This is a genomic window from Undibacterium sp. Ji42W (assembly GCF_049340405.1).
Lineage (GTDB): Bacteria > Pseudomonadota > Gammaproteobacteria > Burkholderiales > Burkholderiaceae_D > Undibacterium.
In genome coordinates, this window is the sequence record NZ_JBMPOV010000018.1 from 1 (window position 1) to 56,286 (window position 56,286).

Sequence of the window (56,286 nt, forward strand, 5' to 3'; positions counted from 1 at the left end):
CTTTGCCGTGAATAATGGTTCTACAGGCGGTATCATTTCCAATATCAAAACATTGAACTTGGCTAATGCTACTAACGCAGTTACTTTTGCTAATGCTACTTCCGGTATCACTACCATCAATGGCGGCTCAGGCAGTGATTATGTTGATCTGGCGAATAGCGGCAACTCCATGCTGGCTGGCAATATCAATTTGGGGGCAGGCACCAATACCCTGGTCATGGAAGGCAAAACCTATACCGGCACCTTTGTGGCTGGCTCGGGCTCATCCGATACATTGTATCTGTTCAATGGCAGCAATATCAGTGCGGCCAATGTCAGTGGTTTTGAAACCGTCAATATCAACAATAACGCGTCCGTCACCATGACAGCAGCACAGTTTGCTGGCTTTACCACCGTCACTGCCGCAGGGACAGAAACAGTCAACCTCACTACCGCAGGCACGGTCACAGCAAGTACGAGTGTGGAAAACTATGTACTTGGCAATGGCACCAACACATTTACCGCGGCAGCAGGCCTGGTTTCTGTGATCGGTGGTACGGGCAATGACACCATCACTGCCAGCTCAGCCATTATCGCTGCTGCCGCTACCATCAATGGTGGCGCTGGCACAGATACTCTGAATGTCAGTGCTGTGACTGCAGCTCTTGACCTGTCTGCCAAAGTCAGCAATGTAGAAATCATCAACGTCACCGGCGGTACGACGCCAACCTGGACCGTGACGAATGAAAATGGCCCAGGCGTCACCCTCAACTTCACCAAGTCTGCTGCTACTGATATCAACAACATCATCCTCGGCTCAGGTGGCCAGACCCTCAATATTCTGGGCACGGGCACAGGCCGCACGACCATCACTGGCGGTTCTGGTGCGGATGTCATCAATTTGTCTGCCACAGCAACCGGTGCGGATGTCATCGCGGTTGGCTCGACCATCAATGCCATTGATACCATCAATAACTTCAAGGCGGCAGGTGCAGACATTTTTGCTACCGGTGTTTTGCCAACTTCCTTGTTTAACCTGAATATTGCCAATGCCGACAGCAGTAGTCTGGCGGCAGCCATAGCTACAGCAGCAACGGCAGCGGGCGCCAGCCTGGCAAATACAGGCCAGGCTTATACCATCACTGTGAGCAGCGGTACTGCAGCGGGCATTTACGCCTTCCAAAATACTGGCGGCAGTGTAGGTACAGTTGATGCCAGCGATTTCATCGTCAAACTGGGCGGCACAACAGGTACTATCTTTGCCAATGATTTTGGTATTGCCAACGCAGTTTCAGTGACTACGGGTGGCACCTTCAATGGTACACCTGGCGCCAATGACATCTTCATGTCCACCATCCCTGGCCTCAATGGTACGACCATCGCTGGTAATGCAGCGGACACCGATATACTGACCCTGACCACCGCAGGGACAGTCAGCATCAACAATGGCAGCACAGGTGGCACGCTCAGCAACCTCAAGGTCTTGAACCTGGCTAATGGTACCAATACCATCACCTACAATACTTCTGCTGGCTTCACTACCATCAATGGCGGCTCTGGCAACGACACCATCATCCCTAACACTGCCTTGTTGCCTATCGTGATCAATGGTGGTCTCGGCACCGACACCATCGTGCTGTCAGCAGCCTATGCTGCTGTCGCCTCCGGTTCTGGTACTTTCGCGAGCAATGTGACAGGTTTTGAAAAATTGCGTCTGACCAGCGGCACTACCCAGACCGTCGATGTGCAAACCCTGGGTAACTACACCGACATTACTCTGGGCGCAGGTGCTAACGGGCTGACCTTGAGCAACCTGGCCAGCAATAGCACTGTGACACTGACAGGCACCGGCACCGCCATGACCTTTTCCAATGCTGCATTTACCGGCGGTGTCAACGATATCGTCAATCTGGTACTGACAGATGCCAGTACTACTGCCGTTGCCTTTGCCACCACTGGCATTACGGCATCCGGCGTCGAGACTTTCAATATCACCACCGTTGACGGTCAGGCCACGCCAACAGGTGCCTTCAATGACACGCTGACCATACTCGGTAGCTCGGTCAAGAACATCTATGTCAGCGGCAATGCAGGCCTGACCATGCCAGCTACTAGTACCTCGCTGGTTAACGTCGATGCCAGCGGCATTACCCTGGGCGGATTTACCTGGACGGCCAATGCCCTGACAGGCACAGCGACTGTCAAAGGCAGTGCCACCGGCACTAATACTATCGACATGAACTCTGCCACGGCGGGTGTTGACTACACTGGCGGTACAGGTAACGACAACATCACGATCAACGCCACGGTTTCCAGCACGGCGGCATTGGGCAACGGTAATAATAGCCTGGCCCTGAATGGCGTGACCATCCTCGGCACTTATACCGCTGGCAATACTGGTACAGACAGTCTGGCGTTCTTCTCCTCCATCCCAGATATCAGCAATGCCACGATTACAGGCTTTGAGAATCTGACAGTGGTCAATAATGCCAACATCACGGCGACGATAGCTCAGATGTCGCAATTTACCGGCACCGTCAATGCATCAGGAACAGAAACACTGAACCTGACAACGTCTGGTACTTTCAATGCTATCAGCACGATAGAAAAGTACAACCTCGCTAACGGCACCAACAACTTTACTTCAGCCAACGTAGCAGTCAGCGTCATCGGCGGTACCGGTACGGATGTGTTCAATTTCACGGCCAACCAGGTCATCAACTTCCTGACCACGATTGATGGTGGCAATGGTACGGACATTCTCAATGTCGGCACCACCAGCACCCAGAACCTGGACTTCAGCACTAAAATCGCTAACGTCGAAATCATCAACGTGGCGGGCAGCACAGGGACTACCAGCATCACCAATCAGAATGGTGCGGGCGTGACCTTGAACTATACGAAGAGCACAGGCGACAACACCATTATCATGGGTACTGGCGGCCAGACCCTGAACCTGCTCGGTTCCAGTTCCTCTTCCACGACCATCACAGGTGGTGCGGCGGTGGATACCATCAACCTGCAGTTCTCAGGCGCTGGTTCTGAAACACTGATAGAAAGTGGTGCCAATATGTCGAACAGGACACAGGTAGACATCGTAGGCAACTTCAATTCGACAGGTACTGACTACTTCAAGACTGGCGTCAATGCGGCGAGTGTGGGTTCCTACATCATCGGCAATGCCGATACGGGCAACTACCTGACCACGATTGCTGCAGGCCTTGCCATCGTTTTTACCCAGACAAACCAGGCCTACCTGATCACGATACAAACAGGTACAGCAGCGGGTACTTATCTGGTTCAGAACACCGGTACAGATGTCACCCATTTTGACGATACAGACTTCTTTGTACAGTTGACGGGCACGATTGGCACTATTTCGACTGGTAATCTGATTGCATAAAGCGGCCTGGTAAAATGCCGCGGTAAGTTCTGATCCCGGTATGTCAATCTTGAAACGCCAGCTTTGCTGGCGTTTTTTTTATCCCTTCCTCTGCGTGAAATGTCTTCTCCAAAATGATTGTCCGCTGCGCGTTGCCAGCATGTGCAAAAAAACGCTTGAAATTACAAATTCAGTGTATTACTATATTAATACACATGGCGATGCTGTATCAGTCGCCAGTGCATGAGAAATATGGAGCATGCCAATTACACGCAATGAAAGGCCGGACCATGGAGCATGAAACATGACGCCAAACATAACGCGAGCTGAACCGCGCCAGTTGGGCGCAGAAATATTCCAGGTGGCGACCGGGAGCAGTGAACCTATTTATCGCCAGTTGATAGAGCAATTGCGGCGCCTGCAAGCGGGCGGACAAATTGCCGCAGGTGATGCCATGCCATCGGTGCGCGATGTCGCGAGTGAGCTAGGTGTCAATCCCATGACGGTATCCAAGGCCTACAGCATGCTTGAAGCAGAAGGTTTGCTGGTGCGCCGTCGCGGCCTGGGGATGGAAGTGGCGGCCCAGCCCAGCAGTAATTCAGATATCACATCGAGGCTGGAATTATTACGCCCCAGTCTTGAACGCATCGCGCTTGAAGCTAGCCAACTCGAACTCAATTCCAAATCCGTCATTACACTCTTGACCAGTATTCTTAAAGGAAGATAAGCATGCAAGCTCAGTTAAACGCACCTGTGCAAATCCAGGGATTGAGTAAATCCTTCAGTGGACAAACTGTGTTGAAAAATCTTGACTGGCAAATTGCCCCGGGTAGTATCGTCGGCCTGTTGGGACGCAATGGCGCAGGTAAGTCAACATTGATAGAATGCCTGCTGGGTTTGCGCGATATCGATGGCGGCAAGTCCAGTCTGTATGGTGAAGCGACAGGGCAACTCAGCGCTGAGACCAGGGCCAGGATAGCCTATGTGCCACAGCGCAGTGACCTGTTTGAATGGCTGACTGCAAGGCAGATGCTGGCCTACTTTCAACTGCTATACCCACGTTGGAACGAGAGCAAGGTTCAGTCGCTGATGCAAACCTGGGAGCTGCCGTATGACAAGGTCATCAACAAACTCTCGGTAGGGCAAAAACAGCGTCTGTCCATTATCCGCGCGCTCGCTCATGATCCAGAATTGCTGATCCTCGATGAGCCGGTATCCAGTCTTGACCCGGCAGGCCGCCGTGAATTCCTGCGCGAACTCATAGACCGTGTCATCGAAAAGCAGACGACCATTTTGTTTTCTACTCATATCCTGTCTGATCTTGAAAGAGTAGCGATGGATGTCGCTTTCCTCAGCGACGGGCAAATCGTTCATCAACAATCACTGGACGACATGATGGAAAACACAGTACGTATCACTGGGTCATCAACCGCATTGCGGCAACTGCAGCCTGCAAAAATATTGCGGCAGACTGGAAATGCAAGTGGTGATGACAAGCTGCTGGCTCAATTCAGCCATGAACAATTGTATGCACTGGAAGCACGTCAGGATATCCGTGTCGATAAGCTCAGTCTGGAAGACTTGTTCATAGAAATGACATGTTGAAATACTCGGTGAATAACCGCCTGTACCGCCATGTCTGGCAAATTTCCATTCACTGGTTTAAGAGAACTGAGAAAGAATAATATGAAGGCCATTATTTCAATATGGATGCAGCCCGTCTATGGACGTGTCAATGCAGGCAGCCTTAAATCTGCTTACTTCATCCTGGCATTGATTTGTTTGATTCCATTTGTTGAGCTGCTTTCTGTCACCGGATACGAACCCAGTGCTAGGGCAATCTTAAAGACTTGCGCTAACGGACTCGGGTCAGTGTTGCTGACGATTTTATTCTTTTGGTTTATTTTCCTTATACCGAGTGCCGTCATGCAGTACACGCCCGCTTGCGCCAACTTGGTACCGAATATGAAACGGCGTATGCAGACTGCCCTTGCACTGCCTATTTTACTCATTCCATTGTTGTTTCCTTTGGCATTACGCATGCATGGGAAGTTTTTCCAGGGATGGTTCTTTGGCGTCATCGCCATGCTGGTATACGTTGCTACTATCCGCAATAAGCTAGTGATCATTCTGCTCATATTGTTGACACAGCTTCCCGCTTGGCTATTTCGAAATAGCAATACATTGCCTATGCCGCTTGACTGGAATCAGCCCTTGTTGCTGGTGATCGCTGGATTTTCGCTGACCGCTCTGATTCTACATTGGGTGTTTTCCGTGCGTGGTGATGCGCTTTTTAAAATCGCCGATAGCATACCTACGATGAGAATGTATATGCGAGGAGAAGAAGCGGGCATGAATCTGTATTCATTGAAGTTCCTCAATCCCTATCACTTCTTGTTGCGCCGTAGTATGGAGAAGGTGCGTGTTGTACCTGGAAAAGTCGGGCAATTGATCGCATTCTCCATTGGTTCGCAGGCTTTTTGGTTGAGCAGTTTTATCCCGGTGGTAGTAATGAGTGCAGGTTTGAGCATCTACTTCACGTTCTACTTTCACGATTCTTCGAAGAAAGAAGCGCTTGATCATTCAGTCGCATATTTGGCTGCGTTGGTCTCTTTTTTCATGCTACCGCCTATCTACGCTGCTTTTGTGCGCGGCTGCATTTCTCAACGTCGGGAAGAGCAAGGTTTGCTGTTACTTGCACCCAATTTGCCCAACCAGCACGAGCAGAGCAAGACCATACTGCATTTTATCCTGCGCCAATATTTGGGCCTTTGGTTAGTGTCAGCCGTATTTGCCTTAAGTGCGGCCTATTTATGTTCTACTTCAGACTATATGCACGAAGTAGTCTGGCTCATTTCATTTAGCCTGTTGCCGGTGAGTTTCTTGAGCCTGAGCAATTATGCGCAAATCTCATCCAGCTATCAATCTTCATTGCTGGCGGCATTGACTATACCGATGTTCTTGGGCTTCGCCATGCTTGGCCTGCATGCGCTTGCTCCTCGCTTGCCGGTTTGGCTGATCTGCTGCCTGATTACAGGTGCTACTGCTGCGATATTACGTTGGCGTTGGCAGGCGCTGATGCAGGCTGAGACTTTGTTTCCGGTTTGCCGGGCTGTGTGAGGACACATCATGCGAACCTTGATCATCATTGGCGCGCTTGCCTTGCTCGTCCTCATGTTGCTGGCACCGCCAGAGTTGGCAGAGCCAGCCGGGCGGGGTGCCATGTTGTCTTGCCAGCAAGATCAAGCAGGGGAGGATATCTGGGAATGCCTGGGTGTCAAGCTAGGAAAACTCATCCTGGGAATGCTGTATTCATACTTTAGTATAGGGCACATAAAGCTGTAAATCGCCTATATTCACTGCATCTCTTCGTTGAATAGTCAACATTAAGGATCTCAGTATGAATATGCCACTGCCCATGCAAGTATTTGCACCTGCTGTCAAAAAAGAAGATGCCAGAAGTCTGAGTGCGCTGGAACAGTATGAACGTCGCCGCCAGGTCATCCGCGCCCATCAGCGCGGCGCGAGAAAAGTCCAGATCGCACGCGAACTGGGGCTTAGCTATACTGCGGTCTGCCTGATTATTGCCCGTTATCAGGAGCAGGGTGCAGATGCCATTCTGCCACACCGCCGTGGCCGCCGTTCAGGCGAAGGCCGTGCCATGAGCACTGAGCAAGAAGAGCAAGTACAGCAACTGATTCGTGACAACAAGCCACGCCAGTTGCAGATGGACTTTGCTGAGTGGACACGCCCTGCCGTCGCTGAGCTCATCAGCAAGCATCTGGGCGTCACAATCCATATACGCTCAGTGACCAACTACTTGAAGCGCTGGAACATCGTAGTAGAAAGGGCAGTACCCAGCCCTTACCTGCGCACGCAAAAGCTGATGATGCTTGATTTGGCAGAACAGGTGAAAACACCTGTTCCACCGATGCCTATGATGCCGTCCATTTATGACCCGTTGACCCAGGCTGCCTCCCATTCGTATTAATGGATGGAAGGGATGGCTGCGATAAAGGGGGTGGGGCTGGAACTTAGCCCAGCCACTTCAGTAAATCGCGCAGACGCTGTTCATTATTACCGGTATCAAACTCCTTGATACCGATTTGCTTCAGCGTGGGTTTGCCTGCTTCAATGTCATCGAGTTGTCCCAGTTCTTTCTTCAGGGCCTGGATTTGCGCCGCTGTGATCTTGGGGTGGGCAATCAAAGGCTGGTAGGGCTGAGGCTGGCTGCTATGGATAACGCGGTGACCAGTTTTGTCGAGATTCTTGGCTACGCCCGAATAAGAGGCAATGCCACCGACATCGGCCAGCAGATTGTCTAGATAAAACAATACTGCCCCTTGCTCCTTCGCATACTGGATTTTTTCTGTCGCCAGGTTGAAACCGTTGTGCGTCAATTCTGCCGAACAGAATTTCGACATATAAGAAATTTTTTCAGGCAAGGCTATGCGTTTGCCTTTCACATCAGCGATGCTCTTCAATGGGGATGCCTTGGGTACGATCAGCAGGCATTGACCATCAGGCTTGGATGTCGAGACCAGTTGGTATTTATAGTCGCGTACGCCGCGCGCCGGATAATCGCTGGGCCGGGCGATGACAAAATCCATCTTCCCCGCTTTCATCCCTTCTTCCAGTTGCGCAAATTCACGCGCCACCACCACCGTCACTTTTTTACCCAGGGCCTTGCCCATGACTTCTGCCAGTCCAGTATATTTTTCTATGACCTGGGCCGCATCAAGCCCGCCAGAAGTGCCTTCACTGACGTACAGACTATAGTTGTTTTGCGCCTGCGCCTGTGTAGTAAGACCAGCCAGACAGCAAGCTGCAATCGAGAGAACTTTTTTCATACCCGTCATCCTGGAAAACTGTTAATCATTCAGGGCCCGTATTCCAGCCTCAGACGCATGCACCAGATAGCTGGCTGATTACGCCAACACAATTGCGGAAAGACCAACTTTAATCCAGATAAGCTTATGCAAGCAATCATTTTTAACATTTCGCATGGATAAAATGCTTTTTTGCAACCTGTTAAACTGGAAAGTAATTGCTAAATTAGTCATGCATCAAGACATAAAATTTCATGATCAGTTTGCCTATAAATCTGCTATTGTTGCCTCAGTAGCCGCATAAACCGGCACTTGTTCAAATAGCGGAGTGAATATGAGACAGTTTTCCCACTATGCCCGTACTTTGGTTGCAGCCTTGGCCCTGTTGATCAGCAGCTTGGGCCCGGCCAGTGTCATGGCGCAAACGTCAGCACCTGCCAAAGCCCTGGCACAAAAATCCAAAGTGGTTTTTCAGGTCAGCGATGGCGAAACCCGCAAGTGGGAGCTGGCGCTGAATAATGTGAAAAATGTCATCAAAGATCTGGGCAAGGACAATATCGAGGTCGAAATTGTCGCCTACGGCCCCGGCATAGACATGTTCAAGTTCGAGTCACCCCTTGCCAGCCGCATTGAAGAAGTCATGAAGCTCGGTGCCCATATCGTGATCTGCGAAAACACCATGCGCGCGCAAAAAATCACCAAGTCAGACATGCTTGATAATCTCGATTATGTTGAAGCAGGCGTGTCGCAACTGATCAGGCGGCAACAGCAGGGCTATGCCTATATCAAGCCTTGATACCAGGCCGTGACACGCGGCAGGGTAGTTACACGAGTGGGCAGCTAAGCTATAATCTTATTCGACGCAATTGGGCTGATCAGCCCATTCATGGGAATCCATATGGATTCCATCAGGAGGAACGACCTTCCCCAGTTTGGGAGTGAATGTCCGGGACGGCCCGGCTCTTTGAAAGGAGAGCCGTCATGGCTTGGATATTATTGATATTGGCGGGGTTGTTTGAAGTAGTCTGGGCTTTCGCCATGAAGCAATCTGAAGGGTTCACTAAAGTTCTCCCCTCTATAGTTACCATCGCAGGCATGCTAATCAGCTTTGCCTTGCTGGCCTTATCCATGCGTACCCTGCCATTAGGCACGGCTTATACCATGTGGACAGGCATAGGCGCCGTTGGCGCCTTTATCCTGGGCATCGTTTTCTTTGGTGAACAATTGAATTTCATGCGAGTCTGTGCATTGTTGCTCATCATCTGCGGCCTGGTTTTCATGAAAATGTCTTCACCGCACTAGACTGTAATTTATATAGCAAAACCCTTGATATACCTTGGTACGTCAAGGGCTTTGAAGACTAGATGTTCAAGCCAGCTTCAGGGCTTCCAATGTGCTTTGCGTAGCCTTGCAATCAAAATCAACGACCTGGTAATCCGCGACATCGGCCTGTACATAAGAATCTTCCGCCAGTATTTGCGTGAGCCTGTCTTTTGCGATGCTCTGTACCGCGATGACGCCACCCAAGCCACTCTTTTTAGGACCAGCGAACAGGAATACGCCTTCCTTCAGATAACGGCCCACCCATTCGCCATGGGCTTTGATATGTGGTTCTACTTCAACAGGGTTTTTGCTATAGCTGACATTGAGTATGAACATGGTATTTTCCTGAATTTTCTTGAGAGTAAAGTGAGTGTCAAAAACCCCCGTGTAACTGGTGATTGTTACCTGGTGTTTTTATTTCTGTTCAGCGCATGCCGAACAGCTGATGCCAGTATATTTAGTGGTAACATTTTGATAAAGTAGCAACAGGTTTGTACATAGCTAAGCGCAGGTGTTCAATCCAGTAGGTGCTGATGCCTTTACAAAGCACTTTGGCCAAGCCACAAGTATTCTTCAATTTGAAAGCCCGCATCATGATCTTGAACCTGATCAGGAAAATTTCTTCCCTGCTTTTACTGCTTTGTTTTGTATTGCCGCTGTCTACATGCGGATCCAAAATGCAGCCGCAACAGGGAACGCAATCGCAGTCTCACTCCCCGAATAGCCAGTCGATGCAAAACGAGACTGCGAAAGAGACTTTGAAAGAGACTGCGAAAGATGATTCCCTGTATGGCTATGTTTTATTGAGTGATGGATGGGGGGATCTTTGCAAAAACAAAACGATGGCAAGCAGTGCGACCTTATTCGCAGTATTTGCCGTATTCTTCCTGCCCTGCGGGCTGTTGGTTTTGAAGGAAAAAGCGCAAGCTATTATTACCTTGCTGGCCAGTGTGCTTGCGGGTCCTGCCTTGTTCTTTTGGGTGCTTGTGTGGGGGAAACCGCAAGTCGGCGGTGTGCTGGCGATTATCTGCTGGATCAGTTTATTCATCGTCAGCCTGGTCCATTCCTTGCGATGGGCTTTGCAGTGGTGGCGGCGTAGAAAACAACAGGCTTGAATCATTTTCGATGAACAGTAATGTGGAAAGAATGTACTGTGATCAAAAGTGTAAGCACTGGTGACAAAGTCAAATTGCAGACACTGTGAACGGTATTTTTTTATCGTGAATTACTTACAAAAATTTAGCCACATGCTGTCCTTGAAATCTAGAATACAAAACTCTTCAAGACTTCCAGATTTTAATCACACAAGGACATAAGCATGAAAATTTCAAGATTCGCCGCCATCTCCACCATCGCCTTGCTCTTGCCTTTGACTGCATTTGCAGGCAAAGCCGAACGCGACTTCATGAGCAATGAAGTGGATCCTGCAGTCAAGGCCGCCACCAGCAGCCTGAAAACATCTTGCGGTTGCGATGTCAAGTTTGATATCAAGACGGACAGTTTTCAATCGACCGACGACATGTTCAAGATCAAGTATTTTGCCAATACCATTAAAGATAATGCCGCTTCGTATTGCACAGATGCAGCCACCAAAAAAGCCATCTGCAAGATGAAGTCCATAGAATTTAGCAAGGCTGCGTCCACCTACTTGAAGTTTGCAGGTGGTAAGGTCACGGCGACTACCGATGGCACCTCTCAGCCATCATGGGAAATGCTGACAAGGGAAGTCGATAAATAAACGATCAGAAACGCCAGCAAATAAAAGGGTAAGCGAGCAGGATTACTGTATCTGCACACAGATATACGGTAAACTACTTCGCTTTACTGACTCTTGCACACACCTCATGAGCGAGCTACCACAGACCGGTACAGACGATGTCGTGAATCCCGTCAACGAACAGCTGCCTGGCATCCAGAGCAAAGCAACAGGGCTGCCGGAAACTGCGCCGGTAGTGTTGATGTTTATCGTCGCCCACCTGGTACTTACCGGGCTTAATTTCCCCTATTATTTCGAACTATTCCGCACGGGGCAACTTGCTACTACGACAGCGATGCTGACCATGTTTGGGTGGATACTGCTGTATCTGGGCGGCATACAAAACGCCAGAAAGTCAAAGAGCAGCGGTACTTTATGGATGCTTGCTACGGTCTTCTTCGCAATGTCCTTACCAGGATGGCGCATGATGCAAACGCCGGGTAGCGTGGTTCTGTTTGGCTGTCTGCTGGCATTGGCGGGCTGGTGGGCAGTGCGGCAAACCAAAAAAACAGTCTAGCTGGCGGACTGGTCATTCCAACATATTTGTCCGGCTGCTGACCGGGTATGCAAGAACAGGGATAGCCCAGATGGGCCATCCCTGTTTTTTATCTGCATTTTTCAGGCAGATTTTAGAATTCTCTGCGGCCTTTTCGATTATGTACTATCATTAGTTACATGAGACGAGACAGTAAACTTTCTTCCATCCTTCATGTGCTATTGCACATGGCGCATGGACAACGGGCCATGACTTCTGAAGAGCTGGCGCAATACCTCACCACTAATCCTGTACTGGTCAGGCGCGTGCTGGCAGGCTTGCGCAGCCGTGGCTATGTGAGTTCAGACAAGGGTCATGGTGGTGGCTGGGTGATTTCTTGCGACTTGCAAACGGTGACCTTGCGTGACATCTACGATGCCCTCGGCGCACCTACCGTCTTTGCCATGGGCAATCGTAATGACAACCCTGAATGTCTGGTCGAACAAGTCGTCAACGAAGCACTTGCAACTGCCTTTGACGAAGCAGAGGCCTTGCTCATCGCCCGTCTGGGTGATGTGACACTGGGCGACCTGGCGACAGAGTTCAGCCGCAAATTTAATGCACATAACAAGAACAAGGGAAAGAACCATGACCATCATCACTAAGGGCATGATGTTTGATACCATCATCATCGGCGGCAGCTATGCCGGGCTCTCTGCCGCCATGCAACTCGCACGCGCCAGGCGGCAGGTGCTGGTCATCGATGGTGGCCAGCGTCGCAACCGCTTTGTTGAATATTCACACGGCTTTCTGGGGCAAGACGGTAAAAAAGCCAGTGCCATCGCCAGTGAAGGTAAGACACAGTTGATGGCCTATAAAACTGTCAGTTGGGTAGAAGGGCAGGCCACTTTGGTAACTCGAAAGGATGATGGTTTTGCTGTGACAGTTAAAGGGCTAGGTACATACCAGGCGCGCCGGCTGATACTGGCAACCGGCGTCACCGATGATTTGCCGGCCATAGAGGGCCTGACAGAACGCTGGGGACGCAGCATCTTTCATTGCCCCTATTGTCATGGCTATGAAATTGACAATGGCCGTATCGGTGTCCTGGCTACCGGCCCGCTGTCGTATCACCATGCGATGATGCTGCCAGACTGGGGGCAAGTCACTTTGTTTACCAATCAATGCTATGCGCCAGACGCAGAACAATTGGCGGCTTTGCACCAACGTGGCGTCACAATAGAAACAGCGCCCGTGCGCAGGATCAGCAGCATTGCCACGGTAGAGCTACAAGACGGCAAGCAAGTTGAAATGGATGGTCTGTTCACCATGAGCACCATCCGCATCAACAGCCCCTTTGCTGCACAACTGGCGTGCGAAATGACAGAAGGCCCCATGGGTACCGTCATCCGCACCAACGAAATGAAAGCCACCAGTGTGCCGGGCGTATTTGCCTGCGGCGACGCTGCACGGATGGCTGGTAATGTCGCCATGGCGGTGGCAGACGGCGCGATGGCTGGTGTTGCTGCGCACCAGTCCATGATCTTTGAGGCCAAAGCTGCTTGATTACCTGATGGTTCGATTTGCGAGGAACGACGGATGCTCTGGTCATGTTCATGACACAAATCTGGAATAAATTTCTGTCTGCTGTTTTGACAGAAATTTCTCCCACCTGACCTGATTGCTGATGCCATGAATCCATCTGAAAACCGTCGCCACCAACGTGTGCAATTCTTCTTAGTCCCCCTGGGCACCCACGAGATACGTCCGGTCTGGGTATTCAACTCCCCCAAGCATGCGGATGCCCTGCCAGCCCTGCTGGTCAACCTCAGCGCTGGCGGCTTGCAGGTACTGACCGAACTCGAATCCGATATGCCATCCGGCCAGTACCAGCTCAGTTTTTTACCAGATGAAGCGCAACCCGACATGACACTGGGCGATTGCCAGATTCAATTGCTATGGACAGAGCGTGAAGCGGGCATGCATACCAGGTCAGGCTTTGCCTTTACCGGGCAGATTCCGGCAAACTTGCAGGATTTACTCACGCATGAAGATGCTGCGAAGCTGTTTTTGCGATGTGTGATTATGCCAGCGAGTGTGGTCGCGAACAGGGATCTGGAAACGGCCTGATTTCAGTCGCTATCCGTCGGGATGTCATCCGGTGGATAGCTGCAAAAAATCAAGCAACTTCATCTTTCAAAACCTCTTCCCGCTTTTTCTTCTTCAGGCCCGACAAAGCCTTCTGATAAGAATACTCCAGCAACTCCCGCAAATACTCTTCAGGAAATTGCTCAACGGCGACTATCGTCACCCAATGGAATCTCCCCATATACCTTGCCGGCTTTACGCCCGGCATATCAGTCAGTTCAAGAAAACGCGCAGGCGTGACCCGTATGCTGAAGCGCCAGCGCTCAGGCTCGCTGGTCTTGAAGTAGGCAAAGGATTTCTCCCCCACGCTATAGGACAGTAAATTGCTGGGTGCACCGAGTAGTCTTTCGTGGGCACCAGCATAACTGGCACATAGTTTTTTGAGGGCAGCTAGTTTCATCGCAGGTGTGAGGGCAATCAGTAAATAGGATTACATGGATGCTTAATTGTATTGTAATTGCGATAATCTTGCTTGGGCATAAAGAGGCAAGCCTGGCTTGCCCCTCAGCCACACGACCTTAATTGCGCAAGCCACGATATTCCAGCGTACTGAAAGCCAGCACCACCAGCGCCTGCACACTGACAAAAACAAATCCCAGCACACTGGGTTCAAACCAGACTTCCATCGTCAGGACACTGGCGACCACCCAGCCCAGATTACCCAGGATGACGACCCATACCAGCAGGGCGGGTGGTTTGGTCTCGCCACCAGCGCGGCTGGTAAAGCCCACCAGTGCAGCAACCGGGAACAGGCTGATACCCGCCAAGAACAAAAAGTCTTTGGGCAAGCCCAAGAAGCCAGACAACAGGCCAGACGCGGTAACCAGCAGCAAGCCCATGGCAAGGCCAGTGATGGCATCCAGTGTCAATATGGTGCGCAGGGACAGGGCAGGCGCATGCAGTTTCAAAGAAGTAGATGCGGTTGACATGATGTATCTCCAAAAACAGTTGAGGGGATTGCAGTTTCGCTCTACATTTACAGCGAGTCGATTACCTGGCAGGTAATGGCGCTCATGCAACAGGGCAGGGATAATGCAGGCTCAGGTATCCATATTTCTCAAGGGAAGCGCAATGGCTCATCTCACATCATCAACAACAGAGCAGGCAGAGGCACCAGTCGGTACCCTGATACGTGAATGGCGCACGCAACGAAAAATTAGCCAGATGGAGCTGGCGCTGGATATCGATATTTCGCCACGTCACCTGAGCTTTGTAGAAACGGGACGTTCACGCCCCAGCGCAGAACTCTTGATGAACATCGCCAGCCAGCTGGATGTGCCCTTGCGCGCCCGCAATACCTGGCTGCTGGCGGCAGGTTATGCGCCGTGCTATAGCGAACAGGGGCTGGATACGGCCCGCATGGCGCAGGCCAAAGCCGCAGTGCAGCGCCTGCTAGATACCCATGACCCTTACCCCGGCGTCGCGCTGGACAGGCACTGGAATGTGGTCTTGCATAACAGTGCTGCAGCAAAACTCATGAGCCTGTTGCCGCCAGAATTGCTGACACCAGAAATCAATATCTTCAGGGCCAGCCTGCATCCGCAAGGCTTTGCGGCCTATACCAAAAACTTCGCAGAATGGGGTAGCTATCTTTTGCAAGTCTTGCAAAGACTGATGCTGAGTGCGCGTGACGAAGCCATCATCGCTCTGGTGGAAGAAGTACATGCCTATCCCAATGTCATTGCCTTGAAACAGCAAACGCCCGTCACGCAAGCGACAGAACCCTCTTTGCTGATACCCTGCATCATGGAATTGTACGGTCACGAACTCTCGCTATTCACGACCCTGACCACCTTTGGCAGTCCGCGCGACATCACCCTGCATGAGCTGTGCGTGGAATTGTTTTATCCGGCAGATACACCGACCGAAGTCTTTTTGAAAGCAATGGCAGGGTGACCGGGGGGGTTATGCACAATCGATAAATCTTGGTAATATGCCTGTTCACTTTCCATCCGAGGACAAGCATCATGTACAAACTGCATAGCCTCTGCCAGTCAGGCAATTCATTCAAGGTCGCCTTTTTATTGCGGGCATTGAACCAGCCTTTCGAGAACGCTTTTGTCGATATGTTCACGGGCATGACGCGTGACAATGACTGGCGCGAACAAGCCAATCAGATGGGGGAAGTGCCTATTCTCGAAGACGGTGAACGCCGGCTCACACAATCCGGCGTCATCCTTAGTTATCTCGCCAACAAGCATGGCGCTTTTGGTGGCAAGAATGAAGATGAAAAGCGCGAAGTCCTGCGCTGGCTTTTATTTGATAACCATAAGTTCACCAGCTACTTTGCCAGCTATCGTTTCAATAAATCCTTTGGACCTGCCGCACCTGACCCTGCTGTGCAAGCCTGGTTGCTGGGACGAATAGACAATGCCTTCAATATCGTCAACAAACATTTGGCCAATCGTGAATACCTGGTGGGCGATACACCAACGATCGCTGATTTTTCCCTGAGTGCCTATCTGTTTTACCCACAAGAAGAAAGCGGCTATAAGCTGGCAGAGCGCTTCCCGCACATCGTTGCCTGGCTGGACCGCCTGCGTGCCTTGCCAGGCTGGGCACCTCCTTATGAAGTCTTGCCAGGGGAGCGGATTACGCCCAAATGGTGAGCCGCAATTTTATGTGAGCCATGCTGCATATTTTATCTGTGAGGAAATATGAATCCCAAAGTCGATGCCTACATCAGCAAAGCCAAGACCTGGAAAGAAGAAATCGGGCAATTGCGCAGCATAGTCCAGGAATGTCTATTGACTGAAGAATTCAAGTGGGGCAACCCCTGCTATACGCACGAGGAGACAAATATTGTTCTTATTCATGTCTTCAAGGACTATGCTGCCCTGCTGTTTTTCAAGGGAGCGCTGCTAAAAGACAGCAAGGGTTTGCTGGTACAGCAGACCGAGAATACCCAGGCGGCGAGGCAACTCCGTTTCACCAGCGTTGAAGAAATCATCAAGAAAAAAACTGCGATCAAAGCCTGCATCAAAGACGCCATTGCGGTAGAAAAAGCTGGTTTGAAAGTAGAATTTAAAACTACCGCAGAATTTTCAGTACCTGTAGAATTTGAAGTCAAATTAAAACAACTGCCAGCCCTTAAAAAAGCGTTTGAGTCCTTGACTCCAGGGCGGCAAAAAGCCTATCTCTTGCATTTTGCTGCCGCCAAACAATCTCAAACCCGTGAATCAAGAGTAGAAAAAGCCATACCGCAAATTCTTAATGGCAAAGGTCTGGACGATTAGTCCGCTGCACGCAGGACATTGCATAAGCTATTGTGCTGTCTGTATGCGTGCGGGCAATGGATGTCTGGTAGGCCGTAATTCTTCATGGTAATTTGGTGCCCTGGTTCCCATGGTGTTGGCATTGCCCAATACGGTCGTTGTCGTCAGCACGGCTTTGTCACTACCCCAACAAGCCAGGGCAGAGTTGCGGTTGCCGTGCAGGTCTATGATGATGTCTCTGGCCGGTTTCTCAGATAGTTGCTCTTTTGGAGGTGCGGGCCTGGTCTTGGGTGGCAGGACGATGGCATCACCCGGCGTCACCCACAGGTCTGCCAGCGAGATTTCCTGCACATAGGGGCGCCAGCGTGCCACGCTGATGACCAGGGGCAAGTCATCCTGCGAAAAGAAGATGTGGGGAAAATCATGGAATTCTAGGTCAGTGGGATTGTGGGTCAGCAACTCGCGCCGCCTGCGGCCACCTATGTAGGGGGATTGGTGGCCTGCCCATTTACCATACGTGTATTGGGCCATGATCATGCCCTCGTATTCGAAGCGCAGGCATTCACCGCTTTTCAGTAGGGTCATGCCAAAGGCCTGCACGCTTTCTCTGGTGGCGGTGATGGCTTCGTAATGGACTTCTGCCACCTTGAAATTGAACTCGGTAATCTGGTAAGGATGACCATCATTTGGTATGGTCTTGGGCTGGTGGCTGATACCCTTGTATTTTGTACCCAGCTCAAGATCGGGATTCTCTTTGGCGATGCTGATCTCGTTGCCAAACGCCTGGCGCAATTGCCGGCAGTGACCGCGCTCGTTATACAGATACGGATATACGCCGGGCAGCAAGTCTATGTAAGGGCCGTCTTCTATGAAGATCGGGGCATCAAAGTTTTCGTTACTCAAGGCAGCACTCCAGGTCGTATGGATGATGGTCGCTGGCAGGTATTGCTGCCAGCGGCGTTGCAGGTCCATGCTAACTGGTAATGGCGGTTTGCGCTATTTTTTTGATAAGCAATGTTCACTCAGCGTACTGCGGGTGCTCAGAGTATTAACGCACAGCATAAACCTGTCCGGTTTGTGCGCCTTCCACGCTCCTGGCATAGGCCAGCCCTACACGTTGTGCGGATACGGCTTCAAAGCCAGGGAAGAAACTGCCCAGTGCAGCAACTGAAGCTTCCAGCAAGCCAGGGCTGACGACATTGATGCGCAAGCCGCGTGGTAATTCTATCGCCGCGCCACGCACAAAACCCTCCAGCGCACCATTCACCATGGCGGCACTGGCGCCAGAGCGTATCTGTATATCACCGACGACACCACTAGTGAGCGTGATAGAGCCGCCATCATGCAGATAGTCCTGGGCAATGCGGGCAACATTCACCTGGCCCATGAGCTTGCTGTTAAGGCCGATATGGTAATGCTGCTCTTCAATTTCACCCAATGGGGCAAAATGCACATGGCCTGCCGCAACCACCACGCCATCGACCTTGCCAGTGCGGGCAAACAATGCCTGTATCTGTTTGCTATTGCTGATGTCCAGCTGTATCTCACCGCTGCTCTTGCCAACGCGTATCAGTTCATGGCGGGCACCCAGTTCATTGCTGATGGCGCTGCCTACTGTGCCGTTGGCACCGATGATGATGAGTTTCATTTTGTATTCCTTTCGTGGTGGAGATCGCATCGGTTTTGAATAATCCCTGAGCTTTTACCCTCAGGATTAAGTATCTTCCAATTTTTAATGTAGATAAATGTCACGGAAGCGCATATATTACTAACCATTGGTTAGTAATTGAGGTGTGCAATGGATAAATTACGCAGCATGGAAGTGTTCGTCGCCGTGGTCGATGCTGGCAGTTTTACGGCTGCTGCGGCGCAGTGCGACATCTCGCCTGTCATGGTCGGCAAGCACATACAGTTTCTTGAAGAACTGCTCGCTGCGCGCCTGTTGACGCGCACGACGCGCCGACAAAGCCTGACTGAGCTGGGTTTGCAATATGCTGAGCAATGCAAGGCCATACTGTCCCAGATCAGCGAGGCAGAATCAGGTGCCGCCAGGATGCGCGGTGGTGCCCGTGGCGTGCTCAAGATCACTTCACCCGTGACCTTTGGCAGTGAATTGCTGGCCCCGGCGATGGTTGATTATCTCGCGCAGTATCCAGAGATGCGCGCCGACCTGCATATGAATGACAGATTGGTAGATATGGTCGAAGATGGCTATGATGTCGCCATACGCATAGGCAGGCTGGAAGACTCCACCCTTATTGCCCGTCCGCTACGACCTTACCCTATGATGATCTGCGCTGCGCCTGCCTACCTGCAACGCAAAGGCATACCGCTTACACCTGCTGACCTGACCGGTCATGAATGCCTGGATTTTTTACACTGGAACAAGCATGTGCGCTGGCGACTGGCCGAAGACGCCACGGACATCCCCGTCAGCCGCCTGCGCTCGAATAACGGCCAGGCTTTGAAGAGTGCTGCAGTAGCCGGCTTTGGCATCGTCATGCAATCTGAACTGCTGCTCGCGAGTGAGGTTGCCGCCGGCAGACTGGTGCCACTGATGGAAGACTACCTGCCTGCATCACGCCCCATGCATTTGCTGTATCCACGCGACAGGCAGCCTACGCCCAAGCTTTCTACGTTTATAGAATTTATGCTGGGCAGGTTTGGTTTACCAGCCAAAGGACATGCAGACTCATCATGAGGATGTAGTCTCCCTGGCGAGTTGATGTTTGTGTCGCTGTACAAACAGCAAGCTGACCAGCAATCCCGCGGCGAACCCATACAAATGCCCCGCCTTGATACCTGCGATGGCATGCACATCCAGCGCCACCTGTAGGGCGACTACCAGGCCAGCAAACCATATCACTTTACTGCGTGCTTGCAAGACCAGCGTGCCTGCGCACAAGGCCATCAGGGCTTGTGAAGCGCCGTCAGAGACGAGTTCTGGGTAGTACCAGACACTGGCAATCTGGCCGGTTGTTCCACCGATGAGGTAAATCGCAAGCAGAACCAGCCAGCCACGCGTTCTTTCCAGACTGCTGGCGATGATAAATAGGGATGAGGCATTGAATAGCATGTGCAGGAAATGCACATGAAGGAATTGTGAAACCAGCAAGCGCCACCATTCATGCGTGACAAACAATTCACCTGTTACTGCACCTACTTGCGGCAGACGCAGGGATTTTTGCGACGCAAAAAAAGATTGCTCAAAATACAGGGCAGAGCCAATCCAGCCTGCCAGTATGAGTACAAACAGCAGGATTGCAACTGGCGATCTGCAGAAAATCTTTTTCTGATCCATCTTGCTGATTTAACATGTTTTTGCGAGAGCAAGAATTTATCATGAAAAAGACATATTGGTAGCTGGATGATACTTAACTTGTACTTTGTGCGTTGCATCAAAGAAAGTGTTTGCCTTTTATCCTTCCTTATTTGATTATATGCGCAAATAGTATTATTTGCGCCTGATCAAAAACAGATCGGTGAAACTGTGCTTCGGGAATAAACTATGCTGTTACCAGATGAGGCTGCAAGTGGTAACAACGCGTGAAGACAACAACAGGCACAGCATGAACCTAGTATCTCATTGGAAAGTTTCAGTCTCATGTCTATCCAGATAAAAAAGTCCGGTCTTTTGCGTAGAGCCCCCGAGAATTTTTTGGATGCTCCCCTGCGACAGGCTATCACTGAGCAAGGCTTGAGCGATGAGCGGCGTGGATTCTTGCGCAAGAGTTTCGCCGCCGCCACTGCTGCGCTCGCAAGTGGCGTAGCCATGGCCAGACCGGGTAGCGTGCCCGAAGGTGATGGCGATCCGCTGATACTCAATGTGCAGGATCACGCCAAGACTCTGGGCAACCCGGTTGTGATGCAGGGCTACGGCCAGCCATCCAAGTTTGAAAGCAACTTGCAACGCCGCCAGTCCCCCGGCTTGACGCGGGTGCCGCAGGCATCTGTTTCGTTTGCGCCCCTGCAAGGCTTCTTTGGCATCATTACCCCTAATGGCCTGCATTTTGAACGCCACCATCAGGGCTGGATAGATATCGACCCGGCACAGCACCGCTTCATGATCAACGGCCTGGTGCGCGAAGCCAAGGTGTATACCATGGATGACCTCATGCGCCTGCCCTCGGTCTCGCGCATGCACTTCATCGAATGTGGTGCGAATAGCGCCACTGAATGGGGCAATGTCGCCGTGCCGACCGTGCAATACACCCATGGCATGTTGAGCTGCTGTGAATACACCGGGGTGCCCTTGTCCGTCTTGTTGGATGATTGCGGCATAGACCGCAAGAAAGCCAAGTTTGTGCTGGCTGAAGGTGGCGATGGTTCTGCCATGACGCGCACCATCGACATCGCCCGCGCCATGGATGACGTGATCGTTGCCTATGCCATGAATGGTGAAATGCTGCGGCCAGAAAATGGGTATCCACTGCGCCTGGTCGTGCCCGGCGTGCAGGGCGTGTCCTGGGTCAAATGGCTGCGCCGTATCGAAGTGGGTGACCAGCCCTGGGCCACCAAGGACGAAGCTATTCACTATATTGATCTGCAACCCAGCGGCCTGCACAGGCAATACACTTCTGTGCAAGAATGCAAATCCGTCATCACCACACCGTCTGGCGGGCAGATGCTGCTGGAAAAAGGTTTTCACAATATCACCGGCCTGGCATGGTCAGGCCGTGGAAAGGTCAAGCGTGTCGATGTCTCTGCCGATGGTGGCCGCAGTTGGCGCACCGCCAGGCTGGAAGGGCCAATACTCGGCAAATGCCTGACCCGCTTCAACATGGACTGGAACTGGGATGGTGGACCAGCAATTTTGCAATCGCGTGCGATAGATGAAACTGGCTATGTGCAACCGAAGATCAATCAACTACGCGAAGTGCGCGGCGCCAAATCGATTTATCACAACAATGCCATTCAATCGTGGAAGATCAATGAAGATGGCGAGGTCAGTAATGTACAGGTCGCCTAAGATGAAAATGCTGACTAAGCTCATGAGCATGCTGGCGCTGACCGGAACTGTGTTGATAGCCAATGCAGCTGACTACAGCAATATAGGTCGTGCTGCGACTCCCAAGGAAGTAGCAGCCTGGGACATTGATGTACGCCCGGACTTCAGGGGGTTGCCTAAAGGGCGTGGCAGTGTCGATCAGGGCCAGCAAGTCTGGGACGGTAAATGCGCTTCATGCCATGGCACTTTTGGTGAATCCAACCAGGTATTTACACCCCTCGTTGGTGGCACGACCAAGGACGATGTCAAGAATGGCCGGGTGGCCGCACTGAGCGGTAATAGCCAGCCGCAACGTACCACCCTCATGAAGGTGGCGACAGTTTCTACATTGTGGGATTACATCAACCGCGCCATGCCCTGGAATGCACCCAAGACCCTGACCGCTAATGAAGTATATGCAGTTACCGCGTATCTCCTGAATCTGGGTGGCGTTGTTGCCGACGACTTTTCCATGTCGGACGAGAACATCGCCGAAGTGCAAAAACGCATGCCCAACCGCAATGGCATGACAGAGAAGCATGGCTTGTGGCAAACCAGTGGCAAGCCAGATGTCAAGAACACTGCCTGCATGAAAGACTGTCTGAAGGAAGTCAAGATCACGTCTGAATTACCAGCCTTTGCCCGCGGTGCCAATGGCAACCCGGTAGAACAGAACCGTACTGTTGGTGCAGTGCGCGGCGTCGATCTGAACAAGGCTGCCGTGGTCAAAGTCAGTGCGCCAGTCGCAGAAGAAGGGTTGAAGCTGGCCAAACAATACGCTTGCATTGCCTGTCATGGTATCAAGGATAAAGTAGTTGGCCCCGGCTTCGCTCAGATCGCTGCAAAATACAAAGGTGACGCCAATGCCGAAGTCAATCTGATCAAGAAAATCAAGGCGGGCGGCAGTGGCGTCTGGGGCGATATCCCCATGCCACCGCAAGGCCACATCAAGGATGCTGACGTCAAGACCATGTTGGACTGGGTCATGCGTCAGTGAAGATCATGGTAGATGGTGTAGTAAGCTTTTTTCAGTTTTGTCATATCGATGGAACGATTTCGCGTTAAGCTTATCAAACTTTTTCAGTTCGCAATATAGCGGCAGTACGCTTACTCAGGAGACAGTAATGAAGCAGGCATTCAAGATCAATGATAACGGCCAGCAACGCCGTGATTTTTTACGCATATCCACGGTATTTGGCCTGGCCTTTGCCGCTGGCTTGCTCAAACCATCCGATGTATTTGCTGCCGAATGGCAAGCCAAGGCTTTTGAAGCCAAGAGCCTGCAAGACGCCTTTGCCGCCCTGGGGGCAGGCAGCCCCGCAGTCAGTACTGATATTGTGATCGGTGCGCCTGATATTGCAGAAAACGGCGCAGTGGTACCGGTGAGTGTTAGCAGCAAAGCCGCCAACACCGACTACATCGCCATCCTGATTGAAAAAAACCCCAACGCCATGTCAGCGGCTTTCAATATCCCAGAAGGGACAGAAGCCTCAGTCAGCACTCGCGTCAAAGTCGGTGAAACCTCGAACGTGCATGCTTTGGTCAAAGCGGACGGCAAATGGTTGGTGGCGTCGAAAGAAATAAAAGTGACTCTAGGTGGTTGCGGCGGTTAATTTTTAAGACACCTCAACATAGAGATGCAGAGAAGTTTAAAGAGAAATGGGAGTATTGTGCATAGGTTGGGTCAGGCTGCAGTTGGGCTACGATTCATCAGCCCAACATTTGGCCTAACAATAGTGTAAGACTTAATTTCAAGTCATAATTTTTACTGTAGTTCTCATGCCTTTCACTGTGCCTCCGTGTCTCTGTGGTGAGCTTACAGGTGTTGATCAAATATTCATTTAAAATTAGTAAAAAGGAGACATCATGGGCGATCCTATGCGTATTCGGGCGGCGGTTACTGGCGACGTCGTTGAAGTAAAAGTATTGATGCGTCACGATATGGAAACAGGTCAGCGTAAAGATCTCGAAGGCAAAGTCGTACCTGCACATTTCATCAAAAACTTGCAAGCCAAATGGAAAGACAAACTGGTGCTCGATGCACAGTTTGGGCCTTCGGTGTCCAAAGACCCTTTCCTGTCTTTCAAATTCAAGGGGGGCGTCAAGGGTGATAAAGTGTCGGTGACCTGGACAGACAGCAAAGGTGACCAGCGTACTGATGAAGCAGCGATAGCCTGATAAGGAAAATCCATGTCAAGTCTTGCCTTCAAATCACTGTCATTTATGCCGCTTTGCGTCATACTGGCATGCTCGGTGTTGTCGTCTGCACAGGCCCAAACAGCAACACCAGCTGCAAGCTCATCTGCGACGGATGAAATTGCCAAATACCGGCAAATGCTGGCCGACGGCAACCCGGCAGAATTATGGGAGATGCGAGGCCAGGAGCTCTGGCAAAAAAAGCTGGGCCCCAACCAGCAATCCCTGGAGCAATGTGACCTCGGTAAAGGCCCGGGTGTGACCAAGGGTGCTTATGCAGAATTGCCGCGCTATTTTAAAGACACCAACAAGGTCATGGACCTCGAACAACGGCTCATGCACTGTCGCATGAACCTGCAAGGCCTGACGCGTGAACAGGCAATAAAAACACCTTTTGGTTCTGCTGGCAACCCGTCTGATATCGAAGCACTGGTGTCTTTTCTGACGGCAGAATCACGCGGCATGAAGCTGGCCATCAGCACCAAACATCCGGCAGAAAAACAGGCCTATGAAATCGGCAAGAAAATATTCTATTACCGTGCCGGTTCCCACGATTTTGCCTGCGCGTCCTGCCACTCAGCGGACGGCCAGCGGATACGCCTGCAAGATTTGCCGAATCTGAACAACAAGGAAAACGCCCAGGCTGCCTATTCGACCTGGCCCGCTTACCGTGTGTCACAGGGCGAAGTAAGAACCATGCAACATCGGCTCAATGACTGCTTCCGCCAGCAACGTTTCCCCGTGCCTGACTATGCGTCTGACACTATCACCGCACTGACCATGTTCCTGGCAAAATCTGCCGATGGCGCGGTCATGAATGCACCAGCCTTGAAACGCTAAGGGGATATAGATGAAAAATTTACGTATCGGCCATAGCATTGTTTTGCTGGCAGCCATTTGCAGTACGGCGCTGGTTTCTGCCGCTGAACCAGACTATGCAAAAGCCGCACTGGAAATGATGAAGGCAGACTTCAAAGCCAAGGGCCCGGCTACCATGGAACGCATGGTGCAACAGGACGAAGCCCAGGCCCTGTGCAGCGCCAACCCGCAAGGCCTGAAAGCCAAACCAGCCAAAAAGCTCGAACAGGCACAACTCGCTACCGTTAAATATCCGGCAGATGGTCAGTACATGGGTGACTGGAAAAATGGCGAAAAAATCGCCCAGAATGGCCGTGGCATGCAGTCTTCAGATGCGATGGGCTCAGTCAACGGCGGCAATTGCTATGCCTGCCACCAGATGAGCAAGACAGAAATCTCTTTCGGTAATATCGGACCTTCGCTTTACCAATACGGCAAGCTGCGTGGTACCAGCCCGGAAATTGTGAAATATACCTGGGGCAAGCTGTATAACGCGCAGGCCTATAACGCTTGTTCCCGTATGCCGAGGTTTGGGCATAACGGGGTATTGACTGAGGCGCAGTTGAAGGATGTGATGGCGTTGTTGCTGGATGGTGAGTCGCCGGTGAATAAGTGAATGGACTCTCCTTGCCCTTCATGGGGGGGAGGTTGGGATGGGGTTTGGTTGATGAGCGGCATTTATATTAACGTCATTCCTGCGAACGCAGGAATCCAGTGACGTTCGTTGCTGTGCGGTGTTTTGATTAAGACGATTGCCCTTCGTAGAGCCATGCCGGATCTCGGCCCGGCGGCCTAATCCCTTTCTTTGCTTCGCCAAAGAAATCAAAGAAAGGCGACCGAGGCGTCGCTGCCCCTTCGGGGTTCCCTTTGCTGCAAGTCAAAAAATGGGAAAGTCCGAAACTCGCCTGCGGCTCAAACAGCGGTCTTTCTTTTTCCATTTTCTGTCTCGCAGCAAAGGCATCGACACATCGGAACTGCCAAAGTCAAAAACCACGACAACATCAGAATCAACAGCAACGTCAAAATCAACGACAAAGCAACACCAAAACAGAAAGCAAATCATCATGGGTCTGAATCGTCGCGATTTTTTACAAGTAATGGCCATCGCCGCCGCTGGTGGCATGCAGATAGATGCGCAGGCTGCCATCGCCAATCTGGCGGCAGATAAACTCTACGACTTGCCACGCTTTGGCAATGTGCATCTCATGCATTTCACCGATTGCCATGCGCAGTTGTTGCCGCTGTATTTTCGTGAGCCCAGTGTCAATCTGGGCATAGGCGCGGCATTTGGCAAGAGCCCGCATCTGGTCGGCGAACATTTGCTAAAGCAATTCGGTATCAAGCCCAATACACCAGAAGCCCATGCTTTTAGCTGCCTGAACTTCGAACAGGCGGCAGCGACGTATGGCAAGGTCGGTGGCTTTGCGCACTTGACAACGTTGGTCAAGCGCATCAAGGGTAACCGGCCCGGTGCGCTCTTGCTTGATGGAGGCGATACCTGGCAAGGCTCTGCCACGGCCTTGTGGACCAAGGGGCAGGATATGGTCGATGCCTGTTTGCAGATGGGCGTGAATGTCATGACAGCGCATTGGGAAATGACGCTCGGTGACAAACGCGTCAAGCAGATTGTCGAGAATGATTTCAAGGGCAAGGTCGATTTCGTCGCACAAAATATCCAGACTACCGATTTTGGTGATCCGGTATTTGAAGCCTTTGTCATGAAAGAAATGAACGGCGTGCCAGTCGCCATCATCGGCCAGGCCTTTCCTTATACGCCCATTGCCAATCCGCGCTACTTGGTGCCCGAATGGAGCTTTGGCATACAGGAAGAGAATATGCAAAAGACGGTCGATGCGGCGCGTGCCAAAGGGGCTAAAGTAGTGGTGGTGCTGTCCCACAATGGCATGGACGTCGATCTTAAGATGGCGTCTCGTGTGCGCGGCATTGATGCCATACTCGGTGGGCATACTCATGATGGCATGCCTGCGCCTGTCATCGTAGAAAACGGCGGCGGCAAGACCCTGGTAACGAATGCAGGCAGCAATAGCAAGTTCCTCGGTGTACTCGATTTTGATGTGAAAGAAGGTCGCATACAAGGCTTCCAGTACAAGCTAATGCCGGTTTTTGCGAACTTTCTGCCAGCAGATGCTGACATGCAGTCGCTCATACAAAAGATCCGTGCACCTTACACTACAAAGCTGGCTGAAAAACTGGCGATGACAGAAGGAGCCTTGTACCGTCGTGGTAATTTCAATGGCAGCTTTGATCAACTGATTGTCGATGCCCTCATGGAAGTCAAAGGTGCAGAAATCGCTTTTTCACCCGGTTTCCGCTGGGGTACATCCCTGCTGCCGAATAGCGCCATCACCATGGAACATGTAATGGACCAGACCGCCACGACTTATTCCTATACCACCGTCACAGAAATGACAGGTGCAGCCATCAAGACCGTGCTGGAAGATGTGGCCGATAATCTGTTCAACCCTGACCCTTATTACCAGCAAGGTGGGGACATGGTGCGCGTCGGTGGCCTGACCTATGCGATGGAACCGGCAGCAGTCATGGGCAAACGCATACAGGACATGCGCCTGAACGGTCAGCCACTGGCTGATGGCAAAGTGTATAAGGTCGCAGGCTGGGCACCAGTGGCAGAAGGTGCCAAGGGTGAGCCAGTGTGGGACGTGGTGGCGCAATGGCTGCGCACGCACAAAAAGATCACGCCACGCAAACTGAATACGCCGCGCCTGATTGGCGTGGCTGGCAACCCTGGCATGCTGGGTTGACACAAGCAGATATCTGGATGTTGCCATCCAGATGCCTATCTGCATTTCCCGCGTTTGATTTCTCCTCTAACATTCACTGCGATCTTGCTCTACGTCAGGGTGGATAAAGCCTGTATGTTTGCATCATGGGTAAATTATTTTTGCTGCATAGCGCAAAAATTGCCCATTTTGGTTTATGTTATGACACTTTATTTGTTTTGAGCGCGGTATCAGCGCGGGAGTAGTGTCGGCATGATCATCGGTATTGATTTAGGAACAACAAATAGCCTGGTGGCTGTCTGGAAAGATGGTAGATCGCAACTGGTGCCCAATGGCCTTGGCGAGACGCTCACACCTTCCTGCGTCAGTCTTGATGAAGATGGCACTGTCCTTGTCGGCAAGGCCGCCAGGGAACGTTTGCAGACCCATCCAGAGCGCACGGCTTCGGTATTCAAGCGCTATATGGGTAGCGACAAGAAAGTCAGGCTGGGACAAAAGGATTTTCGTGCCGAAGAATTGTCTGCACTGGTGTTGAAGTCACTCAAGGCCGATGCTGAAGCTTTTCTGGGGGAAGCGGTGACCGAAGCGGTCATCACCGTGCCCGCCTATTTTTCTGACGCCCAGCGCAAGGCGACCCGCACTGCAGGTTTGCTGGCGGGCCTGAAAGTCGAACGCTTGCTCAATGAACCCAGTGCCGCAGCACTGGCTTACGGCATGCACCAGCTTGACAGCGAAAGCCGTTTCCTGGTGTTTGATCTTGGCGGTGGTACCTTTGACGTATCTATCCTGGAATTGTTTGAAGGTGTCATGGAAGTGCGCGCCTCTGCCGGTGACAACTTCCTGGGCGGTGAAGATGTCACGAATGCGATTGTCGATTTGTTCTTCCAGCGCAATAGCCTCTCCAGCAGCCTGCGCAATAACCCCATGTTCATGCAAAGACTGGGTGCATCTGCCGAGGCAGCCAAACGTGCCTTGTCCACTGGCCAGCAAGCTGTAGTGCAAATCCAGCTCGATGGCAATGATCTCAACATGGATATCGATGAAGAGGCTCTGGACCGACTCTGCGCCCCCTTGCTCAAGCGCATGCGCGAACCGGTAGAGCGCGCCTTGCGCGATACCAATATCCGGGCCAACGAGCTTGACAGTATCGTGCTGGCCGGTGGTGCAACCCGCATGCCCGTCATCAAGCGCCTGGTGACACTGATGTTTGGCCGTTTCCCTACCAGTGAGATCAATCCAGACGAAGTCGTCGCCATGGGCGCAGCAGTCCAGGCTGGGCTGAAGATGAAAGATGCTGCGCTTGAAGAAGTGGTCATGACAGACGTGGCACCTTATTCACTGGGTGTAGAAGTTTGCATGCGTCTGGCTGACGGCAAGTCATCTGATGGACATTTTTCGCCTGTCATTGAGCGCAATACCGCGGTGCCGGTCAGCCGTGTGGGCCATTACCGCGCAGTTGATGCGCGTCAATCCAGTGTGGTGCTGCGCATTTTCCAGGGTGAATCGCGCCTGGTCAAAGACAATATCCTGCTCGGCCAGCTCGATGTTCCCTTGCCTAAGGATGGCAAAGAGGACAAGGCGGTCGATGTGCGCTTTACCTATGATGTCAATGGCCTGCTGGAAGTCAGGGTCAATATCGACAATAGCGCTGAAAGCCATGTCCTTATTATTGAGGGCAACCCCGGCATGCTCACGGATGAAGAGATCAGGCAGCGTTTTGTCGAGCTCGAAAAAATCAAGATGCACCCGCGCGATACGCTTGAAATGCGCACCCTGCTGGCCAGGGCCGATCGCATATACCAGCAGGTACGTGGAGAATTGCGCTCCTGGCTGAGTGTGCAGATAGCCGAGTTTGAGGGAGTATTGGAAACGCAGAATCCGCGCCACATTAATCCAGCCAAGAAAAAATTTTCCGACATGCTCGATTCCATAGAAAGCGATAGCCATTTGCATTCGGATTTTGACCCGCAACTGAATTAAAGTGGGTATGCAGATGCTTGTGAATTGAATCATGGACTATACCCCGTCGTTTTTTTCTCTGTACGGTTTGCCTGCCGATGCTGACGAACGCGCCGTCAAGCGTGTTTATGCAAAGCACCTGAAAAAAATAGACCAGGAAACGGATCTTCCTGGCTTTCAGGCATTGCGCGAAGCCTATGAAGAAGCCCAGGCGTGGATCAGGCACAGGGACAGTGGCAGGCTAAGGCAAGGAGACATGCCAGCACAGCAGGGCAGTGACAAAGGCAGTCAGAAACAGACCTTGTCTCCGCAATCTGAGGCGGGCGCAGTATCGCAAGAGCAAGTTGCCAGAAATAATGCTGAGCCGGTACGTCCACTGACACCAAAAGAGCAAGTACCTGACGCGCGCACGGCAGAGGCAAAGCCACTCGCTGTTGCAGCAGGACAGACAGAAAGGGTAACACCGGGCAGTGCCGCACCAGCCATGCAAGAAGGTGATAAGCAACTGGCTGCCAGCAAGGCTGAGCGTGTTTTTGCCGAAATGCTGATGGCCATGCTCAAGTGCGCTGATGAAGAAGCTTATGCAGAAAAACACCTGCGGCTTGCCATGGGAGACCCGCGCCTGTCTGGCAATTATGCGCGCTATGTCTTCGAAACGCTGTTGGCCGCCTATCTGTCCAGAGGCTGGAGACGTGGCAATGGTGAGCTGTTCGATGCTGCCTTTGAGATATTTGGCTGGGATAAGGACAAGCCTCGCCTGTTAAGCCTGGGCCGGCGTGGCCATTTACTGGATCGTGCCCATAAAGAAAGGCAGGCATTTTTTCAAAGGCCAGTCAATCTGCGCAAGGCGCAATGGGAGTTGCTGAAAAAACTGAGGCAGGATAAAAATCCGGGCAAGGACTATCTCGAAGCCAATTTTAAAAAACTGCTAGTGCTTCATGAGTTGTATCCGGTCTGGTTATGGATGGTGACCAGCAAGGATAATTTCAATATCTGGAAAGCACAATTCGATGCGATACAGGAAGTCGCCAGGGAAAATGCACTCAAGGAAGCCCAAGAAGTTGAGGCGCGCAACAAGGTGGCGCAAGGCAGTGGCGGCACATTTTCGGTACCTGGGGAAGATGTTGGGGCTACTGCGAGAACCAGTTTTTATACAGCAATGCGCGCCAGGAGCGGGCCCTTCAGGCCTTATTTTCTTCCTGTGTTTTTGTGTGCCGTCGCGCTGCTCATCGTGCAATTGATCGTACAAGACGCAAAGACGGTGACACCGCCGCCAGTAGTCAGGCAAACTGTGCCAAAAACACCCGCAGCCCGGTTTGATGCCGCCTGCCGTGAACTAAGCCGCGCCGGTAAACATGAAGAAATGCTGCAAAAAGCCGTGTTGGAACTAGCGCAATTGTCCACCGAGGGCTATGTCAAAGCTTCCTACCAACTGGGCTGGTTGTATCGCGACGGCAGGCAGGTAAAGCAAGATGATGCGGAGGCTCTTAAATGGTTCACCAAGGCGGCAGAGCAGGCTCATCTGGATGCCGCCGTCATGGTGGCCGACTATTATTTTGACGGACGTGGTGTCAACAAGAACCTGGACGAAGCCATACGCTGGTACAGCAAGGCTGCTGAACAGGGGCAAAGCCTGGCACAGATCAAGCTTGCCCATTTGTACGCAGATGGTACCGGCGTCAAAAAGGACCGCAAGCGTGTACTGGAATTGATGACAGCCGCAGCAGAAAAAGGCCAGGCCGTGGCACAAAGTGAGTTGGGCCTGATGTATTTGAATGGTTTGTACGGTGCATATGCCAATGCTGAAAAGGCTGCCTACTGGTTCTTGCTGAGTGCCCGCCAGAATGATGCAATTGGCCAGCGCATGTTGGGGCTCATCAATGAAAAAGGCCTGGGTGGTTACACCCAGGATCACCTCGCTGCATCACAATGGTATGGCAGGGCAGCAAGGCAAGGGGATGCAGAAGCCAGCAAGAGATTGAAGAGCCTGTGTCAGTCAGGTTTTTATATGGATTGCAGGGAAAACTAATCTTGCTACCTGCCACCGTGCTATCTGAGCGCTTGCCTGGCCGCCTGTTTGACACAAAATGGCGATGAAATTCCCGCCAGGGCGATGAAAAATACCAGCAGCACAAGTTTGAACGACACTATATTCTCATGCGCAATCCACCACTATTCTTTGTTGAAAATCAATTAAACGCCGATGCTGATGAGCGTGCAGTCAAGCGTGCCTATGCGCGCAAACTGAAGCAGATAGACCAAGAAAAAGACCTCCAGGGTTTTCAGGATTTGCGTGATTCATATGAAGCCGCATTGTCCTGGTTGCGCTACAGGGAGCAGTTTCAGGGGCAATTCCAGGTGCAGGCAATGTCGCATGCAGAAGACGATGGCATTGTAGTCGTGGCGTATGATACTGAAACGACTCTCGCACCCAAGGACGCGTTGGTCGCTGACGAGATTTCGTCGCAAGAGAAATCTGATGTCGTTCAGGGCGCCAGCGGCCAGGCCGAAAATCCCGCCCTCGATACCGCCATGCCATGGCAAGCAGAGGAAAGCGCTCCTGCCGTAAAAACGCAGCAAGAACCTGTTGTTGTTGAAAAAGCAGAAATTGTTAGCCCGGAAGAAGCTGCAAAAAAAATCTTCAATGAAATGCTGGAGGCAATGCGCCTCCATTGCGATGGCAGAGATGATGGCGCTGATAATGGTGCCAGTGACGACTGTGATGACCGTGATGATGATTTCGCCGGACAAAACCTGGCGGCATTGCTGGACGATATGCGCCTGTTTCACATGGAAACGCGTCTGCTATTTGAACGCATGCTGGCAGATTATTTGCTGCGGGGCTGGCAGCCCGGAAATGGTGAGTTATTTGATGTGGCGGTACAAAATTTTGGCTGGCAAAAAGACCGCCAGCGTTTGTTGCAACTGGGCAGATCAGGCCGCGTTATTGATCGTGCACTGTCCGACGCCGCAGAGTTTTATCGCAAAGATAAAAAAGCGCGTGCAAAACTATGGGCCCTGATTACAAAAATCAGAAAAGAGAAATCTCCCAACCTGCAATACCTTAAGGCGAATCTGGGCTTGTTACGGCATATGCAGGCTAACTATCTTTCCTGGTTGCTGCTGGTGACGAGCAAGGAAAATCTTGCACAATGGTCCGCAATGATAGAGGAGATTGACTCCCGGGAATCCATTGGTGACAAGCGGTCATATGCGCCACAAGAGCACAACAACGGTCATCCAGCTTATTGGATATTCATTGCTGTTTTTGTACTCTTTGGCATGTTTTCTGGCAGGGACAGACCAACGCCAAAGTATGATCCTGGTCAATTCACGTCGGCAGGCAGAATGCCGTTTCAACTGGACAAACCTGATTCCATGCTGACACTGGAGCAGCGAATTGAGAAAGCAGAAGTCTTGCTGACGATGAGTAAGGAAGACAAGGCCAATCTCAAGACGGCTGTACGGTCTCTGGAAACTCTGGCGGGAGAAGATAGCAGCAAGGCTGCCTACCGCCTGGGCTGGCTATACCGTGACGGCAAATTCGCGCCTGCCGACAAGCAGCGGCAATATGCCTGGTTTTTGAGGGCTGCTGAACTGGGCAATACGCAAGCCAGCATCATCGTCGGCGATCTCTTGATGGATGGCATGGGCGACAAGCCCAATCACCAGGACGCCTTTCAGCACTACAAGAAAGCCGCAGACCAGGGCGATGCACTCGGCCAGTTCAAGCTGGCTTATATGATAGATCGTGGCTATGGAATAAAGCCAGACAGGGCAGTAGCTGCGCGTCTGATCAAGTCGTCAGCCGAGAAGGGCTTTGCCTATTCCGAATCCCTGATGGGGCAGTTTCACCTGCGGGGAGAATATGGATTTCCAAGGGATGCAGTCAAGTCAGCCAACTGGTTTTCATTAAGTGCCAAACACGGTGACGCCAGTGGCGAACGCTACTTTGGTCTGGTGCATGAGCAGGGCTTGGGCAGCTACAAGATTAACCTAGATGAGGCAGCAAGCTGGTATCGCAAGGCGATTGATCATGGTGACAAGGAGGCTGAAAAAGGTTTGCAGCGCCTGTGCAAGAAGCAGGACTTTTCTGAGTGCAAAGCTGGTCAGGTGCTGTCAAACGTAAAGCCTGTCAAGCAGCCCGCGAGCTGAGGATGCTCTTTGGTGATCAAATGAATAAGCAGAGCGATTCCAGGGGCGTATTATTTTTTACGCATCATTTGGCACACATTATTCAGCACAGGTCATCAGCACATCTCAACGCTCAGCTTTGATCCCCTGTTGTTCGCGCCATTCCTTCAGCAAAGCCTGGCGCGAGCGCGGGTAGGTGTGATCTGCCACCTGCAAGGCCTGTATACGGTCAGTGCGAAAGTGCCTGAAGTCATTGCGTAATTCGCACCAGGCGACGATGATGCGCAAATTATCAAAGAAGGACAGGGCGCAGGGCCAGATGACGCGTTCGCTGGCCTTGCCGGTTTCATCCTGATATTCAAGTACCAGTTTGTGTTGCTTGCGTATGGCCATGCGTATCTCGCGCAACTGCTCATCATTGCCAGCGTTCTTGCTGCTGGGGCCTATCAACAGGCCGCTGGTCTCCAGTTCCAATCTGGCTTCTGCTGGCAAGACCGAGGCAATTTTTGCCATTGCATCTCGTGCTGCCAATGCCAGTTTATGGTCTGCCTGCTGCGCCACCCAGCGCGAACCGAGGGCAATGGCGGCAATCTCTTCTTCAGTGAACATCAATGGTGGCAGGGTAAAGCCCGGCTGCAAGATATAGCCTACGCCCGCTTCACCGGCAATTTTTGCACCCTGGTTTTGCAGTGTGGCGATATCGCGGTACAAGCTGCGCAAACTAATCCCCAACTCTTGAGAAAGCGCCGTACCGCTGACAGGGTAGCGATGCCGGCGCAGGATTTGCATCAACTGCAACAGGCGTTCAGTACGTGACATGTGTACATCCGGTTATGTAATTAGAACTCATTTCATAAATAGGAATGAGGCGCGTTTGCCTCATAACACGGATTGGCAATGGGGATACGGCCGTTAATAGTGGTGCTATCCACAATAAATTCCATGCTGTCTGGCACATGTTATGAGGCAAACCCTTCGGGAACTGACGATTTGGGCGCATTGCTGCGCGTAGTATGCCACCTCTCCTTTGCTAAGGCATGAGCCTTAGCTACAGAGTATAGGTAACTCAGGCCTTGCACTGCATCCTAAATCGCCTAGTTCGCACTCATCCCTATTTATGAAATGAGTTCTAGACATGATGGTCAGTGTCTATAAATCATGCAATGTTAACCTGATCAAATGCAGCAGCATGGGAATTTTTTTTTGCGCTGCATTACAGCAACTTCGTCAGCATAGTCTTACGCAACTATCGTCTTAGTCCGATTTTGTTCTTGACGGCTGGGGCTTATTATCGACTTCATGGACGCAGCGCGAATAACGCGGGTTAATTAAAAAAAACAAATAAAGGAGCGATCATGCCAAGAACTACATGGAGCGCAAAAAGAGAGCGTCAGTTCAAGCATATCAAAGACAACTTAATTAACAGTGGCCGTATGCCTGGCCTGGCTACAGAAATTGCTGCACGTACCGTTAATAAGGAGAGAGCACAGCATGGCGAGAGTCAGCAAGCGAGCAAGATCTCCGTGCAGGACATGCCCGCAGAAAGGCGCGGTGGGCTTCATTCGCATAGTGGTTCAACCGGTCGGACCTTCGCGCAGTTGTATCAGGAAGCGCGCAGAAAAAATATCCGGGGCCGCTCGGGCATGAACAAGGCCGAACTGGAGCTGGCAGTCGATAGGCCCAGGGCGCACAGGCAGGCAAATACAAATGCAGGATAAATAGCAAAATAAATACCGAAGTAAATGCAGAACTAAGTGTGGAATAAACAAGAGATAAGAAAATAATTAAAAATAGATAAATCATTCTTTGCATGGGTGAAATCATGATCGTCATCGGCATTAATAGGGCACCAGCACAACAATGGCTGCTCGTTGCATTGCGTACCGCGAAGGCTGCGGCAGAAGCGAATGAAGTTGAATGGGAATATGCCCATATCAGAATAGAATTACCGCAAGGCCGTTCTTACTCCAAGTTGCCAGGTCATTTGAACCTGGTGGAAAATTAACAATAGTAGTCAAGCAGACATAGGGGAAGATCATGAATACGCCGCAACTCGTTTTGTATGGAGTCCTGGCCATGGTCTTGTTGACTTCATTGTTTGTGAAGAGATAATCATGAGCGCTCACTATATAAGCCTGACCTTATGCAGCCTCTTGATATATGCACAATATGCCTGCGCACAAGAGGCAAGGTTTTCTGTCAGCAGAGAAAGCGCAGGGCAACAGACCGGCTTCGCCACGCAAGCAGCTCAAGAGCAGGCCGTTACCAAAGACCAGACAATTGCCGAGCGCGATGCTGGTTCGGCGCAAGACATTGCAGCTGTACGTGCAGCAGTGCCCGAGATTAGGCAATCTGGACAGTCCGATTTGAATGGCCCACCTGTTCCTTCCGTCGCTGACGCACAGTTTGTTGGCAGAAATGGAAATGCGCAATCGGCAAACGGGGCAGACTTATATACCCGCGTGACAAAAGAATATTACAACCAGTCTGCCAGCCCCAATACCAGGCAAGAAAAACCGGGCACTTTGTCCAAGTTTGGCTTGCGTTATACGCAAGCTGGCAGTGATCATCTCTGGCTGGAATACCGTTTTAGTGATAAAGGCGCATTACGCTTGCGCGGTGCAGCTCACAGGGGAGTCAGGGTACTGGCTGTTTTTGAATATTGATCAGTAAGCGCGTGTATCGCTTACTGATTTATCTGGCAATTTCAGCATTAGACATCTACTACTAAGCCACTACCAAGCCACTACTTCAAGTAAATTAAAACCCTTTTTAGCCTGCGGTGTCTGGCTCAAATACCCGTTTCAAACTAATATGGTTTTTTTTTGCAGGCGCAGGGCACACTATCAGGAGCGATCATGAACAGCAGACTTCATACCACCTTAGAGCGAACGCCAAGCATGCATTACAAAAATTATGATATTTTTGTGATTGCCTTTCCCCGGCCTGACGGTCACTGGTCTGCCAGCGGAGAAGTACAAAAGTATGGTGCGCAAGGTCTGGAAATCGCCCAGCAGTTCAGCGGCCCCTTTAAGGCAAACAGCGAAACCGAAGCCAGGCTTGCCGTTATCCGCGATGCGAAAATGAAAATAGATGCGATACTGGCTGAGCTGGATTAGGGCAGGGTTCATTTTTCATTGTCCACGCCACCAGCACAAAGTAGGGATGGTCAGCTGCCGCGGTAGTGTCGCCAGCATGACTGCTTGCCTGCGTAGTACTACACGCTGCACGCCCCACTCCTGAGCCAGTCATCACTGCTCAGACGCAAATGGACCCTGTGCGAAGATGACAAGCACATCACCGGGACCCCGGCTGGCTGAACAGACAATAGAGAAGATAGCTGGCCGCAAGAATAGTGCCCCCATTCGCAAGTAAAAAACGAAGATCATTCAAATCAGCTTCGCTAATTTCTTGATAGCTTAAAAGTTTATTTGCATCTTCAAATATTGAACGCTCTAACACCATTTCAATTGTTGTAAACTCGACTGCCCCAATAGTAAACCCCACGTAACACCTCAGTTAATTTCTAAGTTGGCGCGTAGGTGCGATTAGCGGCGCGTTATCGAAATGTATGAATGTCAGAGCTCCCCCCCCAAAAAAAACCTGATTTGTCAATAGTCATTAATGTAATTCAAGCAATTTTTTTAATCCTTCTTTTTTGCTTTTGCACCCTTTTGCCTTATGCATTTCCAGCGCTCGAATATGACGGTCAGTAAAGCCAGGGTCCGTTTTTTTCAACATCTCCTTTTTCAGCAGCGAAATAAATCCAGTCATTGGATACCGGGCAAGTATCGCTGCATACCAATACAGCAATTCAGAGAACCTTTCGAACAGAAAAACAAAGAGCAATTACTCTCCGCAACAATTCTTTGTCTTTTACGCCTCTGCGAATTACTCGCAAGCCTAACACTCTCGTTTTAGCACTCGGGCTGATAAGTAACGCATTGATGAGTTTCCATGCATCCTCTATTTCCAATTTGGACAAATACTTGACCGCCGAATTTTCGAAAGAAGAATCCATTTTGCAAGAAGTAATCTGTGCCAATGCGTCGGTTAAGGACGTAAAAAAACGAATGGATGTATCCATGGACTTCTAGCTTAAATTTCGGCGCGATTGGCAGAGCGTATTCACCCTCCAGATTGGAAATATATAAATGTCCGATCTGACCTCGTTGAATGGGGGGCTCGGAAGGACAAGCATCAAGCGCGCAGCTGCTCTATCAACTCAATAATCTCTTTACCATAACTCTCCAGCTTCTTGTCGCCGACACCTGAGATGGCGCGCAAAGCGGGCAGGGTAGCGGGTTGCTGGCGGGCGATTTCTCGCAGGGTGGCGTCGGGGAAAATGACATAGGCGGGCACATTGTGGGTGCGTGCGGTTTCTACTCGCCACCAGCGCAGTTTGTCAAAGACTGTTTGTGCTGTGCTGTCGAGATCAGACTCTGCAAAGTCCTTGGCGGACTGGCGTTTGTGTTTGACGGCTTTTTCAGCTTTTTTGTACTGGCGCAGCTGCACCTTGATTTCGCCGCGCAATACGGCACGCGATGCTTCCGTCAGTTTCAGCGAGCTATAGTTTTCATAATCGACTGCCACCAGGCCGAGGGCGATCAACTGGCGTAACAAGGCACGCCATTCAGCTTCGCTTTTGTCTGAACCTATGCCGTAGGTAGAGAGCTTTTCATGCCGCCATTGCTGCACGCGCTCGGTATCAATGCCACGCAAGATGTCGATGACATGGCCCGCGGCAAACCGCTGATCTACACGGTAAACAGTGGAGAGTATCTTTTGCGCAGCCACACTGCCGTCAAAAGACACAGGCGGGCTCATGCAGGTATCGCAATTGCCGCAAGGCTCGGCACTCTGGCCGAAATATTCAAGAATGTGGACGCGGCGGCAATTCAGGGTTTCGCATAGCGTGAGCATGGCATCAAGCTTGACGCTTTGTACCCGCTTGAAGGTCTCATTGGCTTCTGACTCGTCGATCATGCGGCGCTGTTGCACTACATCCTGCAAGCCATAGGCCATCCAGGCATTGGCGCTGGCACCATCGCGGCCAGCACGGCCAGTTTCCTGGTAATAGCCTTCTATGCTTTTTGGTAAATCCAGATGGGCGACAAAGCGCACGTCGGGTTTGTCTATCCCCATGCCAAAGGCAATGGTGGCACACATGACGATACCATCTTCACGCAGGAAGCGCGCCTGGTTGCGGCTGCGGTCTTGCAAGTCCATGCCAGCATGATAGGGCAACGAGCTAATACCATTTTCATTCAAAAATTCAGCAGTTTCCTCGACCTTTTTGCGCGACAGGCAATACACGATGCCAGCATCACCACTGTGCTGGGCGGTGATAAAGTCCAGCAGTTGCTTGCGGCCATTGGCTTTTTCTACGATCTGGTAGCGGATATTCGGGCGGTCGAAAGACGACACGAACTGCATGGCGTTTTCCAGTTGCAGGCGATGAATGATTTCATCGCGGGTCTGCTGGTCAGCCGTAGCGGTCAGGGCAATTCTTGGGACGTTCGGAAAACGTTCATGCAATGCAGACAGCTTGATGTATTCAGGGCGGAAATCATGGCCCCATTGCGAGACACAGTGTGCCTCATCAATTGCAAACAGGGCGATGTTGACTACTTGTAGCAGTTCCAGGCAGCGCTGAGTCAGCAAGCGCTCCGGCGCGATATACACCAGGTCTATATCGCCTTCGCGCATTTTCTTTTCCACCGCCAGGATTTCATCAAAGCTCTGGGTGGAATTTAAAAAAGCGGCACGCACACCAACCTCAGCCAGGGCATCGACCTGGTCTTGCATGAGGGCGATCAGTGGAGATACGACGATGCCAACGCCATTGCGCAACAAGGCCGGTATCTGGTAACAAAGGGATTTACCGCCGCCCGTAGGCATCAGCACCAGGGCATCGCCACCATTGACAACGTGTTCAACGATTTGCCCTTGCTGCGAGCGAAAGGCCGGGTAACCAAATACAGTCTGCAATAAGTGCAGAGCCTGCTCAACGGTATCGCTTGTGGTGTTGCCTGCTTCAATCACTGCTGTTGTCACCAATTAGTCTGCCCAGGTAATCGCGCCAGTGTAGGCGGTAATCAGGATCATGATACCAAAGGCAATACGGTACCAGGCAAACACATTGAAATTATGCGAACTGATATAACGCAGCAACCAGCGCACGCAAAAAAAGGCCGAGATAAATGCCGCAACCGTACCCAGGCTGAACATGGGCAGGTCTGCCATCGACAAATCTTCACGCGCCTTGTACAGCGAATACACGGTGGCACCGAACAGAGTAGGGATCGCCAGGAAGAATGAGAATTCAGTCGCCGCCTTGCGCGACAGGCCAAACAGCATGCCGCCAATAATCGTCGCACCTGAACGGCTGGTACCGGGGATCAGTGCCAGCGACTGGGCCAGGCCTATCTTCAGGGCATCCAGCAAGCTCATATCATCGACAGTTTGTATGCGTGCATGGCTGCTGTCGTGCGCGTCAGCCCCTGCCTGCTTGCGTTCTACCAGCAGAATGATGACGCCGCCTATGATAAACGCCAGGGCAACCGGTACCGGTGCAAACAGGACCGCCTTGATTTTTTTGGAGAACAGCAAGCCCAGTACGGCTGCTGGCAAGAAGGCGACGATGAGGTTAAGTGCAAACTTGCGGGCTTTGGGATCGTTGCCCAGGCCGCCTACGACACTGGCTATCTTGGCACGGTACTCCCAGCACACCGCAAAAATCGCACCGGCCTGTATGACGATCTCAAATACTTTTTGCTTCTCGCCGGTAAAGTTCAGCAAACTGCCTGTCAGTATCAGGTGGCCGGTGGAGGAGATGGGCAAGAATTCCGTCAAGCCTTCGACGATACCCATGATGATGACTTTGACGGCGAGTAGTAGATCCATAAAAACACAAAAAGAAGGAAGTTTTAGTCGGGACGAAGCTTAGCATGTCGCCCGCCACACCTGCTTGAAAATTTACTCTTGAGTGTCAATGCTCAGGTGCGATTGTTTGCCTTATGACTATGCCTGAAGATTTGCCTGATGGCAGTAGCCTGCACCATAAGTACTGTATTTCAGTACTTTGCCTAATTTCGTTGTCACTAAAATGAAGCATCGCGATACTTCAGTTTGTTTAATGATGATGGCTTGATATCGCATGTCCCTGCAAACCAAACGATATAACGCATTTTGCCTGCATGGTCCCGTTGCCAGCGTGCATGCGCTTGTGGTGTTGAGTTTGCTCCTGAGCCTGACTGCCTGCAGTACTACAACCATGCCAGCCCCGCCAGCACAGGTTGGCGCAGGTATGGACGGCGGCGTCGATACCGTCCTGACGGAGTACCGCAGCAACCAGGTTGAGGTCACGCTGGTGCGGCAACAGTATGTCTGGCGTTTGCCAGACGCCAACCAGCATCTGGCCCAGTTCGCCCACCACATCCAGGTGGATGGCAGTGTACCAGCCCACTTGCAGGAATTTGTCGTCACCTACAGCAAAGCGCAGCACCTGCCGCGCGACACGCCTGCGGACAACACCCTGAGCGCGAGCCTAGTCGATCAATTGCAGATCAGCAGGAATGGCCAGTTCATGGTGAGTGAAAGCATATCGCCCGCGTTTACTGGTGAGCAAAGTTACCGCCGCCTGGAAGCGGCCAGTCTCAAGGTAGGTAATGACACCTACGTGTTGACAGTGGCAAACGGTTTTTTGCACAGGCCCATGTGGTTGGCGATATTTGCGGCAGATGGCAAGCCTGTCTATCGCATAGGTCTGCCTCATGGGCACTGGCAATTAACGGAGCATGCCGACGGTATTTCCATCGTGGATACCTCGGGTTCCGGCAGGCGCTTGCTCATCAGGCCGGAACACTAATGGAAAGCAAGCCAAGGACAGCACGCATGCGATTTGACCTGTTCGCTAGCGTATGTATGAATTTGAGTGGCTGCGTCATCGCATTGCCGGTCCTTGGCTGAGGATTGCTGGAGTCTGGCAGGGCAGCGATGCAGTCATGGCGGAAGCCTGGCATTACCCTGAATTTATGGAGAAAGATGTGCAAACCGAAATCACCCAGCAAGTAAGCACCAAGACGCGTACTGACCGCAATAATTATTTTGCCGACTTTGCCGACCATGTGCATGTGCGCCGCAATACACCTACCAGAATGGGTTCATTTGAATTCAACTTTGTACGCTCAGGCACTGACAATGGCGTACTGATCCAGGTCTATCATGATGGCTTGCGCATCATGTTGGAACGCATACCTTCCGCTTTTTACATGGGTGAGCTGCAAGCCAGTGAAGTACAGATAGGCGGGCGCGACTACCTTTTGCTGGCGGCCAACTCCCGTACCAGCATGCAACGCATGTGGTTTGGTATCTTCCGCCCGGATGGCAGCAAGCTGTATGCGGCTGGTCTGGAGCAGTCAGTCGTGCGCGTCAATCAAAATGATGACGGTATCTCGCTGTTCTTTTTGAGTGGTGATTCCATGCGCATCAAGATCTGATCGCAATCAATAAGGAGATTGAATAAGGGGTTTGCTAAAAGCGACAGCGGCAAAAAGCTTTACAGGCCAGGCCAGCAAATTTGCTGATTTGCAAAATTGCTGGCCTGGATATTCATCAATTAAAACTCTTCCCAATCCTGCTCAGCGGTTTTTGTTTTTCTTTGTGGTATCTGGCGGATTTGCGCTCTCGCTGGATTTGCGGCATTATCTGATTTGCTGGCAGCCTTGGCAATCACTGATGGGCGTCTAGCATTCACGGGGCGGCCAGTTTGCACGGCAGGGTTTTGCGCCTGCGCCATAATATGAAACTGGGACACCAGCTCAGACAATTTACCTGATTGCTCACGCATGCTCTCTGCAGCAGCGGCGGCTTCTTCTACCAGGGCGGCATTTTGCTGGGTCATCTCATCCATTTGCGTGACGGCCAGGTTTACTTGTTCGATACCGGCACTTTGTTCCTGGCTGGCAGCGGTGATTTCACTCATGATGTCGGCTACATGCTGGACGCTGGAGACGATGTCTGTCATGGTCTGACCAGCGGTATCGACGAGTTTGCTGCCATGTTCTACCTTGCCCACCGAGTCATCAATGAGGTGCTTGATCTCTTTGGCAGCAGATGCACTGCGTTGCGCCAGGTTGCGTACCTCAGTCGCTACCACCGCAAAGCCACGCCCCTGTTCACCAGCGCGGGCGGCTTCAACGGCAGCGTTCAAGGCCAGAATATTGGTCTGGAAGGCGATGCCGTCAATGACAGAAATAATATCGACAATCTTGCGTGAGCTTTCCTTGATCGAACCCATGGTCTCAACCACCTGGCTAACCACTTCGCCGCCCTTGACCGCAACGCCAGATGCCGAGATCACCAGTTGGTTAGCCTGACGCGCATTGTCGGCATTTTGCCTGACGGTAGAGGTCAGTTCCTCCATCGACGAGGCGGTTTCTTCCAGCGAGCTGGCTTGCGATTCTGTGCGGGATGACAGGTCAGCATTGCCAGAGGCAATTTCAGCCGCTGCCACATTGATGGTTTCAGTACCATGGCGCACATTACCGATAACGCTGCTGAGGCCGGTGTTGATGCCATTGATGGCATCCATCATCTTGCCAATTTCATCATTCAGTTTGATTTCCAGGGTCTCACTCAAATCACCTTGCGCCATTTTCTCGGCAACTGCCGTGGCCCTTGCCAGCGGTCTGGTAATCGAGATGGTCATCAGCCAGGCGCAGAGCACAGACAAGGCTGCTGCAATGAAGGACAGAGCGATTAAAAGAATGCGGCTCGTTTGATACGTCTGCTGTATTCCTGCAGACGTATCATCAATCTGCTTACGCTGCATGGCCAGCATTTCTTCTATTTTTTTGACATAAATGACGGACGCAGGAATGAATTCCTTATCCAGCGCCGCATTTGCTTCATCGACCTTACCGTCTTTTTTCAGATCAACCACTTTATTGCGGGCACTGATATAGGCCTGGCGCTGTACGCCGATTTCCTTGAAGAGTGCGACTTCATCCGGGCTCTTCATGTGCTCAGCAATCTCTTTTTGCAAAATGCCAGAAGTTCTGGTCGATTCCTCCTGATCTGCTGCAAAGAAGGTCGCCAGTGAGGGATCGGTGCTCTTCGCAATCGCTGTCGTACGACGCACACCCGTGTGGATATTGCGGTACCAGTCGCTGACCATGCGTTCAGTCGCCAGCGGATCCTTCAATAAATCATCTGCTGCTGCGGCAACTGTATTGAGTTTAACGATAGCGACCAGGGTCGTTACAAAGAACAGGGAGAGGATGAGTACAAAGCCAAAGCCTAAGCGTTTACCCACCGAGAGATGTTTGAAGAGAGAGATCATAGATTTTCTATTTGTTGTCGTAAGACAAATTGAAAATGCAGACCTGTGTACGCCTGTACAGTATGCTTAATGGCCTGCATCGTAAAGATTGGAAATATAATTTCCATGTGGCAATTATACTTTGAAGTAATCAGCTGATTGTATGAAGTTTGTATGACTTTAATGCAAATTTCTATAACAATTGTTGCATCTGCCATAGCCAAATCTTATTTCCTGACATCTGCAAGCATGAAAATGCCAACACATTTGTTAAGTGCAGTCTAGATCAAAATTTACAAATAAGCATCCTGGATCTTGCTTACTGTGGCTTTTTATAACTTGGTAAATAGCCCAGTATGGCTTTTTGTACAGGCAAGAGCAGATTCTTTTGCGGGTAGCCGGTAGCCGGTAGCCGGGAGCCGGTAAAGCCAGCATAGCTGACCGGATTCAAGTCGATCTCTTTACCTATGGAAAATGCCGGCGTTGGCAAAAATTTTGGATTCCCCATTTGCTCAAGATGCGCAATTGTCAATGACCACTCTGCATTCTCATAAGCTGCGGGCCAGCCATCAGTAATGACAATGTGGAAACTGGAAGAAAATGCCTGTATGAAGCTGGTGCGGGTCTGTATCCCATTTCCTTCAAAGACCAAGCGACTCTTCCCTGAACTTGCATGCCGGTTTGGCCGGCCAGACCCCAGATACCGTTGATGTCGCTGACGGAAAGGTCTGAGATTTGAAGCAGATTCATGCCTTGTCGCCTCATGAAATAGCGGGTGCGGTCACAAGTTCCAATTGCGTAAGGAAAAACATTGCCTGTTCACGCGCTGATCCACACATTTCCACCGAGGCCCGCAAACTTGCGCAAACTGCAGGACGGCTGGCCAGGCCAAAAATTTTGCAGCCCCAATTTTCATCCAACTGTATGCAAGGCACACCGGCAGGTTTGCCATTGGGCATTCCAGGTATGGCACTGCTGATGGACGGTGCGATGCAGCAGGCGGCGCAATGGGGGCGGCAGGAAAAAGAAGTACTCATGTGCGTATTGTAAAGTATGCGTCTCGTGGCACGCCAGCAGAAAGTTGTTCTCTAGGTGTTGAGCAGCAGGCCGGAGGTTAAGTGCACAAGCTCCGGCCTGCTTAATACTTAAGCTACATCACAACAGGCTCAGGGCTGATCACCCGCTGACATTCATGCGCTGTGTATGTGTCCACTGGTGATCATAGTCAGACACGGCAGAACCATAGGTCCTGTAGGTTTTTCCTTCACCTGGCCATGGGTTCATGATGTAAATGTAGTTGGTGCCGTTATACACTTCATAGCCTGTGCCGACCATGATATGGCCGCCGCCATTGGTCCAGCCATAGCGGATGACAAAGGGGCGGTTGGCATTGATGTCGCTGACTACCGCGTTCCATGAAGATGCCGAGCTATAGGCAGTATTTGGCACGCTCCAGTGTGCCAGGATATTTTGCACACTGCCGCCGCTGCCATACATGGAGTTGGGCTGGTTGGCATTGCTGTTCCAGTTGAAGTTGGTATTGCCACAGGCGTAGTTCAGGCCATAAGCCCAGTTCACGATCTGGCACTGGCTGGGATTCTGGTTGTAGAAACTCAGCAATGCCTTGCTGCTGCCTGCCCAGCACCACTGGCTATGCTCTTGCGTGACCAGCGGCACATTCAATGCACGGTATTGCGCATAAGCGCTGGGTATGCCCAGCATTGCTCCCAAGACGAATATGAGCTTTAACAGATTTTTTTTCATGATATCTCCATATTTATTGTAGGTATATTCAGTTTGGGTCTGGCTTAGCGGAAGCTGTCGATATTGCGCTTGACGCTGATGCGCAAAGGCTCAAGGATATCGCTTTGCTCCAGCAAACCGAAGTTGGCAGTTTGTGTGCCGAGTTTTTCACTGCGCTGTTGCAGCAGTAAAGTCTGGCGGGCGGCTTGCAAGGGTGCAAAGCGGGCGCGTGCATCGGTAGGCGAGACTACTTCCAGAAAATCTGACATGGCTTGATAGACGCGGATAAAGCGCAGGTTGGAGCGTGTGCTGTTGCCATGTACTGCAATCGCAGCATCGACATCCTTGGCAAGCACAGCGCCACCATACGAAGTAACCCCCCAGCGCCCATTGTTTTGCCGCAGGGTTGCCAGGCCTATCGGTGTGTCATTGAGGGTAATGACAAAGCGCCATTCACCGGTGGCTTTTGCCATGCTGCGCAAATCACCACGGCCTGTCATGATATCTTGCGGCGGCAGGCTATAGACTGGAAAGCCATAAGCTATCTTTGCGTCCTTGAGGTCTTGCACATCATTGACTTCGAGCGGGAATTCAGAGGGCAAGGTACCGCCGCGACGCTGCACGTTGAATTGCACAAACTCGGCAAAATCACGTTGTGCAGCAGCGCTGACCAGGCGTGCCTGGTCGGTTGTTCCGCCAATATCGCTGGCCAGATTTTGTGCCAACAGTGAAGGGCTGGCGACAGCGCAACTGATACTGAGTATCAAAGCAGCCAGTGTGGATTTTTTGAATCTTGAAACGGCGTGCAAATGCATGATGGTTTGCTCCTTGGTTAAATGTAGACAATAGCTCGCCCATTCAAGCAGATTGGACGGCTTGAAACATGGCATGTGGTTCACATGCCGGACAACATTCCCGCGCAAACGGGAACAGGGGATCCGCTTATAGAGCGGTTCAGAACTCTATAACCAGAATTTTTATCAGAAAGAAATTGCGCTGGTCAGCGTCAACAATGAAGATGACTACACTGCGGTCGTATATCGTGACAGTGCAATAGACTTGTGGCGATACTGAGATCATCTTTGTAGCTAGAGACATCGATGCTGGTGGCTTGCTGAGTGTCGCTCATACTGTTGAACTCAGCTTTGCAATCAGTGTAAAACCCGGTTTTATAGATGGACAGCGCGCAGGCGGCCGCCATCGCGGTGACAATGTCACCGTTCAAATGAATGAATTTCATGGTATGCAGACTCCAGACGTCAAAGGGATGTCCGAGCGCAGTTACGCAACGGATACCCCCTCTGTCCTGGACCTGAGAGATTTCGCCCGCGCCCCTTGGTAAGGCAGCAGTGCTTGCTCCTTCGGTGTGCCTGACGACGTAGTCAGGCAGCTCTTCAGAGTTGGCGGAACTCATTTCATGAATAAGGGTGAGTGCGAACAAGGCGATTTGAAATGCAGTGCAAGGCGTGGTATGCAGCCAAGGCTAATGCCTTGGTAAGCAACACAACGCAGTAATGCGCCCAATCGTCAGTTCCTGGAGGGTTTGATTCATAAGGCTGACAGCCTTATGAATCAAACGCATCTCATCATTATTTATGAAATGAGTTCCAATGATAACGGTCCTTTTTACCTGAGAGTTTCCGGGGCGGTTGCTCCTTCGGCGCTGTCCAGATTGCTATTTGACAGTCTCTCCCGATATCATTTTTTTCATAATGTGCTCAACCTGTTGTACAAGTTGTAGAAATGAGCATAGTGCACACATTACCCATTTGCAAATCCTTTTTGATGTCAAAGGGATTATTTTTCTGTTTTCGTGGCATATGTGATTTGTATTCCACATGCATTTTCCTGTTTGGCTTTTATCCGTGCTCCAGACTATGATTGCTGCACGATTCAATCGCATGCATCAAGCATGTCTGGAAAAATTCTCCGTGATTTTCAATTAAATTAAGCGGCTTCCCTTTTTGGCGCAGACGCAGCCTTGCCTGCGTAATAGCATGGTGTCTCGCCACACTGCGCACCTATCAGTTAGAATCAATATTGCCGCCATTCTGAAGAATTTCCCCTTGTGCAATTAATCCGGCGTTTCATTCACCTCCCTGCTTGCGCATTGCTCATGCTGTGCATGCTGCTTGCCTGCGCGCGCACGGAGTCAGTGCAAACGTTGGAGCAGCGTGATCTCATGCGCCTGGTTTTCAAAGGCTGGGACATCAATGACGATAAAGATATCATCAGGTCACCGCAACTAAAGGCAGAGTTGCCAGCGTCTGTCCCCACGACTACCCAACTGGCATTGCGTATGCATGCTTTGCATGTGCAAAAACTCGATGCAGATACGGCAGTCTTGCTGGTCAAAGGCGAGCCATTGGCATCGGGTTTGCCCAATCTGATTGCCGCATACTGGTTCAAACGCAGGGGCGAGGCCTGGTCACTGACCAATCGCCAGGACGTGGTTGAATGGCTGGCTGCCAACGGGCGCATCAGCAAGACCAGCGTGGTGGAATTATTCCCCGGTGACTTTGCCATGTCGATAGAACACAGTCATGTAGAAAAAAACGAAGTGCATGTATGGTTGCGTTTGTTGCGCATAGAAGCGGACAAGATCAGTCCTCTGTTTGACAAGGACCAGGACGTGGATCTGGTCAAGCATGTAGAGAGTGGCCCGGAATGTGAAAGCATGATGCGTCCCGGCAAAGGTAAACACCCGCGCTTGCGCCTCCATGAAAATGAACAGGACCCGCCGCATTGCTATGACTACCTGGCCAGGTGGGAACTGGCCCCCGGTATTGCCGCACCAGGCCAGCTTATCGTCGAATTTGCAGGCAAGACCTACGGTTACCGCCAGGTCAGCCACATGACTGACAATGCAGGTGAGCGCACCAACAGCTATGACTTTGTCATCGCCGCACAAAAGGGCAAAAAGAAGCTGGTGTTTGATACCGACACGCAGAAGTATGTCGTGGTGAATGACAAGCCGGTCAAAGCGAAATAGTCTGACTGAATCTTACGGACGACCAGCGGCTACCCAAGTAATCAATTCGTCCAAAGCAGATTTTGCCTTGATCGCTTCTTCATGATTAATCATTGCCACCACTATCCATTGCTGGTCATTGATATCCCGCACATAGCCCGCAATCGCCACCACATCTTTCAAGGTACCTGTCTTGATGCGGGCACGTAATTCTGCTGGCCCGCCTTTAAGGCGACGACGCATGGTGCCATCCATGGAGGCGACCGGCAGGCTGCTGGCAAATTCTGCATACCAGTTACTGCGGGCTGCGGCCTGCAACAAGCCAGCCATTTGTTGCGGGCTGATTCGTTCTATACGAGAGAGGCCAGAACCGTTCTCCAGCACCAACCCCGCATCGTTGATACCCTGCCTGAATAGCCATTGCCTGATACGAGCATCGGCAGCCTGCAAATTGCTCATGCCCTGTTTGTTGGCAGATTCTGCACCCAGGGTCAGGTACAGCATGCGCGCCATGACATTGTCAGACTGCTTGTTGATAATACGCAGAATGTCGGCCAGCGGCTCGGACTGATGCTCAGCCAATACCGTGGCAGAAGCGGGCGTCTTGCCATCGCGCACCTCACCCTGCCAGGTACCGCCCATCTCTTGCCACAGCGCGCGTATCAGGTGCGCCAGGTACTGGTTACGGTCAAGGATATTGATATTGTTCGTGATCTTGCAGCGCTTGGGGAAGCCGCCACTTAGCGTGATCTCCAAACCCGCTCGTGTAGTCTGGCGCGCCGTTTTTTTGTTGGCCTGCGCATTTTGACTATCTGTCTCAGGATCATCCGCCATATTGTTGACGATCTCGATGGCAGGCGGCTGCCATTCCGTCTCCCACGCAGAACAGGGTAATTCATTGAAGTGCAGGTGGTTGACAAGTTTGACTTTGTCCAGCGGCGTGTTCAGACGCGCCTCGATTTTGTCGGTCGTTGATTCAAGGGCGATGCTGCTGAGGTTGCTATTGACTAGCAGTGCATCGGGTATGACATTGTAATAAGCATCGGGGAATTCATCGAATTGTGGCGCGCCGATATCTGGCCGCTCGGGCTGAAAATAACTACGGTCAAGAATGATATCGCCACGCAGGCGGCGCAAACCTTGCTGGCGCAGATTGCGCAGCATGCCACCCAGTTTTTCTATGGTCAGGTTGGGTTCGCCACCACCACGTAGATACAGGTTGCCTGTATAGATATCTTTCTTGTTACTCTTGTCCGCCAGTATCTGCGTTTTCCAGCGAAAGGTCGGCCCCAGTTCCTCCAGCCCGACGATAGTGGTCACCAGCTTCATGGCAGATGCCGGATTCATGGGCCGGTCTGCCGCCTGCATCAGCACCGCCTGGCCACCATTGGCAGGCATGACAATGGCGCTAAATGCCTGGACTGGCACGCTGGTCCTGTTGAATGCAGCTTCTACGCCAGGGGGCAATACGGTCTGTGCGAAAGCAAAAGCAGGTAGCAGGGGCAAAGCAAATAGCAGACTGGCAGGAGATAGGCGCATAAGTTCAGGTTTGATCGTGGCAGACAACATTGTAGAGCAGGCAAGAAAAGGAAACAGAAAAGCGTTCTTTTTGCGCAATGAAATTTTGTTTGCGGCACATATCTTCTGGTTATTTGCTCACCATGATCTACACTGCTAAAGACAAAAATCAGGCTTTAATGTTGGTGGAAATGTTGGTGGAAATGTTGGTTGAAACTAAAGAAACTGGGTTTGCAGGCTTAAATATGATTCAATCGATATCAAATTAAAGTGCCAATCCAGCAGCAAACATGACATAAGCCCTTGATTTCCTTTATAATTTCGCCCTTTCCCTGTCACCAGCCACCACCATGAGCTTGCTTGTCAACCAGACCGAACTTTTATCGCCCGCCAAAACTGTAGAGATAGGCCGGGAAGCGATCTTGCATGGTGCTGATGCCGTTTATATCGGTGGCCCGTCTTTCGGTGCGCGTCATAACGCCAGCAATGAAATCAGCGAGATCGCCAGCCTGGTGGAATTTGCCCACCGCTATCATGCGCGCATCTTCGTGACCATGAATACCATCCTGCATGATTCCGAGCTGGAACCGGCAAGAAAGCAGATACGCCAATTGTATGATGCTGGTGTCGATGCCCTCATCGTGCAAGACATGGGCATTTTGGAACTCGATATTCCTCCCATCCAGTTGCATGCCAGCACGCAATGCGATATCCGTGGTGTGGAAAAAGCCAAGTTTCTTGGCGATGTCGGCTTCTCGCAACTGGTATTGGCGCGTGAACTGACTATCAAACAGATACAGGCCATCAAGGCGCAAGTCGCCACGCCACTCGAATATTTCGTTCACGGCGCACTGTGCGTAGCCTTCTCCGGCCAATGCTATATCTCGCATGCCGACAATGGCCGCAGCGCCAACCGTGGCGATTGCTCGCAAGCCTGTCGCCTGCCTTATACTCTCAGTGATGGCGAGGGCAGGGTGGTCGCCTATGAAAAACATCTGCTGTCAATGAAAGACAACGACCAGAGCCGCAATCTGGAAGCCCTGCTCGATGCTGGTGTGCAGTCATTGAAGATAGAAGGCCGCTACAAGGACATGGGCTATGTGAAGAATATCACCGCGCATTACCGTTTGCTGCTCGATGAAATCCTGGAGCGCAGGCCAGAATTCAGCCGCGCTTCCAGCGGTCATAGCCAGGTGTCGTTCAGCCCCAATGTGGACAAGAACTTCCACCGCGGTCACACCGATTATTTCGCCAATGGTCGCCTGGAAGACATAGGCGCATTTGATTCGCCAAAATACGTAGGCCTGCATCTGGGTTATGTTACTCGCCTGGCAGCCAACTTCTTTGAGATCGAAGCCAATGAACCCATGTCCAATGGTGATGGCCTCAACTACATGGTCAAGCGCGATGTCGCAGGCATACAAGCCAACACCGTAGAACGCGTAGGGGCATCAGAAAACGGTGAAATCTGGCGCGTCTTCCCGAATGAAAAAATGGCCGAGTTGGTCAGCCTCAAAGTCGGTACCCTGATCAATCGTAACCGTGACCATCGCTGGGAACATGCACTGACCAAGAAATCCGCCGAGCGCCGCATCCCTGTCTATATGACTTTGACAGAACAGGCTGATGGTCTGTTACTGAAGATCACTGATGAAGATGGCGTAACTTCTGCAGTCAGCGCACAGTTGCCACTGGAACCTGCACAAAACCGCGACAAGGCAGAAGCAGGCTTGCGCGACAATCTCGCCAAGCTCGGCAACACCATGTTCGAGGCTGCGCAAGTCAACCTCGATTTGCAACAGCCATGGTTCGTGCCATCCTCCGTCATCAACGCCCTGCGCCGCGATGCAGTGACCGCACACGAGGCAGCGCGCCTGTCAGCATGGCACCGTCCGGAGCGTACACCAGCAGTTGAGCCGCCAGTAGCCTATCCGGAAACAACGCTCAGTTATCTCGCCAATGTGTACAACCACAAGGCCCGCAGCTTCTATGAAAAACACGCAGTACAATTGATCGCCGCCGCTTACGAGTCGCATGAAGAACCCGGCGAAGTATCGCTGATGATCACCAAGCACTGCCTGCGCTTCTCCTTCAACCTCTGCCCCAAACAGGCCAAGGGCGTGCAAGGTGTACAAGGCCAGGTCAAGGCAGAACCCATGACCCTGGTCACAGGCGAAGAAAAATACACTTTGAAGTTTGACTGCAAGCCATGTGAGATGCACATCATTGGTGCGATGAAAAAACACATTTTGCAGGCACCACCGCCGTCATCTGTGCAATACAGTACGGTGACTTTTCATAAGAACAGGCCACAGACGGTGTGAAGTTTTAATGGATGGAAATTACAGGCCCAAAAAGTGGAAATGCTTTTTGGGTTTTTTTAATCTCGTTTTTTGGCCAGGTGATGCTCGCGGGTTTCTATTTGAATGCTGTAACCATGGTGCTTGTAGATAAGTAACAAAAAGCAGCTTGGGCATTGCTAGCATAACGGGATATGGAGTTTTCACAATCAATGCATTTTCTGATTCAGTGCATGGACGATTGATATAATTGTGTGCCTGAATAATTAGAGTTATTTATTTCCCTACTATCAAAGTGCAGTATATTCTGAAAGAAACCCAGACTATGGAGCATCGCTTCCAGATCAATCTTTCTGGTTTGATCGACCTGTTATCCAATCACCTGTATACCCGTCCTGATGTATTCGTGCGTGAGCTTTTGCAAAATGCTAGCGATGCCATACAGGCCCGCACGCGGCTGGCGAAAGAATTTTCTGGCACTATAAAATTGCATGTCGATGATGATATGCAAGCCGTGAGTTTTGTCGACAATGGCATAGGCCTGACTGAAGATGAGATGCATCGCTTTCTGGCAGTGATCGGTGAGTCGTCCAAGCGTGGTGTATGGGTGGGGCAGGCGCAAGATTATATCGGCCAGTTTGGCATCGGCTTGCTGGCTTGCTTCATCGTTGCAGATGAAATTGAACTGGTCAGTCGCTCAGCCACCAGCCCTGATGCACCGGCATTGCGATGGCGCGGGCGGCCCGATGGCACTTATGATATTGCCGTGTTGGACGAGGATATCGCACCAGGCACCTCGGTCAGGCTGATAACCAAGCCAGAGTCGCGTGCCTTGTTTACTGCCGATAACGTGTTTACAGCGGCCAGCTATTATGGCGGAGTCTTGCCTTGGCCTATACAGGTGACGTACAAGGGCCAGCCAAGGGCAGTGAATGACAGTGAACGCACGCATACCTTCCCCTGGGATGCATCGCACCTGCCAGTCTCTGCACGCAAGGCTTTCCTGACGCAGTTTGGCCGCCGCAGCATGGATACGGCATTCTTTGATGCTATCCCGCTGGTATCAGAAACTGGTGGCGTAAACGGCGTCGCCTACGTACTGGAACGCACACCTGCGCATAGCAGCAAAAGCAAGCACCGGGTTTATCTCAAGCGCATGCTTTTGTCTGACAGTGTGGAAAACCTGTTGCCACCTTGGGCATTTTTTGTACAGTGTGTTGTCAACTGCAGCGAGTTGCGCCCGACTGCAGCACGGAATGCTTTTCACCATGATGAAAAGCTGCAAAAGACCCAGGAAGAACTGGGTGCTTGCCTGCGCAATTATCTTGTGGACCTGGCCAAGCGTGACCCCGCTCAATTACAGAAACTGATGGTCTACCATCACATGACCTTAAAAGCCCTGGCGTTGGAAGATGATGAATTTTTCAAACTGTTTGCTCCCTGGTTTCCTATAGAAACCAATTATGGACAAAGTACGCTGCAAGTCTATCTGGAGCGCAACCAGCGCATACTGTGTACTGCTGGTGTTGACGCTTTCAGGCAAATTGCCCAGATCGCTGCTGGACAGGGCATTGATGTCATTAATGCTGGCTACGTCTATGATGCTGACTTGATGAAAAAATATGGAGAGTTGTTTCCACTCACACCTGTGCGTTTTGTTGAGCCTTCTGACATAGGCCATCAATTGCAAAATTTAAGTGAGGAACAGGAGGCGCGGCACCACGATTTCATGCTGTTGGCACAAAGTACGCTGGAAGGTCTTGCCTGTACTGTCAAGCTTAAAGTATTTGAGCCTGGTGATCTGCCGACCTTGTTTGTATCGAATCGCGATGCCAATATCAGCCGTCAAATGACCGTTAGTGCTGAGCACGTAGATGGTTTGTGGAAAGACATCGTCGCCCAGGTCAAACAAGTAGAAAACAGTGAAATTTATTTTAACTATGGTAATGCACTGGTGCGCCGTTTGATACAACATCCTGATGCTTCACTAGTGCAACGCATCGTGCAAATCTTGTATGTGCAGGCATTGTTGATGGGGCATTATCCCCTTAGTAGTCGAGAGCTGAGCCTGATGAGTGATGGATTATCTGGCTTGCTGGAATGGAGTTTGATGGGGACTGGAGGAAATCCAACATGGCATTAGAAAATACTACAGAGATTGCACTTGCCCATTCTCTGATTTCGCAAGCCAAGAAATTCGAACACAATGCATCAGAAAAATCAGATTTGCTGGATCGCGCCATCGTTGCTGCAGACCGTTCTGGTTCTGTGGCTGTGCAGTTCCTTGCACGCCGTGAGCGTTTGACGGTTGCAGTTTTTACTGGTGAAGATGAACTTGCGTTGACCTTGTTTGCCTGGTGTCAGCATATGACAGATACCCGTCCAGATATCATTGATCAGACTTCCATACTTTGGCCAAGCAAATGGATATTGCCCATGCTGCCGGAGTTTTCACGCATCAACCAGAAACAGATAGATGCCATTGCCGCGGATATGGCAAAGCGATTTGAGTCACGAAATCTCAGTCGTCGTCCGGTATATGCCAAGCAATCTGAAGTTAATCTGGTACAGGGCAATACCCGAAAATCCAGGGAGTTTTGGGAACGGGCAAGCATGGAACCGCGTGACCGCTATGCAGATTGTGCTGCCTGTGAATACAGTCACTCTGTCCGTTTACTCGTGCAGGAAGGCCGCTATGAAGAAGCGATCACAGCAGCCCAGCCTATACTTGATGGGCAACTGTCTTGTTCGGAAGTGCCGCACCTTGATTTGCCATCAATCATGCTTACCCTCTATGCTTTGGGCCGCAAGGATGCAGCCCGCGAACTCTATAATCGCAGCTATCGCCTGATATGCTCAAACAAGAAATATATTCAGCTTGTCGCCATGCTCATCGAGTTTCAAGTGGCGGAAAATGAGCTGAGAAAAGCTTCCCAGATTGCGGTACGCCATTTGCCATGGCTGACCCAGACTAAACCAGATAAATTGAAAATGCACTATATACGTGCCTTGTACTGCCTGCTGCTGGTACTTGCTGATACCGCTAAAGAAGAATCATTGGAGTCAACAGAATGGCTACAGTCACTGTTTGATGCATTGGAGGAGGTATTTGAGATTGCGCCCGGCAGAACTGATCTGGCACAAAGGCTCGCGCTGCTCACCGCCAAAATAGCCGGGGCTGGTCTGGCAACAGCTGGTAGCCTGGATGCACGTAATGCCAATAGCTATTTCACCAGACAGTGGCATGCCCCAGCATTCGCGTACACCACGCCATGAATTGAGATAGGGTATTCTGTGTTGTATAAACTCGATATGAAAAATCTACTTTGCGCATGTGTGACATTTAGCCTGCTCCAGCCCGCATTTTCAGCCGAGACTTGTCCGCGCCGGGGCGCTTCTTTTCCACTCTCGGTTACCGTCTTTGACG

58 protein-coding genes and 2 riboswitches (1 of these 60 only partly in view) are annotated in these 56,286 nt (G+C 51.3%); of the genes, 40 read left to right on the plus strand and 18 right to left on the minus strand.

All coding sequences use genetic code 11. The features are described from left to right. From ACO0LG_RS27350 to ACO0LG_RS27375, 6 genes are all read left to right on the plus strand, one after another. Positions 1 to 3,382 (plus strand): beta strand repeat-containing protein (locus ACO0LG_RS27350; protein WP_423031424.1); only part of this gene is annotated, 3,382 nt, incomplete at its 5' end. A 283-nt stretch (positions 3,383 to 3,665) separates the two neighbouring features. Further along, complete coding sequence (locus ACO0LG_RS27355) at positions 3,666 to 4,088, plus strand: GntR family transcriptional regulator (RefSeq protein ID WP_423031426.1); 423 nt, start codon at positions 3,666 to 3,668, stop codon at positions 4,086 to 4,088. A 2-nt stretch (positions 4,089 to 4,090) separates the two neighbouring features. Further along, entirely contained in the window at positions 4,091 to 4,966 is an 876-nt protein-coding gene (locus tag ACO0LG_RS27360) for an ABC transporter ATP-binding protein (RefSeq protein ID WP_423031428.1), read from the plus strand. Positions 4,967 to 5,047: 81 nt separating this feature from the next. After that, on the plus strand, positions 5,048 to 6,481 hold the full coding sequence (locus tag ACO0LG_RS27365; protein ID WP_423031430.1) for a hypothetical protein: 1,434 nt from the start codon (positions 5,048 to 5,050) through the stop codon (positions 6,479 to 6,481). A 9-nt stretch (positions 6,482 to 6,490) separates the two neighbouring features. Beyond that, on the plus strand, positions 6,491 to 6,706 hold the full coding sequence (locus ACO0LG_RS27370; protein WP_423031432.1) for a hypothetical protein: 216 nt from the start codon (positions 6,491 to 6,493) through the stop codon (positions 6,704 to 6,706). Between the two features lie 55 nt (positions 6,707 to 6,761). Beyond that, positions 6,762 to 7,352 (plus strand): helix-turn-helix domain-containing protein, encoded by a 591-nt coding sequence (locus ACO0LG_RS27375; RefSeq protein ID WP_423031434.1) that lies wholly within the window; start codon positions 6,762 to 6,764, stop codon positions 7,350 to 7,352. Between the two features lie 43 nt (positions 7,353 to 7,395). Here the strand turns inward: ACO0LG_RS27375 and ACO0LG_RS27380 are convergent, their stop codons facing one another. Further along, entirely contained in the window at positions 7,396 to 8,211 is an 816-nt protein-coding gene (locus ACO0LG_RS27380; protein WP_423031436.1) for a phosphate/phosphite/phosphonate ABC transporter substrate-binding protein, read from the minus strand. Between the two features lie 313 nt (positions 8,212 to 8,524). Between ACO0LG_RS27380 and ACO0LG_RS27385 the strand changes: the two genes are divergently transcribed. Both ACO0LG_RS27385 and ACO0LG_RS27390 read left to right on the plus strand, forming a co-directional pair. After that, positions 8,525 to 8,986 (plus strand): DsrE family protein, encoded by a 462-nt coding sequence (locus ACO0LG_RS27385; protein WP_423031438.1) that lies wholly within the window; start codon positions 8,525 to 8,527, stop codon positions 8,984 to 8,986. A gap of 185 nt (positions 8,987 to 9,171) precedes the next feature. Further along, positions 9,172 to 9,492: a DMT family transporter gene (locus tag ACO0LG_RS27390; RefSeq protein ID WP_423031440.1), complete on the plus strand. Its 321-nt coding sequence runs from the start codon at positions 9,172 to 9,174 to the stop codon at positions 9,490 to 9,492. A 66-nt stretch (positions 9,493 to 9,558) separates the two neighbouring features. Here ACO0LG_RS27390 and ACO0LG_RS27395 read toward each other — a convergent pair whose 3' ends face one another. Next, positions 9,559 to 9,849: a YciI family protein gene (locus tag ACO0LG_RS27395; protein ID WP_423031442.1), complete on the minus strand. Its 291-nt coding sequence runs from the start codon at positions 9,847 to 9,849 to the stop codon at positions 9,559 to 9,561. Between the two features lie 257 nt (positions 9,850 to 10,106). On the opposite strand from ACO0LG_RS27395, the gene ACO0LG_RS27400 reads away from it, so the two are divergent. The 6 genes from ACO0LG_RS27400 (at position 10,107) to ACO0LG_RS27425 (ending at position 13,874) form a co-directional block, all read left to right on the plus strand. Continuing rightward, on the plus strand, positions 10,107 to 10,628 hold the full coding sequence (locus ACO0LG_RS27400; RefSeq protein WP_423031444.1) for a hypothetical protein: 522 nt from the start codon (positions 10,107 to 10,109) through the stop codon (positions 10,626 to 10,628). Between the two features lie 203 nt (positions 10,629 to 10,831). Continuing rightward, the gene (locus tag ACO0LG_RS27405) at positions 10,832 to 11,251 is read left to right on the plus strand and encodes a hypothetical protein (RefSeq protein WP_423031446.1); all 420 of its coding nucleotides are present in this window, start codon (positions 10,832 to 10,834) and stop codon (positions 11,249 to 11,251) included. A 106-nt stretch (positions 11,252 to 11,357) separates the two neighbouring features. Further along, positions 11,358 to 11,786 carry a hypothetical protein gene (locus ACO0LG_RS27410; RefSeq protein ID WP_423031448.1) on the plus strand — a complete coding sequence of 143 codons (429 nt, stop codon included), beginning with the start codon at positions 11,358 to 11,360 and terminating at the stop codon, positions 11,784 to 11,786. Positions 11,787 to 11,944: 158 nt separating this feature from the next. Beyond that, positions 11,945 to 12,409, plus strand: a complete 465-nt coding sequence (locus ACO0LG_RS27415) for an Rrf2 family transcriptional regulator (RefSeq protein ID WP_423031450.1) — start codon at positions 11,945 to 11,947, stop codon at positions 12,407 to 12,409. After that, entirely contained in the window at positions 12,393 to 13,310 is a 918-nt protein-coding gene (locus tag ACO0LG_RS27420) for an NAD(P)/FAD-dependent oxidoreductase (protein WP_423031452.1), read from the plus strand. The genes ACO0LG_RS27415 and ACO0LG_RS27420 overlap by 17 nt, the downstream gene beginning before the upstream one ends. Positions 13,311 to 13,436: 126 nt before the next feature. Then, on the plus strand, positions 13,437 to 13,874 hold the full coding sequence (locus ACO0LG_RS27425) for a hypothetical protein (protein WP_423031454.1): 438 nt from the start codon (positions 13,437 to 13,439) through the stop codon (positions 13,872 to 13,874). 49 nt (positions 13,875 to 13,923) lie between these two features. Here ACO0LG_RS27425 and ACO0LG_RS27430 read toward each other — a convergent pair whose 3' ends face one another. Then, the gene (locus ACO0LG_RS27430) at positions 13,924 to 14,292 is read right to left on the minus strand and encodes an MmcQ/YjbR family DNA-binding protein (protein WP_423031456.1); all 369 of its coding nucleotides are present in this window, start codon (positions 14,290 to 14,292) and stop codon (positions 13,924 to 13,926) included. A 118-nt stretch (positions 14,293 to 14,410) separates the two neighbouring features. Further along, the gene (locus ACO0LG_RS27435) at positions 14,411 to 14,821 is read right to left on the minus strand and encodes a hypothetical protein (protein ID WP_423031458.1); all 411 of its coding nucleotides are present in this window, start codon (positions 14,819 to 14,821) and stop codon (positions 14,411 to 14,413) included. Positions 14,822 to 14,963: 142 nt separating this feature from the next. Between ACO0LG_RS27435 and ACO0LG_RS27440 the strand changes: the two genes are divergently transcribed. The 3 genes from ACO0LG_RS27440 to ACO0LG_RS27450 all read left to right on the plus strand — a co-directional run bounded on the left by ACO0LG_RS27440 (position 14,964) and on the right by ACO0LG_RS27450 (position 17,128). Next, positions 14,964 to 15,788 (plus strand): helix-turn-helix domain-containing protein, encoded by an 825-nt coding sequence (locus tag ACO0LG_RS27440; RefSeq protein ID WP_423031460.1) that lies wholly within the window; start codon positions 14,964 to 14,966, stop codon positions 15,786 to 15,788. Positions 15,789 to 15,859: 71 nt separating this feature from the next. Next, positions 15,860 to 16,501, plus strand: coding sequence for a glutathione S-transferase family protein (locus ACO0LG_RS27445; protein WP_423031462.1), 642 nt, complete (start codon positions 15,860 to 15,862; stop codon positions 16,499 to 16,501). A 48-nt stretch (positions 16,502 to 16,549) separates the two neighbouring features. Then, positions 16,550 to 17,128: a YdeI/OmpD-associated family protein gene (locus tag ACO0LG_RS27450; RefSeq protein WP_423031464.1), complete on the plus strand. Its 579-nt coding sequence runs from the start codon at positions 16,550 to 16,552 to the stop codon at positions 17,126 to 17,128. 27 nt (positions 17,129 to 17,155) lie between these two features. Here ACO0LG_RS27450 and ACO0LG_RS27455 read toward each other — a convergent pair whose 3' ends face one another. Together ACO0LG_RS27455 and ACO0LG_RS27460 are read right to left on the minus strand one after the other, a co-directional pair. Beyond that, a complete protein-coding gene (locus tag ACO0LG_RS27455; RefSeq protein WP_423031466.1) occupies positions 17,156 to 18,079 on the minus strand; it encodes a hypothetical protein in 924 nt (307 codons plus the stop codon). A 76-nt stretch (positions 18,080 to 18,155) separates the two neighbouring features. Next, positions 18,156 to 18,755 carry a short chain dehydrogenase gene (locus ACO0LG_RS27460; protein WP_423031468.1) on the minus strand — a complete coding sequence of 200 codons (600 nt, stop codon included), beginning with the start codon at positions 18,753 to 18,755 and terminating at the stop codon, positions 18,156 to 18,158. 150 nt (positions 18,756 to 18,905) lie between these two features. On the opposite strand from ACO0LG_RS27460, the gene ACO0LG_RS27465 reads away from it, so the two are divergent. Continuing rightward, a complete protein-coding gene (locus ACO0LG_RS27465; RefSeq protein ID WP_423031470.1) occupies positions 18,906 to 19,808 on the plus strand; it encodes a LysR family transcriptional regulator in 903 nt (300 codons plus the stop codon). Here the strand turns inward: ACO0LG_RS27465 and ACO0LG_RS27470 are convergent. After that, positions 19,803 to 20,408, minus strand: coding sequence for a rhomboid family intramembrane serine protease (locus ACO0LG_RS27470; RefSeq protein WP_423031472.1), 606 nt, complete (start codon positions 20,406 to 20,408; stop codon positions 19,803 to 19,805). The genes ACO0LG_RS27465 and ACO0LG_RS27470 overlap by 6 nt on opposite strands. Before the next feature lie 303 nt (positions 20,409 to 20,711). Here ACO0LG_RS27470 and soxC point away from each other — a divergent pair, with 303 nt between their 5' ends. The 10 genes from soxC (at position 20,712) to ACO0LG_RS27520 (ending at position 34,024) form a co-directional block, all read left to right on the plus strand. Continuing rightward, complete coding sequence (soxC, locus tag ACO0LG_RS27475; protein WP_423031474.1) at positions 20,712 to 22,076, plus strand: sulfite dehydrogenase; 1,365 nt, start codon at positions 20,712 to 20,714, stop codon at positions 22,074 to 22,076. Position 22,077: 1 nt separating this feature from the next. Further along, on the plus strand, positions 22,078 to 23,091 hold the full coding sequence (locus ACO0LG_RS27480; RefSeq protein WP_423031476.1) for a c-type cytochrome: 1,014 nt from the start codon (positions 22,078 to 22,080) through the stop codon (positions 23,089 to 23,091). 127 nt (positions 23,092 to 23,218) lie between these two features. Next, a complete protein-coding gene (soxY, locus tag ACO0LG_RS27485; RefSeq protein WP_423031478.1) occupies positions 23,219 to 23,707 on the plus strand; it encodes a thiosulfate oxidation carrier protein SoxY in 489 nt (162 codons plus the stop codon). Between the two features lie 253 nt (positions 23,708 to 23,960). Then, a complete protein-coding gene (gene soxZ, locus ACO0LG_RS27490; protein ID WP_423003950.1) occupies positions 23,961 to 24,272 on the plus strand; it encodes a thiosulfate oxidation carrier complex protein SoxZ in 312 nt (103 codons plus the stop codon). A gap of 45 nt (positions 24,273 to 24,317) precedes the next feature. Then, the gene (gene soxA / locus ACO0LG_RS27495) at positions 24,318 to 25,130 is read left to right on the plus strand and encodes a sulfur oxidation c-type cytochrome SoxA (RefSeq protein WP_423031541.1); all 813 of its coding nucleotides are present in this window, start codon (positions 24,318 to 24,320) and stop codon (positions 25,128 to 25,130) included. 10 nt (positions 25,131 to 25,140) lie between these two features. Beyond that, the gene (gene soxX, locus ACO0LG_RS27500) at positions 25,141 to 25,764 is read left to right on the plus strand and encodes a sulfur oxidation c-type cytochrome SoxX (protein WP_423031480.1); all 624 of its coding nucleotides are present in this window, start codon (positions 25,141 to 25,143) and stop codon (positions 25,762 to 25,764) included. Between the two features lie 448 nt (positions 25,765 to 26,212). Beyond that, positions 26,213 to 27,931, plus strand: a complete 1,719-nt coding sequence (gene soxB, locus ACO0LG_RS27505; protein ID WP_423031482.1) for a thiosulfohydrolase SoxB — start codon at positions 26,213 to 26,215, stop codon at positions 27,929 to 27,931. Between the two features lie 231 nt (positions 27,932 to 28,162). After that, on the plus strand, positions 28,163 to 29,890 hold the full coding sequence (locus tag ACO0LG_RS27510) for a molecular chaperone HscC (RefSeq protein WP_423031484.1): 1,728 nt from the start codon (positions 28,163 to 28,165) through the stop codon (positions 29,888 to 29,890). A 31-nt stretch (positions 29,891 to 29,921) separates the two neighbouring features. Then, complete coding sequence (locus ACO0LG_RS27515; RefSeq protein WP_423031486.1) at positions 29,922 to 31,898, plus strand: tetratricopeptide repeat protein; 1,977 nt, start codon at positions 29,922 to 29,924, stop codon at positions 31,896 to 31,898. A 128-nt stretch (positions 31,899 to 32,026) separates the two neighbouring features. After that, positions 32,027 to 34,024 (plus strand): tetratricopeptide repeat protein, encoded by a 1,998-nt coding sequence (locus tag ACO0LG_RS27520; protein ID WP_423031488.1) that lies wholly within the window; start codon positions 32,027 to 32,029, stop codon positions 34,022 to 34,024. A gap of 105 nt (positions 34,025 to 34,129) precedes the next feature. Here ACO0LG_RS27520 and ACO0LG_RS27525 read toward each other — a convergent pair whose 3' ends face one another. Then, complete coding sequence (locus ACO0LG_RS27525) at positions 34,130 to 34,822, minus strand: helix-turn-helix transcriptional regulator (protein WP_423031490.1); 693 nt, start codon at positions 34,820 to 34,822, stop codon at positions 34,130 to 34,132. Positions 34,823 to 35,358: 536 nt separating this feature from the next. On the opposite strand from ACO0LG_RS27525, the gene ACO0LG_RS27530 reads away from it, so the two are divergent. From ACO0LG_RS27530 to ACO0LG_RS27545, 4 genes are all read left to right on the plus strand, one after another. Beyond that, positions 35,359 to 35,721 (plus strand): plasmid stabilization protein, encoded by a 363-nt coding sequence (locus tag ACO0LG_RS27530; RefSeq protein ID WP_423031492.1) that lies wholly within the window; start codon positions 35,359 to 35,361, stop codon positions 35,719 to 35,721. Positions 35,722 to 35,813: 92 nt separating this feature from the next. Next, on the plus strand, positions 35,814 to 36,008 hold the full coding sequence (locus ACO0LG_RS27535) for a hypothetical protein (protein ID WP_423031494.1): 195 nt from the start codon (positions 35,814 to 35,816) through the stop codon (positions 36,006 to 36,008). A 109-nt stretch (positions 36,009 to 36,117) separates the two neighbouring features. After that, complete coding sequence (locus tag ACO0LG_RS27540) at positions 36,118 to 36,669, plus strand: hypothetical protein (protein WP_423031496.1); 552 nt, start codon at positions 36,118 to 36,120, stop codon at positions 36,667 to 36,669. A gap of 192 nt (positions 36,670 to 36,861) precedes the next feature. Beyond that, positions 36,862 to 37,122, plus strand: a complete 261-nt coding sequence (locus ACO0LG_RS27545) for a hypothetical protein (protein WP_422951498.1) — start codon at positions 36,862 to 36,864, stop codon at positions 37,120 to 37,122. Between the two features lie 178 nt (positions 37,123 to 37,300). Here ACO0LG_RS27545 and ACO0LG_RS27550 read toward each other — a convergent pair whose 3' ends face one another. The 4 genes from ACO0LG_RS27550 to ACO0LG_RS27565 form a co-directional block, all read right to left on the minus strand. Then, the gene (locus ACO0LG_RS27550; RefSeq protein ID WP_423031498.1) at positions 37,301 to 37,510 is read right to left on the minus strand and encodes a hypothetical protein; all 210 of its coding nucleotides are present in this window, start codon (positions 37,508 to 37,510) and stop codon (positions 37,301 to 37,303) included. A 114-nt stretch (positions 37,511 to 37,624) separates the two neighbouring features. After that, positions 37,625 to 37,852 carry a hypothetical protein gene (locus ACO0LG_RS27555; RefSeq protein ID WP_423031500.1) on the minus strand — a complete coding sequence of 76 codons (228 nt, stop codon included), beginning with the start codon at positions 37,850 to 37,852 and terminating at the stop codon, positions 37,625 to 37,627. 351 nt (positions 37,853 to 38,203) lie between these two features. Next, positions 38,204 to 40,063 (minus strand): DNA helicase RecQ, encoded by a 1,860-nt coding sequence (gene recQ / locus ACO0LG_RS27560; protein WP_423031502.1) that lies wholly within the window; start codon positions 40,061 to 40,063, stop codon positions 38,204 to 38,206. After that, complete coding sequence (locus ACO0LG_RS27565; RefSeq protein WP_423031504.1) at positions 40,064 to 40,909, minus strand: undecaprenyl-diphosphate phosphatase; 846 nt, start codon at positions 40,907 to 40,909, stop codon at positions 40,064 to 40,066. It lies immediately after the preceding gene. A 253-nt stretch (positions 40,910 to 41,162) separates the two neighbouring features. On the opposite strand from ACO0LG_RS27565, the gene ACO0LG_RS27570 reads away from it, so the two are divergent. Further along, positions 41,163 to 41,873, plus strand: a complete 711-nt coding sequence (locus ACO0LG_RS27570) for a hypothetical protein (protein ID WP_423031506.1) — start codon at positions 41,163 to 41,165, stop codon at positions 41,871 to 41,873. 52 nt (positions 41,874 to 41,925) lie between these two features. Next, a complete protein-coding gene (locus tag ACO0LG_RS27575; protein ID WP_423031508.1) occupies positions 41,926 to 42,504 on the plus strand; it encodes a hypothetical protein in 579 nt (192 codons plus the stop codon). Positions 42,505 to 42,623: 119 nt separating this feature from the next. Here ACO0LG_RS27575 and ACO0LG_RS27580 read toward each other — a convergent pair whose 3' ends face one another. The 5 genes from ACO0LG_RS27580 to ACO0LG_RS27600 form a co-directional block, all read right to left on the minus strand. Then, positions 42,624 to 44,348, minus strand: coding sequence for a methyl-accepting chemotaxis protein (locus ACO0LG_RS27580; RefSeq protein ID WP_423031510.1), 1,725 nt, complete (start codon positions 44,346 to 44,348; stop codon positions 42,624 to 42,626). 298 nt (positions 44,349 to 44,646) lie between these two features. Further along, positions 44,647 to 44,979 carry a hypothetical protein gene (locus ACO0LG_RS27585; RefSeq protein WP_423031512.1) on the minus strand — a complete coding sequence of 111 codons (333 nt, stop codon included), beginning with the start codon at positions 44,977 to 44,979 and terminating at the stop codon, positions 44,647 to 44,649. Between the two features lie 109 nt (positions 44,980 to 45,088). After that, positions 45,089 to 45,364: a YkgJ family cysteine cluster protein gene (locus ACO0LG_RS27590; protein ID WP_423031514.1), complete on the minus strand. Its 276-nt coding sequence runs from the start codon at positions 45,362 to 45,364 to the stop codon at positions 45,089 to 45,091. Positions 45,365 to 45,503: 139 nt separating this feature from the next. Next, on the minus strand, positions 45,504 to 46,091 hold the full coding sequence (locus ACO0LG_RS27595; RefSeq protein WP_423031516.1) for a C39 family peptidase: 588 nt from the start codon (positions 46,089 to 46,091) through the stop codon (positions 45,504 to 45,506). A gap of 44 nt (positions 46,092 to 46,135) precedes the next feature. After that, positions 46,136 to 46,885, minus strand: a complete 750-nt coding sequence (locus ACO0LG_RS27600; protein WP_423031518.1) for a hypothetical protein — start codon at positions 46,883 to 46,885, stop codon at positions 46,136 to 46,138. 476 nt (positions 46,886 to 47,361) lie between these two features. Then, a riboswitch (glycine riboswitch) is annotated at positions 47,362 to 47,478 on the minus strand. Between the two features lie 199 nt (positions 47,479 to 47,677). Next, a riboswitch (glycine riboswitch) is annotated at positions 47,678 to 47,775 on the minus strand. 477 nt (positions 47,776 to 48,252) lie between these two features. Here ACO0LG_RS27600 and ACO0LG_RS27605 point away from each other — a divergent pair. Next, the gene (locus tag ACO0LG_RS27605) at positions 48,253 to 49,062 is read left to right on the plus strand and encodes a hypothetical protein (protein ID WP_423031520.1); all 810 of its coding nucleotides are present in this window, start codon (positions 48,253 to 48,255) and stop codon (positions 49,060 to 49,062) included. A 12-nt stretch (positions 49,063 to 49,074) separates the two neighbouring features. Here ACO0LG_RS27605 and dacB read toward each other — a convergent pair whose 3' ends face one another. Continuing rightward, positions 49,075 to 50,580 carry a D-alanyl-D-alanine carboxypeptidase/D-alanyl-D-alanine endopeptidase gene (dacB, locus tag ACO0LG_RS27610; RefSeq protein ID WP_423031522.1) on the minus strand — a complete coding sequence of 502 codons (1,506 nt, stop codon included), beginning with the start codon at positions 50,578 to 50,580 and terminating at the stop codon, positions 49,075 to 49,077. A 122-nt stretch (positions 50,581 to 50,702) separates the two neighbouring features. On the opposite strand from dacB, the gene ACO0LG_RS27615 reads away from it, so the two are divergent. From ACO0LG_RS27615 to ACO0LG_RS27635, 5 genes are all read left to right on the plus strand, one after another. Beyond that, the gene (locus ACO0LG_RS27615; protein ID WP_423031524.1) at positions 50,703 to 50,828 is read left to right on the plus strand and encodes a hypothetical protein; all 126 of its coding nucleotides are present in this window, start codon (positions 50,703 to 50,705) and stop codon (positions 50,826 to 50,828) included. A gap of 81 nt (positions 50,829 to 50,909) precedes the next feature. Then, on the plus strand, positions 50,910 to 52,883 hold the full coding sequence (locus ACO0LG_RS27620) for a peptidase U32 family protein (RefSeq protein ID WP_423031526.1): 1,974 nt from the start codon (positions 50,910 to 50,912) through the stop codon (positions 52,881 to 52,883). Between the two features lie 271 nt (positions 52,884 to 53,154). Further along, positions 53,155 to 55,002: an HSP90 family protein gene (locus ACO0LG_RS27625; protein WP_423031527.1), complete on the plus strand. Its 1,848-nt coding sequence runs from the start codon at positions 53,155 to 53,157 to the stop codon at positions 55,000 to 55,002. Further along, positions 54,993 to 56,135, plus strand: a complete 1,143-nt coding sequence (locus tag ACO0LG_RS27630) for a tetratricopeptide repeat protein (protein WP_423031529.1) — start codon at positions 54,993 to 54,995, stop codon at positions 56,133 to 56,135. The genes ACO0LG_RS27625 and ACO0LG_RS27630 overlap by 10 nt, the downstream gene beginning before the upstream one ends. An 18-nt stretch (positions 56,136 to 56,153) precedes the next feature. Then, a protein-coding gene (locus tag ACO0LG_RS27635) for an STY0301 family protein (RefSeq protein ID WP_423031531.1) crosses the window boundary here: on the plus strand, positions 56,154 to 56,286 show its start. It continues 215 nt past the right edge of the window; 133 of the gene's 348 nt are visible here — the first part of the coding sequence; it begins with the start codon at positions 56,154 to 56,156; its stop codon lies beyond the right edge, outside the window.

Excerpts from the sequence above, each read along its gene's own strand:
- ACO0LG_RS27355 (WP_423031426.1), top strand. The coding sequence starts at position 3,666 with ATGACGCCAAACATAACGCGAGCTGAACCGCGCCAGTTGGGCGCAGAA.
- ACO0LG_RS27360 (WP_423031428.1), top strand. The coding sequence starts at position 4,091 with ATGCAAGCTCAGTTAAACGCACCTGTGCAAATCCAGGGATTGAGTAAA.
- ACO0LG_RS27365 (WP_423031430.1), top strand. The coding sequence starts at position 5,048 with ATGAAGGCCATTATTTCAATATGGATGCAGCCCGTCTATGGACGTGTC.
- ACO0LG_RS27370 (WP_423031432.1), top strand. The coding sequence starts at position 6,491 with ATGCGAACCTTGATCATCATTGGCGCGCTTGCCTTGCTCGTCCTCATG.
- ACO0LG_RS27375 (WP_423031434.1), top strand. The coding sequence starts at position 6,762 with ATGAATATGCCACTGCCCATGCAAGTATTTGCACCTGCTGTCAAAAAA.
- ACO0LG_RS27380 (WP_423031436.1), bottom strand. The coding sequence starts at position 8,211 with ATGAAAAAAGTTCTCTCGATTGCAGCTTGCTGTCTGGCTGGTCTTACT.
- ACO0LG_RS27385 (WP_423031438.1), top strand. The coding sequence starts at position 8,525 with ATGAGACAGTTTTCCCACTATGCCCGTACTTTGGTTGCAGCCTTGGCC.
- ACO0LG_RS27390 (WP_423031440.1), top strand. The coding sequence starts at position 9,172 with ATGGCTTGGATATTATTGATATTGGCGGGGTTGTTTGAAGTAGTCTGG.
- ACO0LG_RS27395 (WP_423031442.1), bottom strand. The coding sequence starts at position 9,849 with ATGTTCATACTCAATGTCAGCTATAGCAAAAACCCTGTTGAAGTAGAA.
- ACO0LG_RS27400 (WP_423031444.1), top strand. The coding sequence starts at position 10,107 with ATGATCTTGAACCTGATCAGGAAAATTTCTTCCCTGCTTTTACTGCTT.
- ACO0LG_RS27405 (WP_423031446.1), top strand. The coding sequence starts at position 10,832 with ATGAAAATTTCAAGATTCGCCGCCATCTCCACCATCGCCTTGCTCTTG.
- ACO0LG_RS27410 (WP_423031448.1), top strand. The coding sequence starts at position 11,358 with ATGAGCGAGCTACCACAGACCGGTACAGACGATGTCGTGAATCCCGTC.
- ACO0LG_RS27415 (WP_423031450.1), top strand. The coding sequence starts at position 11,945 with ATGAGACGAGACAGTAAACTTTCTTCCATCCTTCATGTGCTATTGCAC.
- ACO0LG_RS27420 (WP_423031452.1), top strand. The coding sequence starts at position 12,393 with ATGACCATCATCACTAAGGGCATGATGTTTGATACCATCATCATCGGC.
- ACO0LG_RS27425 (WP_423031454.1), top strand. The coding sequence starts at position 13,437 with ATGAATCCATCTGAAAACCGTCGCCACCAACGTGTGCAATTCTTCTTA.
- ACO0LG_RS27430 (WP_423031456.1), bottom strand. The coding sequence starts at position 14,292 with ATGAAACTAGCTGCCCTCAAAAAACTATGTGCCAGTTATGCTGGTGCC.
- ACO0LG_RS27435 (WP_423031458.1), bottom strand. The coding sequence starts at position 14,821 with ATGTCAACCGCATCTACTTCTTTGAAACTGCATGCGCCTGCCCTGTCC.
- ACO0LG_RS27440 (WP_423031460.1), top strand. The coding sequence starts at position 14,964 with ATGGCTCATCTCACATCATCAACAACAGAGCAGGCAGAGGCACCAGTC.
- ACO0LG_RS27445 (WP_423031462.1), top strand. The coding sequence starts at position 15,860 with ATGTACAAACTGCATAGCCTCTGCCAGTCAGGCAATTCATTCAAGGTC.
- ACO0LG_RS27450 (WP_423031464.1), top strand. The coding sequence starts at position 16,550 with ATGAATCCCAAAGTCGATGCCTACATCAGCAAAGCCAAGACCTGGAAA.
- ACO0LG_RS27455 (WP_423031466.1), bottom strand. The coding sequence starts at position 18,079 with ATGGACCTGCAACGCCGCTGGCAGCAATACCTGCCAGCGACCATCATC.
- ACO0LG_RS27460 (WP_423031468.1), bottom strand. The coding sequence starts at position 18,755 with ATGAAACTCATCATCATCGGTGCCAACGGCACAGTAGGCAGCGCCATC.
- ACO0LG_RS27465 (WP_423031470.1), top strand. The coding sequence starts at position 18,906 with ATGGATAAATTACGCAGCATGGAAGTGTTCGTCGCCGTGGTCGATGCT.
- ACO0LG_RS27470 (WP_423031472.1), bottom strand. The coding sequence starts at position 20,408 with ATGGATCAGAAAAAGATTTTCTGCAGATCGCCAGTTGCAATCCTGCTG.
- soxC (WP_423031474.1), top strand. The coding sequence starts at position 20,712 with ATGTCTATCCAGATAAAAAAGTCCGGTCTTTTGCGTAGAGCCCCCGAG.
- ACO0LG_RS27480 (WP_423031476.1), top strand. The coding sequence starts at position 22,078 with ATGAAAATGCTGACTAAGCTCATGAGCATGCTGGCGCTGACCGGAACT.
- soxY (WP_423031478.1), top strand. The coding sequence starts at position 23,219 with ATGAAGCAGGCATTCAAGATCAATGATAACGGCCAGCAACGCCGTGAT.
- soxZ (WP_423003950.1), top strand. The coding sequence starts at position 23,961 with ATGGGCGATCCTATGCGTATTCGGGCGGCGGTTACTGGCGACGTCGTT.
- soxA (WP_423031541.1), top strand. The coding sequence starts at position 24,318 with ATGCCGCTTTGCGTCATACTGGCATGCTCGGTGTTGTCGTCTGCACAG.
- soxX (WP_423031480.1), top strand. The coding sequence starts at position 25,141 with ATGAAAAATTTACGTATCGGCCATAGCATTGTTTTGCTGGCAGCCATT.
- soxB (WP_423031482.1), top strand. The coding sequence starts at position 26,213 with ATGGGTCTGAATCGTCGCGATTTTTTACAAGTAATGGCCATCGCCGCC.
- ACO0LG_RS27510 (WP_423031484.1), top strand. The coding sequence starts at position 28,163 with ATGATCATCGGTATTGATTTAGGAACAACAAATAGCCTGGTGGCTGTC.
- ACO0LG_RS27515 (WP_423031486.1), top strand. The coding sequence starts at position 29,922 with ATGGACTATACCCCGTCGTTTTTTTCTCTGTACGGTTTGCCTGCCGAT.
- ACO0LG_RS27520 (WP_423031488.1), top strand. The coding sequence starts at position 32,027 with ATGCGCAATCCACCACTATTCTTTGTTGAAAATCAATTAAACGCCGAT.
- ACO0LG_RS27525 (WP_423031490.1), bottom strand. The coding sequence starts at position 34,822 with ATGTCACGTACTGAACGCCTGTTGCAGTTGATGCAAATCCTGCGCCGG.
- ACO0LG_RS27530 (WP_423031492.1), top strand. The coding sequence starts at position 35,359 with ATGCCAAGAACTACATGGAGCGCAAAAAGAGAGCGTCAGTTCAAGCAT.
- ACO0LG_RS27535 (WP_423031494.1), top strand. The coding sequence starts at position 35,814 with ATGGGTGAAATCATGATCGTCATCGGCATTAATAGGGCACCAGCACAA.
- ACO0LG_RS27540 (WP_423031496.1), top strand. The coding sequence starts at position 36,118 with ATGAGCGCTCACTATATAAGCCTGACCTTATGCAGCCTCTTGATATAT.
- ACO0LG_RS27545 (WP_422951498.1), top strand. The coding sequence starts at position 36,862 with ATGAACAGCAGACTTCATACCACCTTAGAGCGAACGCCAAGCATGCAT.
- ACO0LG_RS27565 (WP_423031504.1), bottom strand. The coding sequence starts at position 40,909 with ATGGATCTACTACTCGCCGTCAAAGTCATCATCATGGGTATCGTCGAA.
- ACO0LG_RS27570 (WP_423031506.1), top strand. The coding sequence starts at position 41,163 with ATGTCCCTGCAAACCAAACGATATAACGCATTTTGCCTGCATGGTCCC.
- ACO0LG_RS27575 (WP_423031508.1), top strand. The coding sequence starts at position 41,926 with ATGTATGAATTTGAGTGGCTGCGTCATCGCATTGCCGGTCCTTGGCTG.
- ACO0LG_RS27580 (WP_423031510.1), bottom strand. The coding sequence starts at position 44,348 with ATGATCTCTCTCTTCAAACATCTCTCGGTGGGTAAACGCTTAGGCTTT.
- ACO0LG_RS27590 (WP_423031514.1), bottom strand. The coding sequence starts at position 45,364 with ATGAGTACTTCTTTTTCCTGCCGCCCCCATTGCGCCGCCTGCTGCATC.
- ACO0LG_RS27595 (WP_423031516.1), bottom strand. The coding sequence starts at position 46,091 with ATGAAAAAAAATCTGTTAAAGCTCATATTCGTCTTGGGAGCAATGCTG.
- ACO0LG_RS27600 (WP_423031518.1), bottom strand. The coding sequence starts at position 46,885 with ATGCATTTGCACGCCGTTTCAAGATTCAAAAAATCCACACTGGCTGCT.
- ACO0LG_RS27605 (WP_423031520.1), top strand. The coding sequence starts at position 48,253 with ATGCGCCTGGTTTTCAAAGGCTGGGACATCAATGACGATAAAGATATC.
- dacB (WP_423031522.1), bottom strand. The coding sequence starts at position 50,580 with ATGCGCCTATCTCCTGCCAGTCTGCTATTTGCTTTGCCCCTGCTACCT.
- ACO0LG_RS27615 (WP_423031524.1), top strand. The coding sequence starts at position 50,703 with ATGATCTACACTGCTAAAGACAAAAATCAGGCTTTAATGTTGGTGGAA.
- ACO0LG_RS27620 (WP_423031526.1), top strand. The coding sequence starts at position 50,910 with ATGAGCTTGCTTGTCAACCAGACCGAACTTTTATCGCCCGCCAAAACT.
- ACO0LG_RS27630 (WP_423031529.1), top strand. The coding sequence starts at position 54,993 with ATGGCATTAGAAAATACTACAGAGATTGCACTTGCCCATTCTCTGATT.